Annotated in this window: 61 protein-coding genes and 1 other RNA gene (2 of these 62 only partly in view); 33 read left to right on the top strand and 29 right to left on the bottom strand. The window is 44.6% G+C overall.

What is annotated here, in order from left to right; all coding sequences use genetic code 11:
- Positions 1–44 carry the 5' end (the start) of a hypothetical protein gene (locus QGN29_RS03090; protein WP_310799208.1) on the bottom strand. The gene continues 265 nt to the left of window position 1, outside the view, so 44 of the gene's 309 nt are visible here — the first part of the coding sequence; the start codon lies at positions 42–44; the stop codon falls past the left edge of the window.
- A 52-nt stretch (positions 45–96) separates the two neighbouring features.
- Positions 97–1,131: a phage shock protein operon transcriptional activator gene (gene pspF, locus QGN29_RS03095; RefSeq protein WP_310799209.1), complete on the bottom strand. Its 1,035-nt coding sequence runs from the start codon at positions 1,129–1,131 to the stop codon at positions 97–99.
- A gap of 268 nt (positions 1,132–1,399) precedes the next feature.
- Here pspF and QGN29_RS03100 point away from each other — a divergent pair, with 268 nt between their 5' ends.
- The 4 genes from QGN29_RS03100 (at position 1,400) to pspC (ending at position 3,185) form a co-directional block, all read left to right on the top strand.
- Positions 1,400–1,570, top strand: a complete 171-nt coding sequence (locus tag QGN29_RS03100) for a hypothetical protein (protein ID WP_310799210.1) — start codon at positions 1,400–1,402, stop codon at positions 1,568–1,570.
- Positions 1,571–1,806: 236 nt separating this feature from the next.
- Entirely contained in the window at positions 1,807–2,508 is a 702-nt protein-coding gene (pspA, locus tag QGN29_RS03105; protein ID WP_310799211.1) for a phage shock protein PspA, read from the top strand.
- 73 nt (positions 2,509–2,581) lie between these two features.
- Positions 2,582–2,812, top strand: a complete 231-nt coding sequence (pspB, locus tag QGN29_RS03110) for an envelope stress response membrane protein PspB (protein ID WP_310799212.1) — start codon at positions 2,582–2,584, stop codon at positions 2,810–2,812.
- Complete coding sequence (gene pspC / locus QGN29_RS03115) at positions 2,799–3,185, top strand: envelope stress response membrane protein PspC (protein WP_310799213.1); 387 nt, start codon at positions 2,799–2,801, stop codon at positions 3,183–3,185. Before pspB ends, pspC begins: the two co-directional genes overlap by 14 nt.
- Positions 3,186–3,225: 40 nt before the next feature.
- Here the strand turns inward: pspC and QGN29_RS03120 are convergent, their stop codons facing one another.
- From QGN29_RS03120 to ffs, 6 genes are all read right to left on the bottom strand, one after another.
- Positions 3,226–3,603 (bottom strand): GFA family protein, encoded by a 378-nt coding sequence (locus QGN29_RS03120; RefSeq protein ID WP_310799214.1) that lies wholly within the window; start codon positions 3,601–3,603, stop codon positions 3,226–3,228.
- Positions 3,596–4,693 carry a CaiB/BaiF CoA transferase family protein gene (locus tag QGN29_RS03125; RefSeq protein ID WP_310799215.1) on the bottom strand — a complete coding sequence of 366 codons (1,098 nt, stop codon included), beginning with the start codon at positions 4,691–4,693 and terminating at the stop codon, positions 3,596–3,598. Before QGN29_RS03125 ends, QGN29_RS03120 begins: the two co-directional genes overlap by 8 nt.
- A 37-nt stretch (positions 4,694–4,730) precedes the next feature.
- Positions 4,731–5,339, bottom strand: a complete 609-nt coding sequence (gene recR / locus QGN29_RS03130; RefSeq protein WP_375164667.1) for a recombination mediator RecR — start codon at positions 5,337–5,339, stop codon at positions 4,731–4,733.
- Position 5,340: 1 nt separating this feature from the next.
- Positions 5,341–5,664, bottom strand: coding sequence for a YbaB/EbfC family nucleoid-associated protein (locus QGN29_RS03135; protein WP_310799217.1), 324 nt, complete (start codon positions 5,662–5,664; stop codon positions 5,341–5,343).
- 11 nt (positions 5,665–5,675) lie between these two features.
- A complete protein-coding gene (locus QGN29_RS03140; protein ID WP_310799218.1) occupies positions 5,676–7,478 on the bottom strand; it encodes a DNA polymerase III subunit gamma/tau in 1,803 nt (600 codons plus the stop codon).
- Positions 7,479–7,647: 169 nt separating this feature from the next.
- An RNA gene (gene ffs / locus QGN29_RS03145) (signal recognition particle sRNA small type) lies at positions 7,648–7,745 on the bottom strand.
- 75 nt (positions 7,746–7,820) lie between these two features.
- On the opposite strand from ffs, the gene nudC reads away from it, so the two are divergent.
- On the top strand, positions 7,821–8,741 hold the full coding sequence (gene nudC, locus QGN29_RS03150) for an NAD(+) diphosphatase (RefSeq protein ID WP_310799219.1): 921 nt from the start codon (positions 7,821–7,823) through the stop codon (positions 8,739–8,741).
- Here nudC and QGN29_RS03155 read toward each other — a convergent pair.
- Together QGN29_RS03155 and QGN29_RS03160 are read right to left on the bottom strand one after the other, a co-directional pair.
- Entirely contained in the window at positions 8,699–9,010 is a 312-nt protein-coding gene (locus QGN29_RS03155; protein ID WP_310799220.1) for a 4a-hydroxytetrahydrobiopterin dehydratase, read from the bottom strand. The genes nudC and QGN29_RS03155 overlap by 43 nt on opposite strands.
- 41 nt (positions 9,011–9,051) lie before the next feature.
- Positions 9,052–9,756 carry an NAD-dependent deacylase gene (locus QGN29_RS03160; RefSeq protein WP_310799221.1) on the bottom strand — a complete coding sequence of 235 codons (705 nt, stop codon included), beginning with the start codon at positions 9,754–9,756 and terminating at the stop codon, positions 9,052–9,054.
- 76 nt (positions 9,757–9,832) lie between these two features.
- On the opposite strand from QGN29_RS03160, the gene QGN29_RS03165 reads away from it, so the two are divergent.
- Together QGN29_RS03165 and QGN29_RS03170 are read left to right on the top strand one after the other, a co-directional pair.
- Complete coding sequence (locus tag QGN29_RS03165; protein ID WP_310799222.1) at positions 9,833–10,306, top strand: low molecular weight protein-tyrosine-phosphatase; 474 nt, start codon at positions 9,833–9,835, stop codon at positions 10,304–10,306.
- Between the two features lie 14 nt (positions 10,307–10,320).
- Complete coding sequence (locus QGN29_RS03170; protein ID WP_310799223.1) at positions 10,321–11,175, top strand: fructosamine kinase family protein; 855 nt, start codon at positions 10,321–10,323, stop codon at positions 11,173–11,175.
- Positions 11,176–11,195: 20 nt separating this feature from the next.
- Here the strand turns inward: QGN29_RS03170 and QGN29_RS03175 are convergent, their stop codons facing one another.
- On the bottom strand, positions 11,196–11,870 hold the full coding sequence (locus tag QGN29_RS03175) for an arylesterase (RefSeq protein ID WP_310799224.1): 675 nt from the start codon (positions 11,868–11,870) through the stop codon (positions 11,196–11,198).
- 52 nt (positions 11,871–11,922) lie between these two features.
- On the opposite strand from QGN29_RS03175, the gene QGN29_RS03180 reads away from it, so the two are divergent.
- The 3 genes from QGN29_RS03180 to QGN29_RS03190 all read left to right on the top strand — a co-directional run bounded on the left by QGN29_RS03180 (position 11,923) and on the right by QGN29_RS03190 (position 16,088).
- A complete protein-coding gene (locus QGN29_RS03180; RefSeq protein ID WP_310799225.1) occupies positions 11,923–12,657 on the top strand; it encodes an ABC transporter ATP-binding protein in 735 nt (244 codons plus the stop codon).
- Positions 12,657–15,215, top strand: coding sequence for an ABC transporter permease (locus tag QGN29_RS03185; protein ID WP_310799226.1), 2,559 nt, complete (start codon positions 12,657–12,659; stop codon positions 15,213–15,215). Before QGN29_RS03180 ends, QGN29_RS03185 begins: the two co-directional genes overlap by 1 nt.
- 171 nt (positions 15,216–15,386) lie before the next feature.
- Positions 15,387–16,088 (top strand): Bax inhibitor-1/YccA family protein, encoded by a 702-nt coding sequence (locus QGN29_RS03190; protein ID WP_375164668.1) that lies wholly within the window; start codon positions 15,387–15,389, stop codon positions 16,086–16,088.
- A gap of 66 nt (positions 16,089–16,154) precedes the next feature.
- Here the strand turns inward: QGN29_RS03190 and QGN29_RS03195 are convergent, their stop codons facing one another.
- The 6 genes from QGN29_RS03195 to thrS form a co-directional block, all read right to left on the bottom strand.
- On the bottom strand, positions 16,155–16,973 hold the full coding sequence (locus tag QGN29_RS03195) for a pirin family protein (RefSeq protein ID WP_310799228.1): 819 nt from the start codon (positions 16,971–16,973) through the stop codon (positions 16,155–16,157).
- 86 nt (positions 16,974–17,059) lie between these two features.
- Positions 17,060–17,968 carry a LysR family transcriptional regulator gene (locus tag QGN29_RS03200; protein WP_310799229.1) on the bottom strand — a complete coding sequence of 303 codons (909 nt, stop codon included), beginning with the start codon at positions 17,966–17,968 and terminating at the stop codon, positions 17,060–17,062.
- A 73-nt stretch (positions 17,969–18,041) separates the two neighbouring features.
- Entirely contained in the window at positions 18,042–18,596 is a 555-nt protein-coding gene (locus tag QGN29_RS03205) for a 2OG-Fe(II) oxygenase (protein ID WP_310799230.1), read from the bottom strand.
- A gap of 266 nt (positions 18,597–18,862) precedes the next feature.
- Positions 18,863–19,645 (bottom strand): helix-turn-helix domain-containing protein, encoded by a 783-nt coding sequence (locus QGN29_RS03210; RefSeq protein ID WP_310799231.1) that lies wholly within the window; start codon positions 19,643–19,645, stop codon positions 18,863–18,865.
- Between the two features lie 213 nt (positions 19,646–19,858).
- Positions 19,859–20,395 (bottom strand): translation initiation factor IF-3, encoded by a 537-nt coding sequence (infC, locus tag QGN29_RS03215; protein WP_310800020.1) that lies wholly within the window; start codon positions 20,393–20,395, stop codon positions 19,859–19,861.
- A 164-nt stretch (positions 20,396–20,559) separates the two neighbouring features.
- Positions 20,560–22,536 carry a threonine--tRNA ligase gene (thrS, locus tag QGN29_RS03220; protein WP_375164670.1) on the bottom strand — a complete coding sequence of 659 codons (1,977 nt, stop codon included), beginning with the start codon at positions 22,534–22,536 and terminating at the stop codon, positions 20,560–20,562.
- 156 nt (positions 22,537–22,692) lie between these two features.
- Between thrS and QGN29_RS03225 the strand changes: the two genes are divergently transcribed.
- Together QGN29_RS03225 and nth are read left to right on the top strand one after the other, a co-directional pair.
- The gene (locus QGN29_RS03225) at positions 22,693–23,445 is read left to right on the top strand and encodes an alpha/beta fold hydrolase (protein ID WP_310799233.1); all 753 of its coding nucleotides are present in this window, start codon (positions 22,693–22,695) and stop codon (positions 23,443–23,445) included.
- Entirely contained in the window at positions 23,445–24,098 is a 654-nt protein-coding gene (gene nth, locus QGN29_RS03230) for an endonuclease III (RefSeq protein WP_310799234.1), read from the top strand. The genes QGN29_RS03225 and nth overlap by 1 nt, the downstream gene beginning before the upstream one ends.
- Positions 24,099–24,104: 6 nt before the next feature.
- On the opposite strand, the gene QGN29_RS03235 is transcribed toward nth, so the two are convergent.
- Positions 24,105–24,509 (bottom strand): HIT family protein, encoded by a 405-nt coding sequence (locus QGN29_RS03235; protein WP_310799235.1) that lies wholly within the window; start codon positions 24,507–24,509, stop codon positions 24,105–24,107.
- Between the two features lie 209 nt (positions 24,510–24,718).
- On the opposite strand from QGN29_RS03235, the gene QGN29_RS03240 reads away from it, so the two are divergent.
- Positions 24,719–25,618 carry a CPBP family intramembrane glutamic endopeptidase gene (locus QGN29_RS03240; RefSeq protein ID WP_310799236.1) on the top strand — a complete coding sequence of 300 codons (900 nt, stop codon included), beginning with the start codon at positions 24,719–24,721 and terminating at the stop codon, positions 25,616–25,618.
- A gap of 9 nt (positions 25,619–25,627) precedes the next feature.
- The gene (locus QGN29_RS03245; RefSeq protein ID WP_310799237.1) at positions 25,628–25,795 is read left to right on the top strand and encodes a DUF1674 domain-containing protein; all 168 of its coding nucleotides are present in this window, start codon (positions 25,628–25,630) and stop codon (positions 25,793–25,795) included.
- Positions 25,796–25,808: 13 nt separating this feature from the next.
- On the opposite strand, the gene QGN29_RS03250 is transcribed toward QGN29_RS03245, so the two are convergent.
- Positions 25,809–27,614: a hypothetical protein gene (locus QGN29_RS03250; RefSeq protein ID WP_310799238.1), complete on the bottom strand. Its 1,806-nt coding sequence runs from the start codon at positions 27,612–27,614 to the stop codon at positions 25,809–25,811.
- 98 nt (positions 27,615–27,712) lie between these two features.
- Entirely contained in the window at positions 27,713–29,371 is a 1,659-nt protein-coding gene (locus QGN29_RS03255; protein ID WP_310799239.1) for an ATP-binding protein, read from the bottom strand.
- 168 nt (positions 29,372–29,539) lie between these two features.
- Between QGN29_RS03255 and QGN29_RS03260 the strand changes: the two genes are divergently transcribed.
- Together QGN29_RS03260 and QGN29_RS03265 are read left to right on the top strand one after the other, a co-directional pair.
- Positions 29,540–30,769 (top strand): MFS transporter, encoded by a 1,230-nt coding sequence (locus QGN29_RS03260; RefSeq protein WP_310799240.1) that lies wholly within the window; start codon positions 29,540–29,542, stop codon positions 30,767–30,769.
- A gap of 82 nt (positions 30,770–30,851) precedes the next feature.
- Positions 30,852–31,868, top strand: a complete 1,017-nt coding sequence (locus QGN29_RS03265; RefSeq protein WP_310799241.1) for a DUF481 domain-containing protein — start codon at positions 30,852–30,854, stop codon at positions 31,866–31,868.
- 24 nt (positions 31,869–31,892) lie between these two features.
- Here QGN29_RS03265 and QGN29_RS03270 read toward each other — a convergent pair whose 3' ends face one another.
- The 3 genes from QGN29_RS03270 to QGN29_RS03280 form a co-directional block, all read right to left on the bottom strand.
- Positions 31,893–32,312, bottom strand: a complete 420-nt coding sequence (locus QGN29_RS03270) for a secondary thiamine-phosphate synthase enzyme YjbQ (protein WP_310799242.1) — start codon at positions 32,310–32,312, stop codon at positions 31,893–31,895.
- A gap of 4 nt (positions 32,313–32,316) precedes the next feature.
- On the bottom strand, positions 32,317–32,718 hold the full coding sequence (locus QGN29_RS03275; protein ID WP_310799243.1) for an Hsp20 family protein: 402 nt from the start codon (positions 32,716–32,718) through the stop codon (positions 32,317–32,319).
- A 64-nt stretch (positions 32,719–32,782) separates the two neighbouring features.
- Positions 32,783–34,126: an SPOR domain-containing protein gene (locus tag QGN29_RS03280; protein WP_310799244.1), complete on the bottom strand. Its 1,344-nt coding sequence runs from the start codon at positions 34,124–34,126 to the stop codon at positions 32,783–32,785.
- Positions 34,127–34,302: 176 nt separating this feature from the next.
- On the opposite strand from QGN29_RS03280, the gene QGN29_RS03285 reads away from it, so the two are divergent.
- The gene (locus QGN29_RS03285; protein ID WP_310799245.1) at positions 34,303–35,424 is read left to right on the top strand and encodes a tetratricopeptide repeat protein; all 1,122 of its coding nucleotides are present in this window, start codon (positions 34,303–34,305) and stop codon (positions 35,422–35,424) included.
- A gap of 2 nt (positions 35,425–35,426) precedes the next feature.
- On the opposite strand, the gene QGN29_RS03290 is transcribed toward QGN29_RS03285, so the two are convergent.
- Positions 35,427–36,137 carry a DUF1223 domain-containing protein gene (locus QGN29_RS03290; protein WP_310799246.1) on the bottom strand — a complete coding sequence of 237 codons (711 nt, stop codon included), beginning with the start codon at positions 36,135–36,137 and terminating at the stop codon, positions 35,427–35,429.
- Positions 36,138–36,284: 147 nt separating this feature from the next.
- On the opposite strand from QGN29_RS03290, the gene QGN29_RS03295 reads away from it, so the two are divergent.
- The 12 genes from QGN29_RS03295 to ccoS all read left to right on the top strand — a co-directional run bounded on the left by QGN29_RS03295 (position 36,285) and on the right by ccoS (position 47,457).
- Positions 36,285–36,812 (top strand): L,D-transpeptidase family protein, encoded by a 528-nt coding sequence (locus QGN29_RS03295; RefSeq protein ID WP_310799247.1) that lies wholly within the window; start codon positions 36,285–36,287, stop codon positions 36,810–36,812.
- 173 nt (positions 36,813–36,985) lie between these two features.
- A complete protein-coding gene (locus tag QGN29_RS03300) occupies positions 36,986–37,303 on the top strand; it encodes a hypothetical protein (protein WP_310799248.1) in 318 nt (105 codons plus the stop codon).
- A 19-nt stretch (positions 37,304–37,322) separates the two neighbouring features.
- Positions 37,323–38,864 carry a methyl-accepting chemotaxis protein gene (locus QGN29_RS03305; protein ID WP_310799249.1) on the top strand — a complete coding sequence of 514 codons (1,542 nt, stop codon included), beginning with the start codon at positions 37,323–37,325 and terminating at the stop codon, positions 38,862–38,864.
- A gap of 185 nt (positions 38,865–39,049) precedes the next feature.
- Positions 39,050–39,787, top strand: coding sequence for a sulfite exporter TauE/SafE family protein (locus QGN29_RS03310; protein WP_310799250.1), 738 nt, complete (start codon positions 39,050–39,052; stop codon positions 39,785–39,787).
- A 30-nt stretch (positions 39,788–39,817) separates the two neighbouring features.
- Positions 39,818–41,248, top strand: coding sequence for a cytochrome-c oxidase, cbb3-type subunit I (ccoN, locus tag QGN29_RS03315; RefSeq protein WP_310799251.1), 1,431 nt, complete (start codon positions 39,818–39,820; stop codon positions 41,246–41,248).
- Positions 41,238–41,981: a cytochrome-c oxidase, cbb3-type subunit II gene (gene ccoO / locus QGN29_RS03320; RefSeq protein ID WP_310799252.1), complete on the top strand. Its 744-nt coding sequence runs from the start codon at positions 41,238–41,240 to the stop codon at positions 41,979–41,981. The genes ccoN and ccoO overlap by 11 nt, the downstream gene beginning before the upstream one ends.
- The gene (locus tag QGN29_RS03325; protein WP_310799253.1) at positions 41,978–42,124 is read left to right on the top strand and encodes a cbb3-type cytochrome c oxidase subunit 3; all 147 of its coding nucleotides are present in this window, start codon (positions 41,978–41,980) and stop codon (positions 42,122–42,124) included. Before ccoO ends, QGN29_RS03325 begins: the two co-directional genes overlap by 4 nt.
- Before the next feature lie 4 nt (positions 42,125–42,128).
- Positions 42,129–42,983, top strand: a complete 855-nt coding sequence (ccoP, locus tag QGN29_RS03330; protein WP_310799254.1) for a cytochrome-c oxidase, cbb3-type subunit III — start codon at positions 42,129–42,131, stop codon at positions 42,981–42,983.
- 89 nt (positions 42,984–43,072) lie between these two features.
- Positions 43,073–44,527, top strand: coding sequence for a cytochrome c oxidase accessory protein CcoG (gene ccoG / locus QGN29_RS03335; RefSeq protein WP_310799255.1), 1,455 nt, complete (start codon positions 43,073–43,075; stop codon positions 44,525–44,527).
- A complete protein-coding gene (locus QGN29_RS03340; RefSeq protein ID WP_310799256.1) occupies positions 44,517–45,017 on the top strand; it encodes a FixH family protein in 501 nt (166 codons plus the stop codon). Before ccoG ends, QGN29_RS03340 begins: the two co-directional genes overlap by 11 nt.
- Positions 44,969–47,299, top strand: a complete 2,331-nt coding sequence (locus QGN29_RS03345; RefSeq protein ID WP_310799257.1) for a copper-translocating P-type ATPase — start codon at positions 44,969–44,971, stop codon at positions 47,297–47,299. The genes QGN29_RS03340 and QGN29_RS03345 overlap by 49 nt, the downstream gene beginning before the upstream one ends.
- Positions 47,300–47,307: 8 nt before the next feature.
- Positions 47,308–47,457, top strand: coding sequence for a cbb3-type cytochrome oxidase assembly protein CcoS (gene ccoS / locus QGN29_RS03350; RefSeq protein WP_310799258.1), 150 nt, complete (start codon positions 47,308–47,310; stop codon positions 47,455–47,457).
- Between the two features lie 42 nt (positions 47,458–47,499).
- On the opposite strand, the gene QGN29_RS03355 is transcribed toward ccoS, so the two are convergent.
- The gene (locus QGN29_RS03355) at positions 47,500–48,558 is read right to left on the bottom strand and encodes an ATP-grasp domain-containing protein (protein ID WP_310799259.1); all 1,059 of its coding nucleotides are present in this window, start codon (positions 48,556–48,558) and stop codon (positions 47,500–47,502) included.
- Positions 48,559–48,793: 235 nt separating this feature from the next.
- On the opposite strand from QGN29_RS03355, the gene QGN29_RS03360 reads away from it, so the two are divergent.
- From QGN29_RS03360 to QGN29_RS03370, 3 genes are all read left to right on the top strand, one after another.
- Positions 48,794–49,621, top strand: a complete 828-nt coding sequence (locus tag QGN29_RS03360) for an NTP transferase domain-containing protein (protein ID WP_310799260.1) — start codon at positions 48,794–48,796, stop codon at positions 49,619–49,621.
- 19 nt (positions 49,622–49,640) lie between these two features.
- Complete coding sequence (gene pip / locus QGN29_RS03365; protein ID WP_310799261.1) at positions 49,641–50,603, top strand: prolyl aminopeptidase; 963 nt, start codon at positions 49,641–49,643, stop codon at positions 50,601–50,603.
- Positions 50,604–50,667: 64 nt separating this feature from the next.
- Entirely contained in the window at positions 50,668–51,114 is a 447-nt protein-coding gene (locus QGN29_RS03370) for a copper chaperone PCu(A)C (protein ID WP_310799262.1), read from the top strand.
- Here QGN29_RS03370 and hemH read toward each other — a convergent pair whose 3' ends face one another.
- Complete coding sequence (hemH, locus tag QGN29_RS03375) at positions 51,115–52,149, bottom strand: ferrochelatase (RefSeq protein ID WP_310799263.1); 1,035 nt, start codon at positions 52,147–52,149, stop codon at positions 51,115–51,117.
- 220 nt (positions 52,150–52,369) lie between these two features.
- Here hemH and QGN29_RS03380 point away from each other — a divergent pair, with 220 nt between their 5' ends.
- On the top strand, positions 52,370–52,576 hold the full coding sequence (locus QGN29_RS03380) for a hypothetical protein (RefSeq protein WP_310799264.1): 207 nt from the start codon (positions 52,370–52,372) through the stop codon (positions 52,574–52,576).
- A 6-nt stretch (positions 52,577–52,582) separates the two neighbouring features.
- Here QGN29_RS03380 and QGN29_RS03385 read toward each other — a convergent pair whose 3' ends face one another.
- From QGN29_RS03385 to QGN29_RS03395, 3 genes are all read right to left on the bottom strand, one after another.
- Positions 52,583–53,617, bottom strand: coding sequence for a succinylglutamate desuccinylase/aspartoacylase family protein (locus QGN29_RS03385; RefSeq protein ID WP_310799265.1), 1,035 nt, complete (start codon positions 53,615–53,617; stop codon positions 52,583–52,585).
- A complete protein-coding gene (locus tag QGN29_RS03390) occupies positions 53,617–55,137 on the bottom strand; it encodes a tetratricopeptide repeat-containing sulfotransferase family protein (RefSeq protein ID WP_310799266.1) in 1,521 nt (506 codons plus the stop codon). Before QGN29_RS03390 ends, QGN29_RS03385 begins: the two co-directional genes overlap by 1 nt.
- Positions 55,138–55,209: 72 nt before the next feature.
- Positions 55,210–56,236, bottom strand: partial view of a TonB-dependent receptor gene (locus QGN29_RS03395; protein WP_310799267.1) — the end only. It continues 1,235 nt past the right edge of the window; the window shows 1,027 of its 2,262 coding nt (coding positions 1,236–2,262); the start codon falls outside the window, past its right edge — the gene reads right to left on this strand; the stop codon is at positions 55,210–55,212.

Raw genomic sequence — 56,236 nt, forward strand, 5'->3', positions numbered from 1 at the left:
GACTTATTTTTGGGAGAATTTTCTTCTGGAATTATATTTTTCATCGCTGTCATCCTTATTTTATACACTATGATCTGAAGGCCATGAAGAAGCAAGTTACAATAACGTGTGTCGCTTCAAGGCATGCCTTAATTGATCATATGAAAGGTTAAGATGCTCAGCCGTTTTGCGTTGATTAAATTTATGCTGTTCCAAGGCTAATGTAAGATGTTGCTTCTCCATTTCTTGTAACTTAGTCTTCATACAATATGCGACGTGAGAGACGACTGGCTCTGTCAAGAGCTGCTGGTTGAGCGCCTCTGCTTCATTTCTCTGTTCGCTTTTATTCTTTTGCACGGGTCTGTTGGAAATCACTTGAGGTCTGTAAGGGCTCTCAAAAGGATCAAAGACAATATCATCTAAAGGGGCTTCTCCGTCCCATGCTCTATAGACAGCCCTTTCAACAACATTTTTCAATTCGCGAATATTGCCCGGCCATTGATGCGCCATCATTGCCTCCATAGCTTGATCCGTAAACCCCGGAAACTGAAGCCACTCCTGTTCTTTGGCCATTCTCTGTCCAAAGAAGTCTGTTAGCACCGGAATGTCCTCTTTGCGCTCTCGCAAAGGAGGAACGGTAATCACATCAAAAGCCAGCCTATCCAGTAAATCATGCCTGAACTCCCCTATATCTGCAGCAGCGGGTAAATCAATATTGGTGGCCCCAATAACCCTTACATCCACATGAATTGTATCGTTACCCCCTAACCGTTCAAACTCCCCATACTCAATCACCCGCAGAAGTTTTTCTTGAGCTGCTGACGTTAAGGTACCAATTTCGTCCAAAAACAAACTGCCCTCATGGGCAATTTCGAAACGCCCTTTTCTCCTTTTGGAAGCTCCGGTAAAAGCACCAGCCTCATAGCCGAAAAGTTCACTCTCCAACAGGTTTTCGGGCAAAGCTGCACAGTTCATTTTCTGATAAACCATATTCCAGCGCTGTGACAGGTAATGAAGGCGGGCAGCGATGAGCTCTTTACCTGTGCCCCGCTCTCCAATGACCAAGACAGGCCGTTCCATGGGCGCCGCACGAGAAATTTGATCCATCACATCTAAAAAGGGATTTGAGCTGCCAATAATTTGAATATCCATAAAACTCTTCTTCTTGCGTCATCTTCTTTACTAAATATTAGCATTTATTACTAATATTTGGCAAATTATTACTAACCCTACGTGCTCTAAAAAAGGAATTTATAATTTTATTCAATAATATCAGTTAGTTACGATTTTTTTAAAAACTGGCACGCAGGCTGCAATATTTAGGGTGTAGCGAGGAAAAAAAGAATAAAACGGTCCGAGTTACGACAGCGAGACAAAAACATAAGCCCGAATGGGCCAACAATAATAAAAGGAACTAACAATGACATACGGTTTTAACCAGGTAGAAAAAATAGCCGGCACAGGCACCCTGGTGGATCTCAAGGATCAACGTAAACCTATGATGGTTAATATTGAAGCAACAGGCTTCTTTGGTGACACAACAAGTTTACGGAGACAGCGACGCCGCAACAGAATTCGCCGCCTCAATTGAAGGTTGGTAAAGTAGCTGGGTCAGGATAATAAAATAATAACAGCCTGCCCCGTCCCGAAGCCAAAAAACAAAATTATAAGGCAAGGGAAAAACCCCACGGAGGCCATTCCAAAAAGGGAGGCCAACGCAAGGCCCGAGTTTGATACGACAGCAAATGAGGGGTGACCGTCAAAGGGGGAGAGCAAAACTCTCCCCCCACGACATGAGGATAGTAAGTAATTAAAAGGAATAGTAAAATGGGTATTTTTTCACGTCTTAGCGACATCATCAATTCAAACATCAATGCGATCTTAGACCGCGCGGAAGACCCGGATAAAATCATCCGTATGGTTATCCAAGAAATGGAAGACACGCTTGTAGAAGTTCGGTCATCTGCCGCACGCGCAATTGCAGATCAAAAAGATATTGAACGTAAACTTGTTCGTATTGAAGAAGCCAGCAGCGAATGGGAAACTAAAGCAGAGCTTGCTATCTCTAAAGGACGTGAAGACCTCGCCAAAGGCGCGCTGATGGAGAAAAACAAGCTTACTGAGATGGCCGACCATCTAAAAGGTGAGATAGCCCATATTCAAGAAGCTCTGACACGCCATGAAGAAGACGTCGTGAAGCTGGATAAGAAATTGCGCGAAGCTCGAGCTAAAAAAGCAAGCTTAAAGACACGCACAAAAACAGCGCAAAACACCGTAAAACTGAAGCGCAACATCTATGACACACGTATTGATGATGCTTTTGAGCGCTTCGATAAAGTCGAACGCCGCTTGGACCGCATCGAAGGGGAAGCTGAAGCAATGGAGATGGGCCGTGAAGGAAAATCTCTTGAACAGGAATTTGCTGATCTTGAAACCACCGACGAAGTAGAAGCAGAACTGGAAGCGCTTAAAGCCAAAGTGAACGGCACTAAAAAGTCTGAAAAAAAAGAAACTGAAGCTGCTGAATAAGAACCGATAAACAAGAAGCTCTGCCCGCGGATTTAAAATCCGCGGGACAACAAAGAGACCAAGGAGACCAACAATGGAAGATGTATTTGTTATTTTAATACTGACGTGTGTCGTCCCTCTGTGGATCATTTTCCACTATATCACCAAATGGAAGCAAATGAAGGTGATGAGCCCAGATGATGAAAACACTTTTGGGGATATGCACCGCGTCGCAGAAAAGCTAGAGAATCGCATAAACACTTTAGAGCGTATCTTAGATTCAGAAAATCCAGGTTGGAGGAGTAAATATCATGACCATTCATAGTCGGACACGCTTATATAAAGATATCCGAAATGCCAAGTGGATGGGTGTCTGTGCAGGGGTTGCTGATTACTTTGGAATGACAACCTCTTCAGTCAGGATCTTAACCTTCCTAGCCGTCTTCTTTTCAGGCATTTGGCCCGGTCTGGTTGTCTACGTCATTCTCGGATTTTGTCTAGAACCTAAACCTGAGGGTTTGTATGAGAATGAAAAGGAAGAAGAATTCTGGAGAGATACACGCAAAGCACCTGATTATAGTGCTGCTGATATGCGTCGCAGATTTCGTGATATTGAAAGAAGAACAAATGATATGGAGGCTTACATGACTAGTAAACGGTACCGCTTAGACCGTGAATTAGAAAGCCTCAAAGACTAACCTTATCCCCCAAGGGGCCTCAAGCCCCTTCCTTCTAGCGCTAGCGGATCGAGTCTACATTATCCTCCCAATTCCCGCCATCAAAAGGCTCGATCTGCACGCTATCTAAATCAAAATCCTCTAAACAGCCTGCATGAATTGAGTATCCGTCCGGATGAGACCGCGGAATATAAAAACTTTTTATACCACATGCTTTACAGAAAAAATGCGAGGCAGTCTTGGTGTTGAACTGATAATTCTCAAGAGCCTCCTCCCCCTTCAAGAGTCGAAACTCATCGCGGCTTACAAAAAGGTGTAAATAGCCAGTTTTACGGCACATACTACAATTGCATTGAATAAGCTTCTCAACGTCCTCGACCATGACTTCAAATTTGACAGCCCCGCAGTGGCACCCCCCTGTATAAAGTTTTTCACTCATTCTCTAATTCCTTTAAGATGTCCTCACTATGTTGACCTGGATTTGGAAAAGCATTTGGCTGCTGTCTGCCACTCGATTGAAATCGGGGTGCCGCCACAGCTTGTTGCAAATTCGCCGATGTGTCGTAGATCCTTCTTGCTTTCATATGGGGATGATCCTTCGCCTCTGAAAGAGTCAAAACGGGAGCGAAACATGCATTACTAAAATGCAATTTTTCAACCCATTCATCCCGTGTCTTTGTCTTAAACAATGCTGTTAATTTTTCAGCCTGATCTGCCCATTTGGTCATATTCATTTGATCTAAAAAGTCCGAATCCATGTCAAGATCTAGCAAAGATAAAAGCTCTCCATAGAATTGGGGCTCAAGGGGACCTAGAGTTACGAAATGATTGTCCGATGTGGCATAAGCATTATACCAATGAGGTCCGTCCAAAAGACTGACCTCCCGCTTGTCCAGCGCCATCATGCCACTTGGCACGATATCTAATACTAAATTCATCATATGGGAAAGACCATCTATCATGGCGGCATCAATGATATCCCCTTGACCAGTTTCCTTTGCTTTCAATAAGGCCGAGAGCATTCCAATCATTAAATAATGCGCGCCTCCAGCGATATCTGCCAGCAAGGTTGGTGTGGGGAGAGGCTTCTCGCCCGCAGCGCCTGTGTAAAATAAAGCGCCCGTAATTGCAGCATAATTTATATCGTGTCCCGCATAGTCAGCCAGAGGTCCATCTTGACCCCAGCCCGTGAGACGTCCATAAACAAGCTTAGGGTTTAGGCCTTGCATCTCTTCAGGACCAAGACCTAAGCGTTCCATCACTCCAGGTCTATTGCCTTCAAAAACGCCGTCCGCAGACGCTATAAGATTTTTAGCGACTTCCAGGTCCTTCGATTTTTTCAAGTCTAAGACGATTGACCTCTTGCCCCGTCTCGTGATTCCCCCAGCAGCCGGTAGCATTGCATGTGGACGCTCAATCACAATCACATCAGCTCCTAAGTCTGCAAAATGCATTCCACAAAAAGGGCCAGGCCCAATGCCTTGAAATTCAACGATTTTCAATCCAGCAAGAGGTAAATTTTTACTCATACGTCCGTCCTTCAGTGAGAAGTTTATTGCGAAGAATTCACTCAATAGAATTTCTGGCACGCATGGCAGCCATTAATGTACCATCATCCAAGTAATCTAGTTCTCCCCCAACAGGAAGGCCATGTGCCAGAGCTGTAATTTTAACCTGCTCAAATTCTGAAAGTCGATCGCTGATATAATGGCTGGTCGTCTGCCCGTCGACAGTCGCATTCAGTGCAAGAATGACTTCCTTTATGGTGCCTGATTCAATCCGTTCCATCAAGCTTGAGATATTCAACTGATCCGGCCCGACGCCGTCCAGTGCAGACAAGGTGCCCCCGAGAACATGGTATAACCCTTTATACCCTTCACTGCGGTCCAATGCCCAAAGGTCTGCGACCTCTTCTACGATGCATAGAGTAGAGCTATCCCGGCGCACATCTTCGCAGACATGGCAAGGATTATGCGTATCCAAATTCCCGCATATTTCGCACTCTCCCACTGTTTCTGCAACGGCTTCTAATCGTTCTGCAAGTGGTGTCATCAGGCTTTCTTTTTTCTTCAACATCATCAGCACAGCCCGACGCGCTGATCGAGGGCCTAGACCTGGAACTTTTGCGAGGACCTGAATGAGACGGTCGATATCTGAAGAATGGGATTTTGGCATCTTAGAAAGGCATTTTAAATCCGTCAGGCATTGGAATTCCACCTGTCAGATCTTTCATGTTATCGGCCTGCATGGCTTCTACCTTACTACGCGCATCTGCATGAGCAGCAAGAATGAGATCTTCAACAACCTCTTTCTCTTCTGCGGTGAATAGGCTTGGATCTATTGAGAGAGCTTTCATCTCTCCTTTGCCGTTAAGGGTCACATTCACCAGTCCAGCACCCGAAGATCCCTCTACAGACTGATTTTCCATCTCTGCCTGCATGGACTGCATTTTTTCTTGCATTTCTTGTGCTTTTTTCAGCATTCCTGAAAGGTTTTTCATTCCTTTATCCTTTACTCAAAATCAAAATCTGCCAGTTCATTGTCGCCGTCAGCACCCTCTGTGAAATCTTGCATCTCTAAGAGCATCGCCTCAGGGTCTCCAGAAAGGACTTCATCCATTTTCTTTTCTCGTACAGCCAAGAGTTCGGCTTCAGGGAAATGGATCAACAGTTCTTTCACAATTGGTTCTTTCATCGCCGCGGCTTTTCGCGCCTGATCAATATTTATTTCTTTTTGGCGAACTGAAATTTGGCCTTCTGCTTTACTTACAGTAACCAACCAGTCCTGTCCTGTCCAAAGCTGAAGACATCGTTTGACCCGCATAATCAAATCAACCGGCGCTTTAGGCGTCGGATTAATTTCTAACTTTCCTGGACTAAAGTGCACGAGAGACACCAGATCTGAGAGGGCAACGCCCAGAGCACTTTCCTTTTCCTGATGGAAAAGATCAATCAATTTTTCAAAGGAGACTGGCATAGGATGTTTGGCATACTCTCCTGCGTCCGTAGTCTGTGGTTTCATTGCAACTACATCTGCTGATCTCAGCTGTGCCGTGGGTGATTGCATCGATGAAGAATTGGCTTGAGGGCCTGCAGAAGCTGATGATCCTGCGGATCCGCCCGTGCTCCTCAGACCCACACTGCCCCCTGATTGAGCGGATGCTTGTACTTTTTTCACAAGGTCAGACGGCGCGGGCAAATTGGCCGCATAACTCAATCTAATCAACACCATCTCAGCCGCAGCGATAGGACTTGGAGCAGAACGGGTTTCTACAAGCCCTTTCATCAACATTTGCCAGGCTCGTGTTAGCACTGGCATAGCCAATTTTTCAGAAAGTTCTCTTCCCTGAACTGCTTCTGCTTCACTGGTCAACGAATCTGCCCCTGTTTCAGGCGTGACCTTCAAGCGGGTTAACCAGTGGGTTACTTCTAACAAATCATTAATCACAACGACGGGATCTGCACCGCTGTCATATTGCCGTCGCAGCGTTGTCAATGCTTCCCCAACAGAGCCCTTCATGACCTGTTCAAAAAGATCAATGACTTGTGCTCTGTCTGCCAGGCCCAGCATATCACGAACTTGTTGTTCAGAAATTTTTCCCGCTGTATGGGCAATTGCCTGGTCTAAAAGAGAGAGACTATCACGCACAGATCCTTCTGCTGCACGAGCAATTAATTTCAGCGCATCTTCGTCGGCCTCACAGTCTTCCTTTTGGATAATCGATGCGAGATGAGAGACTAAAGTCTGGGCTTCAATTCGTTTCAAATCAAATCGTTGACACCGCGAGACTACCGTCACAGGTAATTTGCGTATCTCAGTGGTTGCAAAGATAAATTTTACATGCTCTGGCGGTTCTTCAAGAGTTTTCAATAAGGCATTAAATGCGTTCTTAGAAAGCATATGCACCTCATCAATGATATATATTTTATACCGCGCAGAGACGGGGGCATACCGTACACTCTCAATAATTTCACGGATATCATCGACCCCTGTGCGTGAAGCAGCATCCATCTCGAGGACATCCACATGTCGACTTTCTGTAATACTCGTACAAGCGTCACAAGTTCCACATGGTTCAATGGTAGGACCGTCAGTGGAAAGGCAATTTAAGCCTTTAGCAATAATGCGTGCCGTTGTGGTTTTCCCTACTCCTCTCACGCCTGTCATGATGAAAGCATGGGCTAACCTTCCTGTATCAATCGCATTTGAAAGGGTGCGAACCATGGCCTCTTGTCCAATAAGTTCATTGAAATTACTGGGCCGGTATTTTCGCGCTAAAACGCGATATTCCTGAGAGTGCTCTGCAGTTGACATATTGTTTCCCACTTACCTGAAATTCTTCCTTTTATGACTAGCAGAAGCCAGCCTGATGGAAAAGGGGGAATGTGATAAAATTATGCAATTAGGCACTTCGCGTTGGCTTCAACCGTTTGCCTTATCTTAAGTCTAAGGCTCAATCGAAATGAGAGAAAAGCGGGTAAGAAAAAGAGGAGAAGACTGATGACCCGCCCCGGGCTCGTTACGGCTGCTTCCTTTCGGACCTGACCGAATTGGCGAGTGGCACGTCCACCAGCCTCCTGCGGGCTATATAGAGACTTTCTTTTAGCCCTGCAAGGGGGTAAGCTCACAAAAATCAAGAAAAAGAGGCTAAAATTTATGTCAGACCTGTTAAATGCGAACCAAATTCACATCATGTTCGCAGGAAACCCACTAAATCGTATGGATAACTATCGTCCAGACAGTCAACTTGATGAAAAATGGCGCAGCCACCCTGATTCGAAAATCATTCTGACGTGGCGTGATAAAGTCGCTATTACCTCAGACTATAAAATAAAATGGCATTCAAAGGCTGATCTGCAAACCTATGAACACGAACAGGCTGTCTTTCTAGGGATGGACCAGAATGACACACCATATTATGCAACTGCTTTAGTTGAAGAGAATGACGCTATTAAATTCAAGGATCTGCGCAGCTTGGCATTTAATGCAACCGCTGGCGATGAAGAACTTGCTATGGCCGCGCAAGGAAAAAGCATGCTAGATTGGCATAGAAGTCATGCATATTGTGGGAAATGCGGCGAACAATCTACCATGCGCAAAATGGGATATGAACGAAAATGCAGTGCGTGCGATTCAAGTCATTTCCCTCGTACAGATCCTGTTGTTATCATGCTTGGAGTTCATCTTGAAACAGATAGTATTCTCGTTGGCCGGCCCCATAACCTGTTTGAAGGGGTCTATACTGCGCTTGCAGGCTTCATGGAACCTGGGGAATCCATTGAAGAAGCCACGGCCAGAGAATTGCATGAAGAAGCCGGTGTAAAGGTTACTAAAGTGCATTATGTAGCCAGTCAACCTTGGCCCTACCCTTCGACACTCATGATTGGTTGTATTGCTGAAATCGAAAGCAAGGATTTAGAGATAGACCATGAAGAATTAGATGATGCGCGCTGGTTTAGTCGCAAAGAAGCTCAAGAAATCATGGATGGAAAAAAGGAAAATCTCATGTTTCCTCCCCCCCTTGCGATTGCCCGTCAGTTGTTAGAATTTTGGTTATCAAGCAAATCGTCAATATGATGCGCAAGGGCGAAATCAAGCTCGCTCAGCCCCCCACTGTCATGAGTGGTTAAGCTGATATGCACTCGATTATAGACATTGGACCAATTCGGATGATGGTCCAAAGCCTCCGCCTTTTCCGCTACTTTATTCATGAATGCCCATGCTGCTCTAAAATCTTTAAAAGCTAATTCTCGCTCAATAAACTGTTTACAATCACTGAGGGTCCAGCCTTTTAAATGTTGTAAATTTAACACAACACTGCCTTCAGATAGTTTCGCTCTACTCATTCATAACTTCCTTTCAACACTTGCCCTTTGGTACACGTGACTTAGCCTTTTAGCACTTCATCAACCCAATGAGGTACTAGCTCCCCCGCAGGGCCAAATCTATTTTCTGTGAACATATGCGATCCCTGACTCTGTTCTAAGTTCAGCTCTAATCTCTCTGCATAGCCTGCCTCTGCAACGGTTTGGACAAACCCAGCAGCGGGATATACATGGCCACTGGTTCCGATGGAAACAAAGAGATCACAGCTTCCAAGCGCCGTATATATTGTTTCCAAATGCTTCGGCATTTCACCGAACCAAACAATATCTGGACGCAGTGCCGGTGCAGCACCACACCCTGGACAGGCTGTCTCTTGTGAACAAGCTTTCAGCCATCGATGACTGGTATGGCACTTTAGACAGCGGACTTTTCGCAACTCACCATGCATATGAAGTACGTCTGTAGCGCCTGCTTGGGTGAGTAAATCATCAACATTTTGAGTTACCAGCGTCACTGTCCCTTCAAATGCCAATTGTAATTTGGCAAGTGCACGGTGAGCGGCACCCGGTTCGACAGCCTCAAGCTGTACTCGTCTCTCACTATAGAAGCGTTGAACCAAATCAGGGTCCTGATGAAAGGCTTCAGGCGTTGCTACATCTTCGACGCGGTGCTCTTCCCACAACCCGTTATTATCCCGAAAAGTTCTAAGACCACTTTCTGCTGAAAGACCAGCGCCTGACAAGATTACAATATGCTTATATTTCATCTTCACACCTCTAAAATCTTCCTCTATACTCCCTTTCAGGGGTGATTATAGGATAAAGTTGGGCTGGAGGAAACACGTGGTTTCTATTCTCTTTGTATGTATGGGCAATATCTGTCGTTCCCCTATCGCTGAAGGTGTTTTTCGTGCCTTAGCAGAAGAACGCGGCCTGAGTGAGGCTCTCCATATCGATAGCGCTGGTACGACAAATTATCATGCTGGCGATAAACCAGATCCGCGTTCCATTGCTGTTTGTAAAGCTGAGAAAATTGATATTTCAGGTCAACGATCTCGTGGCGTTACAAAAGATGATTTTGAAAATTTTGATTTAATTGTTGTAATGGACCGTACCAACGAAGCAAATTTACTTAAGCGGTGTCCAGAAGACTATCGCGAAAAAATTCAGCTTTTTTTACCCTATATTCCAAATAGTCCCTTGAAAGAAATGCCTGATCCTTATTATGGTAGAGATGAGGATTTTGAAAAATGTCTCTCCATCGCTCAAAAAGCGGCGCAGGGTCTCATGGATATAGTCGAGCCTCATCTGATATAGGAAAGTCTCAGAGCATGAACTTAAAAAAAGTCGTTGCAGATATTGTTGGAAACCGCTTAATCAATGCGGAACCCCTTGGAAATAATACAACACTGACTCTAAAATTAACGTTGGATGATGATCGTCAATTCGCTGCAAAAGTTGTCAAACAAGATGCAATGGATGATGTGGACAGTGAAGTGCTGATGCTAGAACATATCCAGCGCACAACTGATCTTCCAACCCCTGGGATTGTTTCTGTTAAACCTGGTTTATTATTAATGGAATTAATTCCCTTCACCAGTGATTGGATGACCCCTGCTAGTGAAGTAGATGTGGCCCAACATCTTGCTACTTTTCACTGTGCACCTGCTGACTATTGTGGCTTTGAAATTGATACCAGTGTCAACGGCATTCATCAACCCAATGATGTCAACATGAATTGGTGCGATTTTTTCATCAACCAGAGACTAAGATGGGGGGCGCAACTTTGTGTGGACAGCGGACAGATGCCCGCACGGCTCGCCAAAAGAATAGACGCTCTTATAGAGTTATTACCCAATATTATTCCTCATGATATTCCCCCAAGCCTCCTGCACGGCGATTTATGGAAAGGGAATATTTTAGTGGACGGCCCAAAGGTTAAGGCCTTTATTGACCCTGCTCTCTATTATGGTCACTCAGAGATGGATCTGGCATTCCTGTCAATGTTTGGCAAAGTTTCCAATAAATTCTATGATGCCTATAGTGAAATTAGACCCCTTGATAAGGCCTTTTTAGAAGAAAGAAAGTGGCTCTATTTAATCTGGCCTATCTTAATTAACATTCGCTTACGGGGCAGCAATTTTGTCAAACACTTAGATTCGATGCTGACAAAATTCGGCGTTTAAACATGGCACATTCAAGCTAGCTATTCTTGCCCTTCAATCACTTTCTTAAGGTAAGGTCCCATTTTCTCAATAATGATAGCGACACCCTCTTTATTTGGATGAATGCCATCTGGTTGATTGAGGCTTTGGACTGCCGCTACACCCTCTAAAAAGAACGGATAAAGGGAAGCCCCATATTCTTCAGATAACTCAGGGTATATGGCATTAAATTCTTGAGCATAATCTGGGCCTAAATTAGGCGGCGCTTGCATTCCAACAAGGAATACATCAATCCCTTTCCCGCTAAGATCTTCAAGAATTGCCTTAATATTGCGTCGTGTTACTTTTGGATTCACGCCGCGAAGACCATCATTGCCCCCAAGGGCAACAATAACCAGGTCAGGTCCTTCGGGTCCAAATCCAGCGAGAGACCATCCTAAGCGGGATCTGCCGCCCGTAGTTGTATCCCCAGAAACACCTGCATTCATGATGGTTATTTTATATCCTAAATTTTGTGCATTGATCCATTGAGACATTTGATCCACAAAACCATCTCCTGCGGGCAAGCCATAGCCTGCTGTCAAACTGTCACCTAGTGCCAGAACACGAAAAGGCCGGTCTTCACTGTTCACCGCAAATACAGCACTATTTGCCATAAAAATGAACCAAACCGCAATTAAACGACTATAAAGACTTGAAAGTCTGGATAAATACATCAAATGTCTCCGTATAGGCATGTCTAAAAATAATAAAAGAGCGAAAAACATCATGAGCCAAAACGATAGCATCATCAAGTTAAACAATGTTCATTTAACGCTGAATAGTGGCGCAGGTCCAGTTCACATTTTAAAAGGCATTAATCTCGACATTAAAAAAGGGACGACGGTAGGCATTGTAGGCCCCAGCGGCTCAGGCAAATCATCTCTGATGAGTTTAATGACAGGAATGGAACAAGCCACCGAAGGAGATGTGATCGTCGATTCTCTTTCTTTAGTTGGCAAGGACGAAGATATCCTTGCCAAGCATCGCTTAGGCCGCATAGGTATTGTTCTTCAGGCATTTCACCTCATTCCGACAATGACTGCTACAGAGAATGTCGCTGTACCGCTTGAACTTGCCGGCACAAAGCAGGCTTTTGAACGCGCAGAAGCTGAACTTGACTTGGTGGGACTTGGCCACCGAATGGATCACTATCCGACACAACTTTCAGGGGGAGAACAGCAGCGTGTTGCCCTCGCTCGCGCCCTAGCACCCGAACCCCCGATTCTTTTTGGGGATGAACCCACAGGAAATTTAGATAGCAATACGGGTCGCGCTATCATTGATCTGATCTTTGATCTCGCAGAACGTCGAGGATCGACGCTCATTATTGTGACCCATGACCCAGCCTTAGCTGACCGCTGTGATCGCGTCATTAGCATGGCAGACGGACTGATAGTTGATGATACTGGCGATACACACTCTCCTGACTTGGATCGCTCTGAAAAAACGGCAGTTCACTAATGACTAGACACTCTCAAAATGGGGCCTATGCAGGCCTGCCTGTCTGGGCACGTATTGCCTTGCGGGAACTTCGTGGCGGTCTAGGCGGATTTAAAATCTTTATCGCCTGTTTGGTGATCGGTGTTGCAACAATTGCAGCTGTGGGCACGTTAACAAAATCAATTGAAGACAGTCTCGCTCGTGAGGGTCAAACGATTCTTGGGGGCGATATAGAAATCGGAACTGGCCGCAAAACGATCCCGCAAACTGCCCTGACCTATCTCAAGGAAAAAGGCACGCTGATCACAACCAGTCGGATGCCAACCATGGCCAGATCTATGACCAGCGGGGAAGCAACTATGGTTGACCTGCGTGCCGTGGGGGAAGGTTATCCTCTTTATGGTCGAGTTGAAACAGTCCCTCAGCAAGAAATGGGCACCATCTTAGCGCAAAATAATGCTGTTTTTGGTGTTGCTATTGAGGAACTACTGGCAGATCGTCTTCAGCTTAAAATCGGCGATAAGATTAAACTTGGAACGCTTCAAGCCGAAGTCCGCAGTCTGATTATTAGTGAGCCGGACAAAGCTAATCTTGGGTTTCAACTGGGACCAACTGTCATGATATCCAATGCAGGTCTTCAACAAACAGGCCTGGTCCAATATGGAAGCCTGATCGGCTATGCGTACAAATTACGTCTGCAGAAAAACGACCAACAAGCCCTTACTGACTTTAGAACAAATTTCAAAGAAGCCTTCCCTGATACGGATTGGCGGGTAAGAGATCGCACCAACAGCGCCCCTGGCTTACGTCGGTTTATTGAACGCATGGGCATGTTTTTAACCCTTGTAGGGCTGACAGCCTTAATCGTTGGGGGTGTTGGTGTTGGCAATGCTGTAAAAGGATATATGGATTTTAAAACGCGCACGATTGCCACCCTCAAAATTCTTGGTGCCAGTGGCAGTACAATCTTTAAAGTCTATTTTGCCCAAATCTTGATCATCGGTCTAATCTCCATTGGGGTTGGCCTCGTGGTCGGTAGTTTCTTACCGCAGTTGCTGGTTCAGCTCTTGCCAGATAATTTTCCTATTGAAGCCCATGCGGGCATCTATACCATGCCATTGGTATTGGCTGCTCTCTACGGCCTATTGGTGACAACAGCCTTTACTGCATGGCCTCTCGGGGTTGCCAGAGACCTGCCCCCCGTTCGTTTATTCAGAGAACAAGTAGAGGGAGATCGCACACGCCCAAGAGCTACTTATTTGGCGTTGATCATTGCCAGTGCGATTACAATCGTGATGCTATCAGTGGGAATGAGTGATAGAAAAATGATCGCCGCTGGCTTTATGGCTGGGGCTGTAGGCAGTTTATTACTCCTTCGCCTTACAAGCTGGTTGATAGAGAAAATAGCATCTAAATTGCCAAAAACACGCAAACCCTTGCTGCGACTTGCCATAGCAAATATTCACCGTCCAGGGGCAGCTACGGGACCAGTGACCATCTCGCTGGGGCTGGGGCTTACTCTCTTTAGCGCGCTGGCCTTGATTGAAGGAAATCTGGATGCTCAAGTTCAAGAACAAGTTCCTGAGCGGGCCCCTAGTTTTTTCTTTATGGACATTCAAAAAAGTCAGATCGATGGCTTTAAAGAAGACGTTCTGTCAGTGGACGGCATCTCTGATCTAGAGACGGTGGCCAATCTTCGAGGTCGTGTCATTAAATTTAACGGTGCTGATGTTGACATGAACAAAGTCGGCGAAGGCTTCAGATGGATTGTTCGCGGCGACAGAGGCATAACATATCTCAAAGAATTACCACTTGGTAGCGACGTCGTCAAAGGCTCTTGGTGGCCTGAAGATTATCAAGGACAGCCAGAAATTTCTATCGGGGAACGTGAAGCCGCAGGTTTAGGGTTGGATATTGGAGATACGGTAACCTTCAACATCTTAGGGCGTGAGATTACGGCGACCATTCGCTCTATCAGGAAAATTAATTGGAGCTCTATGGGCTTTAACTTTGTCTTTATTTTTGACCCTTACACCCTCTCAGTTGCCCCCCATACACTGATGGCGACTGTTAAAACTACAAATGCTGAAGCGGAACGGACTGCCCATCGTCTGATTACGAAAAAATATGAAAATGTTAGTGTCATCCGAATGAAGGAAATTCTGCAGAAACTTAATGACCTTCTCTCCCAAATGAGCGTTGCTATTAAGGGCACAGCTTTGATCGCAATCCTCTCTGGCATTTTGGTGCTCGCAGGGGCAATAGCGGCAGGCTTCCGTCAACGGGTGTATGAAAGCGTTATTCTCAAAGTAGTAGGCGCCGTCCGCAGTCAAATTCTAAAGGCTTATATTCTTGAATATTTGATGGTTGGATTAATCGTGGCTCTGATTGCCCTCGCGCTTGGGGGACTGGCCGGTTATGTGGTGGTTACACAAGTATGGCAAATGCAATTTACCTGGCTGCCTGTGCCAATCATGATCACGCTTGCCACAAGTCTTGTCGTCACTTTAGGTTTTGGCCTTATGGGCAGCTTCCGTGCCTTGGCCGTATCCCCCAATAGTGTCTTACGGAATGAATAAATCTCATCTGTCCGCCCAGGCGGACAGAATGCTCTAAACTTTTTCTCTATTAATTTTTTACACTTGAAATCTTGTTAGAGAATCCTCATATTTAAATCATATGGGACTATTGTAGACATTTTGTCTGCCCCTCTAACTTATTAAAGGAGCTCAATCGTGGCTGATTACGATATGAAATATTCCGCTACGCCAAATACGGAAGCGCGTGCTGGGTATAATATGGGTCTGCGTAAGCATATGCTGAACGTATACAACTATATGGCATCTGGAGTTTTACTCACAGGTATAGTCTCTCTGTGGTTGAGTACAAATCCTGAAATGATCTACGCTGCGATGTCAGGCGGTACTGGTTTCCTCTTCATGCTGGCTCCTCTTGCCTTTGTTATGGTCATGAGCTTCGGTGTGAACCGCTTTAGTGCTTCTGCCTTGAAAGGGATCTTCTTTGCCTTTGCTGCTGTAATGGGTGTCTCTATTTCAACCATTTTCTTAACCTATACGACAGAGAGTATTGCCTCGACCTTCTTCGTGACGGCAGCCGCCTTTGGCGCGCTTAGCCTCTATGGGTATACAACGAAGAAAGATCTATCTGGTTGGGGAACTTTCCTCTTTATGGGTCTGATTGGGATTATCATCGCAAGCATTGTGAATATCTTCCTTGGATCAAGCATGATGGCCTTTATCATTAATGCACTGGGTGTTCTTATTTTTGCAGGAATGACAGCCTATGATACGCAGCGTCTTAAGTCTGAATATCATCAACTTGCTGGTAGTGGCTTCCTTGGTAAAGCAGCGATTATGGGGGCATTGAACCTCTATCTTAACTTTATCAATCTTTTCCTATTCCTTTTGAGTTTCCTAGGAAACCGCGAATAGAATTTCTAAGTGAACTCATAGAAAAGCCCAGCCTTCGGACTGGGCTTTTTTTGTAGCAATTCCCGTTTAAAAGTGACCGTTATTATAGTCCGAAATTGCCCGGTGAATTTCCTCTTTTGTATTCATCACAAAGGGGCCGTATCGTGCAACTGGTTCACGCGTTGGCCGCGCTGCAGCGACAATAAGACGCCCCGTCTCAAGCGCAGAAAGTGCGACCTGATCCCCGTCTGTTAAAACTGCCAGCGTTCGTTTAGAGACGACCTGTTTGTCAATTTCAATGCTGCCTTCCACTGGATAAACAAAAGCCGTATGGTCGTGCGGCAAATCCAGAGTCATAGTCTGACCTGCCCTTAAGTGAATATCCATATATGTAGGGTCTAGATGAACTCCTTCCACAGGACCTCGTTGATTATCGTAGCCTCCTGCGATCAGTCGGATCTCACTGCCATCTTCCTCTATCACGATCAGATTCTCTGCTGTGACATCTTGGTAATTTGGCACTTTCATTTTCTCATTGGCGGGCAAATTCACCCAAAGCTGCATGCCGTGCACGCTTTCCCCGTTTTCGCTAACGGGCATTTCACTGTGCTGCAAGCCACTGCCTGCGGTCATCCACTGCGCGTCTCCTGGGCCAATCACGCCGCCGCCACCTTTGTTATCTTGGTGGGCCATTTTGCCCGAAAACATATAGGTCACTGTCTCAAAACCTCTGTGAGGGTGCTCGGGAAAGCCACCCGCTCCATCCTTAAGCTCAAATTCATCTAGTAAGAGAAATGGATCAAGTACGGACAGTTCCGGTCGTCCAATTGTTCTATGTACGGTTGCCCCATCGCCTTCTTGTTGGGTGAGGGCAGGCAAAAGAGTTTTTACTGTACGGGCTGTCATTGGTCATCTCCTTATTAATCTATAATCAGACAATAAGGCAGTATCAGAGAGGATAATAGGTCATAAAGGCGAGACTTTATGTTCCCTTAAAAGCAACACTTAACGCCTTCAGATTTAAAATAAGCCGCCATATGATCAACTAGGGCCCTGACTTTTGTACTTTGCTGACGGGACGGCGGATAAAGCGCATATATACCCATTGTATGCTGGGTATAATCACTTAAGAGCTCAACAAGATCCCCAGAAAGTAAAGAGCGATGCACAAAAAACATGGGCAAGACAGCGACACCGACCCCGTCTAACGCCCCTTGAACCTGCATCTTTCCACTGCTAGTAATCAACCGGCCCTTCACTCGGACGGACTGTGTATTTCCGTGACTGGTTTGGAACTTCCACTGACTTCTAGCTTCAACGTTTGAATAGAAAATACACTCATGGTCCTTGAGATGTTCTGGGGTCTCTGGTGTGCCGTGTTCTTTTAGATAGGCAGGACTGGCAACGACGGCTGGACGTACATCCGTCAGTTTTTTACCAATCAGGCTGCTATCTTTCAGTTGCCCCACACGAATCCCAAGGTCATAGCCCTCCCCGATCAAGTCTACTTGTTTATCAGTTAAGTTCAACTCGAGATCAATTCCAGCGTTTTCCTTTACAAAAGCTGAGAAAGCCTTGTTCAACAAAATGTCACCAAGACTACGCGGGGCTGTCACCCGAAGGCGTCCCACTAAGGCACTGCCAAGACCACTCACCTCTTGCCGTGCCGAGTCTAATCTATCAAGTATAGAGCGGGCTCGGTCATAATAGAGTTCACCAGCTTCTGTGGCCACAGCACCGCGTGGTGACCTTTTAAGTAAAGAGACGCCCAAATTCTCTTCTAAGGTAGACAGACGTCTGCTAGCGACAGATTTGGTCAGGTTTAAACTTTTTGCTGCCTCTGTCACACTTCCTGTTTCAACAGTACGACAGAAGGTTAAGATATGAGTTAGATCATCCATGGATGTTTCCTATTATGAAACTTATACCCTGTAAATATGTATATTAAGCACGTAATAAGCAACAAAAATAAAACTATCCATACCAACCTGCAATAGAATGGCGCGTACAAGTTGTCGGCAGAACTTCATGGGGGATCTCTGTACTCATAAAGAAAGCAACTGTCCCCAGCATAGGGCTCACTTGAACGCGGGTGGTATTATCTACGCCTGTATAGAGGACTAATTGACCTGCATTCTCTGATTGCCAACGGGGATTGAGAAAAGCCACTAAGGACAAACGGCGATTGCTTTGTCCGTGGAAGGCGTCCATATGTTTGCTGTAAAAATCTCCTTTTTGATAGCAAGCATAGTGGCTCTCAATAGGCGATAACCCTAACAGAAGCTCACGGTTTAAATGATGCCGCAACCGTTCAGACCAAAGATGCCAGTCATGATCTGCCCTACACCTTTCTTGATCAGTCCATGCTGTTTTGTCGCGGCGGATCTCAGGGTTATGTTGCTGCGTTTTCTGTCTGCCAATCCCTGCTGGTTTATAGGTCGGCGCCTTATCGCTATGAATGTGCAGTACCAATTGATTGGCTAAGGACTCGGGCAGTAAATTCGGTTGGATACTATAGCCATAGCTCACTAAATCTTGCCCAACTTGAGTGAATAGGTCAGCCTCTATCTCCAAGTTTTGACAGACAGAATGATAGGAAGCAGTTTTCGAATTAGGTATTGAAGAAGGTATGATATATATCCTGACATTGTTGACTAGACCGTCAACACGTCACATATGACATCATTGAAAATGTAGAAATGCACCAAAGTATTTTGATGTTTAAAAAATATAGACTACCTAAAAGACTTTAGCCAGTCTTATCTCGTTTACTGAGTTGCTATCACGTGGTTGTGTTACCAACGGCGACTGATAAAAAAGCTCGCTAGCCCGCCGACAAAAAGCATGAGGCCAAAGGCCAGCATACCGACAATCGGGTCTGTAGTACGATAGCGTTTGGAATGAATTAAATTATAACGGCGATAAACCCCTGCCTTTTCTTGTTCCTTTACAGGAATATCATAATATTCACCGCGGTACTGCCATGTCTTGGTCACATGATAATCAAGACGAGTTGATAAAGGTTTCATTTTCAATCTATCTCTTTCAGAGGAGGGCGCGGGGCCTGGCCCTATGCCCTGCAATTCCATTGTGACTTTGCCACCCGTTTGCATGATCCGCTTAAAATCAGAAAAACTCGGCATCTCTGCGAAAATATATGGTGATTCCTTTTGCTGGATCACCCCTTTGCTTTCGTAAGTATGCTTGACTTGAACGTCGTGAAGCGGAGAAAAGGCGTAGCCCATAAAGAAAACACCCGTCATTACGGCAACCAATCCGGTGATTAGCCAACGTCGTCTACTCTTCTCAGATTTGGTTCGACTGCGCATGATGAAGTCACGCACCAAGACAATTTCTTGTAATTTCTCCAGCTCGCTATCATCCACGGCCTCGCCAAGCTTTTTAAGATCAAACTCATAGCAAGCCATTAATTGCTCGAATGTCTCTGTACTGGGAATGGCCTTTCCATTTTCCAGTTTCGATAAATAGGACTGTTCAATCCCAATCGCCTCTGCGGCTTGGGGCTGCGTCCATTCGCGAGCTTCCCTCTCTTTTTTTAGAAATAATCCAAATTTCATTTTATTATCCTCGTTTGCGTCACTCGGGATATCTTCCCTGTATGATGCTCCTCAATCCACTGAGAAACAAGGATATTCTTATCTATTCCTCTCAGGACTACAAGATGAATATATCTGTATAATCAAGAATAAAATGGTCTTTGGGCAACGATAAAAAGAATAAAGCCGCCTGAAAATCAGACGGCTTTAATAATGTGGATATTTTTTAAAGGCTTATTTCGGGCCCAAGATCATCATCATCTGACGACCTTCCATTTTTGGACGAGCCTCGATTTTCGCATCTTCTTTCATTTCTTCTTCAACACGTTTCAAGACTTCCATACCCAGTTCTTGGTGCGCCATCTCACGACCGCGGAAACGAATGGTCAATTTCACCTTATCGCCTTTTTCAATGAACTGATGAACCTTTTTCATCTTCACATTAAAGTCATGCACGTCAGTGTTTGGACGCATTTTAATCTCTTTGACTTCAACGGTTTTTTGCTTTTTACGTGCGGCAGAAGCTTTCTTTTGCTGCTCATATTTGAATTTACCATAGTCGAGAATTTTACAGACAGGGGGCGACACATTGGGGGATACTTCTACAAGGTCCAGACCCGCATCACGAGCCATATCCATTGCTTTACGAATATCTACAACGCCAACATTATCTCCATCTGCTCCGATCAGGCGCACTTCCGTTTCCCTGATGTCTCTGTTTACGCGAGGACCGCCTTTTTTAGGTGCCCCAGCAAATTGCTGATTACGTATATCTGTCTCCTATTTCTTATTCAGACTATGGTTTAGAAAGCCAAAACGACTCTCTTGCTTTATATTAAACATATAACCCCCGAAAAATCGAGTAAATTCAGGGGTTACGGCAAGATAACAACAAAACATCCGTCGTTATCATTCATACTGTGACGTTCAGGCAACTAAGCCTTTAAGTCTGGCGCTGTACCCTCAGAGACAAGACTTGCAATCACTTCGTCCAATGCAATCACTGTATTGTCTTTAGATCCTAAGCGACGAACAGACACTGTTTGCTGCTCTGCTTCACGAGCACCACATACCAAAATTGCAGGGACTTTTGCATGACTATGTTCGCGCACTTTATAGTTAATCTTCTCATTGCGAATATCTAATACAGCACGGATACCAACAGCCTTCAATTTCTCAACCACTTGCTCAGCATAGTCGTTAGCCTCGCTTGTAATGGTTGCCACGGCCACTTGAGTAGGGGCAAGCCAAAGCGGGAAGCGTCCGGCAAAGTGCTCAATCATGATACCGATGAAACGCTCTAGTGTTCCAAGGATCGCACGGTGCAACATCACTGGGCGTTGGCGCGAGCCATCTTCAGCAACATAAGTTGCATCCAACCGCTCAGGCAGAACAAAATCAAGCTGCAAAGTACCGCACTGCCACGTTCGTCCAATTGCATCGCTCAGGTGGAACTCAAGCTTTGGACCGTAAAAAGCCCCTTCTCCAGGGGCATAATCAAAATTAATGCCCGCTTCAATCAACGCTTTTTCCAAGCCACCCTCAGCCCGGTCCCATGTCTCATCTGTCCCGGCTCTTTTTTCAGGGCGTGTTGCCAGAAGAACTTTAAATTCAGGGAATCCAAGATCTTGATATACACGCGAGAGTAAATCACAGAAACCGACCGCTTCCTCTGTTATTTGATCTTCCCGGCAGAAAATATGGGCATCATCTTGCGTCATTTGACGAACTCGCATCAACCCATGCAAAGCACCGTGCGCTTCATTCCGGTGACAGCACCCAAATTCTGCAAATCGAATTGGTAAGTCTTTATAGGAGCGAATACCCTGCTTAAAGACTTGAACGTGTGCAGGACAGTTCATAGGCTTCAACGCCATCAACTTAGATTTACCAGAAAGAACAGGACCCTCATCCTCAATATTTGGGACTTCATCAGGCACGACAAACATATTCTCACGGAATTTATCCCAATGACCTGACTGCTCCCAGAATTTACTATCGAGAATTTGCGGTGTTTTAATCTCTTGATAGTCAGCATCACGCAGGCGACGGCGAATATATCCTTCAAGCTCTAACCATACTTTATAGCCTTGAGGGTGCCAAAAAACAGATCCTTGCGCTTCTTCTTGCAAGTGGAACAAGTCCATCTCGCGGCCCAGTTTACGGTGATCGCGCTTTTCTGCTTCTTCCAACCGGGTGAGATAAGCGCGTAATTCTTTTTTATCGGTCCAGCATGTTCCGTAAATGCGGGTTAGCATTTCATTTTGGCTGTCACCGCGCCAGTAAGCGCCAGCGACTTTCATCAATTTAAAATGCTTGCCAAGCTTGCCTGTTGACGGCAAATGCGGTCCTCGGCACAGATCCTTCCATTCCCCTTGACGGTAGATTGTGACATCTTCACCGGCTGGAATGTCTGAAATGATCTCAGCTTTATATGTTTCTCCTATGGATTTGAAATGGGCAATGGCTTCATCGCGGTCCCAAATCTCACGGGTAATTTCTTCATCACGCGCAACGATCTCATGCATACGCTTTTCAACTTTTTCCAAATCCGCTTCTGAAAAAGGTGTCTTAAAAGCAAAATCATAGAAAAATCCATCCTGAATATTGGGCCCTATAGTTACTTGAGTCCCGGGATACATCTCTTGCACAGCTTCAGCAAGAATATGTGCACAGTCGTGGCGCAAGATATCAAGAGCATCATCACCGTCACGGGCCGTTAGGATAGAAACATCACTGTCTTCTGTAATTTCACGAGATAAATCCCACAGCTCGCCGTTCACATAAATCGCAAGCGCAGCTTTGGCAAGGCCTGGCCCAATGTCTTCTGCAAGCGCCGTACCCGTCACTGTGCCGGTAAGCGTGCGCACACTTCCGTCAGGCAGTTTCAGATTTACAGCGTTCGATGACATGTCACTCATGATCTTGGTCCTCTTGATTGCATTTAAAATATACCCTAGCGAGTTACCCATTGAACCAAGGGAAGTCAAGGCTTAAAGACCCGATCAATGCTTGATTGACACAATTTAGCTTGATAGTGTCAATGAAAAACCACTGAAGGAATAAAAATGACTACGCCAACATATCTTGAGACTGCGCATGGTACTCGCCTTGCTTATCATAAAATAGATGGTCGCGGGCCTGGGGTTATTTGGTGTGGCGGATTCATGTCAGATATGGACGGTGGCAAAGCGATAGAGCTTGAAAACTATTGCAAGACGACTGGGCGGTCTTATGTGCGCTTTGACTATCAAGGACACGGCCATTCTGACGGTGCTTTTGCTGATGGGACTATCGGTCTTTGGCATCAAGACACCCTGGCTATCTTAGATCAGCTTACACAAGGTCCTCAAGTACTTGTTGGATCGTCAATGGGCGGGTGGATTTCTCTTCTTACCCTAAAAAAGAGACCAGGGCGCGTTAAAGGGTTTGTTGGCATTGCCTCAGCACCTGATTTCACCCCGCGACACTGGGCAGAGCTCACACAAGCACAACAACAGGACGTATTGACTAAAGGGCGCGTTCTTATACCTAGCGACTATGGTCCTGATCCCTATGTTTTCACTAAAGACTTATTTGATGATGGTTGGGCAAACCGCGTTATGAACGGCCCCATCCACACAGATATACCCGTTCGTCTCATTCAAGGCACAGCAGATCCGGATGTGCCTTGGGTAACTGCGCTTGACATCGCCCATGCAATCACAGGGGAGAATGTAGAGGCAATTCTTGTTCCTGAGGGAGATCACAGGTTGTCACGAGATGTGGATTTGAAACGCTTGGTTCGAATTGTTGACAGTGTTTGTCAGGAGATCAGCTAATGGCTGGAAAATACAGTAAACTGAACAAAGTCCAAATTTTAGAAATGTTTGCGCGCTGGGCAGAAAATAATCCTGCTCCTCGCACTGAGCTTGAGTATACAAATACCTATACACTGTTGGTTGCTGTGGCCTTATCTGCGCAGGCAACAGACGTGGGCGTCAATAAGGCAACCCGCGCCTTATGGCCTGTTGCTGACACCCCACAAAAAATGCTCGACCTAGGACTTGAGGGCCTGAAAGACTATATCAAAACCATTGGGCTTTATAACTCTAAAGCCGCAAATGTCATGAAGATGGCTGACCTACTTGTGAAAAACCATGACGGGGAAGTGCCCAGAACTGCTGAAGAACTAACGGCATTGCCTGGTGTGGGGCGAAAAACTGCTGATGTGGTATTAAATGAAGCTTTTCATATTCCGACCATCGCAGTGGATACCCATATTTATCGGGTATCAAACCGCACAGGGCTCGCCCCGGGCAAAACCCCCGATAAGGTGGGAGATAGTCTTTTGAAAGTAGTCCCCGAAGATTTTAAGCTCCATGCCCATCACTGGTTAATCTTGCATGGCCGTTACATCTGCAAAGCACGTAAACCTGATTGCGCTAAATGTAATCTTTCAGACATTTGCAAGTATAAAGATAAGACTTCATAAGCGTCATTACGATCCAAGAACTTTTTTCATGCCTGCGATCCAATCTTCAAGATCGCCGTCAGGATAGGCTGCTTTTGGATAATCCCACATGGTGCGCGGCCAACAAGGATCCCCTTCAAATCGTGCTACAATATGAATATGCAACTGACTGACCATATTGCCCATAGATCCGACATTAATTTTTGTGGCTTCAAAGGCGGTTTTTAACCGTTTTGATACTTCTGATATTTCTTGCATCAGTTGGGCTTGCTGAGGCTGGCTCAAATCGAACAGTTCAGTGGCCCCTGGGACACGCGGCACCAGTACGAGGCGTGGAAAATTTGCATCCCTGAGCAATAGAACAGTGCAGAGGTCTAATTCCATAAGAGGGATACACTCATTTGCGAGCTGTGAATTCAGAATAAATGCCATAAAATAAGGGTTCCTCTCTTGACCATTGAACGCTTTATCGCAATTCATGCACAGATCATAGCGAAACTATTCACTTTGGTTCAAGCATTTTACTATTTTGCTAGCATAGGAATGAATATTTTGCTTCTATAGATAAAATAAAAAATACCGAATAAAGAATTAGCCAACAAAACCTTGAATACCTGAGGATGAACAACGGGGCACAAAGCATGACAACTGTCGGTCAAAGTGATTTATTACCAGATCAGAAGGTATGGAAAGCAATTGGGCTCTTTTTAGGGCTGACTGCACTTTTCTCTCTGCCTGCTTATTATATGGCGATCGAATTGGCACGCCACACTTATTACTATGTTTTTATGATGTGGATGCCCGGCCTCGCTGCACTTGCAACTTGCAAAATCATGGGCCTTTCCATCAATTCTCTAGGCTGGAAACTCGGAGATGCAAAATGGTCATGGCGGTCCTATTTTCTGCCTGTTTTATATGTGAGTATAGCCTATTTCATTGCCTATAGTTTCGAATTTATTAAGCCATCGGGATCTGGCACTCTCACTTATCTGCAAGATAGATTTGGGTTGGTGGGCTGGTCTGCAGAGCTCTCAATCGCCTTCTTCATCTTCATCCTTCTTACAGTCGTATTTGTTAGAACGTTGGCCCATACATTGGGCGAGGAAATTGGATGGCGAGGCTTTTTGGTCCCCCAGTTGATGCGTAAATTTGGTTTCGCAATGACCAGTTTAATCTCTGGATTAATCTGGGCGCTTTGGCACTTCCCTGTACTACTTTATGGCAATTATGCTAACGAAAACTTATGTTTATGCTTCGATAATAGTCGCATTTGGGCCTATATTTCTATGCTGGTTTTCATAAGCTTCCCACTCACATTTTACCGCCTTAAATCTGGCAGCCTCTGGCCTTCTGTAATTTTCCATGCAATGCATAATGTCATGGTCTACCATTTATTTGAAAGCATGACCAAAACCACCAAGAGCGGTAAAATTTGGGTAGGTGAATTTGGTTGGCTCTTGCCTCTTATCACCGGCGTTATTGCTCTCTATTTCATTAAACGAGCAAAAGAAGAAAATTTTGATCAGAAACTTGGATCCTAGGACTGCGCGATGACCAATGAAAAACCTATGACTGCCACTCAAGACGAACCTGATACAAAAACTGAAAATTCTGAAGAATCCCACCCAAAACCACCCAAAGAAATTGGGGGCTATAAAGGACCTGAACCCACGCGTTATGGGGATTGGGAAAAAAAAGGATTGATTTCAGATTTCTAATAGACCGTATCTTTTACCAAAGATCCTCGGAAGCCTTTTGACCATATAACTCCGATTTCGAGATTAGATCCTCAATATCGACATCCTCAGCCTCGCCGCCGCCTTCTTCCACAAGGAACCCTAAGTCAGAAAGATTACTCAATTGGGCTTCTTTTACTTTTTCACGAAGCTCTAAAATGAGTTTATCGTGCTCCTGTTCATCGAAGCCCTCTAAATATTCAGCAACAAAATCTGTTTGATTGAAATAATGCTGAACCATATGACTGACCGAGGTACGTGCAATTCCTTCCGTAAAAGTATCGGAGATCAACATGTCCAATAGCCTCAAGACTTTTTCGCGCAGGGTTCCTTCAACTTGATTAAGCTTTGAAAGCATATCAGATTTTTTCATGATCTGCTTGCAGAAGGAATCTAATTTTTCAGATATCTTGCGCTTATGCATCTCATTAAAGCGCGCCTTAATCACCCGTTTTTGAATCGCAGTAATCAGCTGCATGCCGCCAATCAGGTTATGTTTGGTCCGAGTCATTTGCGCTTCATTTTCTGGGGTGGACAACAACGGCAGTAGATAGTTAGCAATTTGTCTTACAGAGCTCTGCCCGATGGTCACACGTTCCAAATCTAACAAAGCATTTGCCCGGTCAAAGGCGGATTCATAATCTGCTAGATATTCAGCGATCGCTTGGCTATTGATGAGACGGGACTGACGTTCAGCAATTTTATCTTCCATGTCCACAAAGCGGGCCGTAGCTTCGGCTAAATAGGCCAAGGCTTTGTTCAATTGGAAGAGAACTTCAAATTGTTCTTTGACTGTCCCTCCTTCAACAAGCGGTTGTCCAATATTCAGCTCACTTCGCAACTGATTATTCAAGACTTGCGCAGTTTCCGGTAAATGCTCCAGTCGAATGAATTTATTCAATAACATAACATCATCAGAAAATTTAATGTCTAGCATCGCTGCAGCTTGATCCAACTTTCCTACGGACCAATAGGCCAAAGATATTAATATTGCCCCGCGACTTTCACATTTCTCAAGAACTTGACTGAGCAGGCCTCTAAACATAAGCAATTCAGAAATAATTTGATCAAAAATCTTCAAAACCCAATCCGGTCTTTTGGCCGATAAGAAAACAACAATACGCCCAATTTTATCTTCTAGGGTCACGGCGGGTTCAAGATAGTTCGTAATGCTGGCCGTTAATAAATATTGTTTATTGGGATAGGACTTCAATGTTTCGATAAGAGGTCGTAAGCGCCCCATCTCCAGATTGGGCACATCTTTTTGATTCTTCTTAATGGTCTCTACGGCTGAATCAATTACTTTATAGAGTTTTCGCATGCGTTCTTGAATAGACTCTGGCGAATCTTCATAGGCAACTGCCGTCCGTTGAACAGCATTTTGAAGCCGCGTTCCTGCATTATACAATCGATTATAGTGGTTCCACGAGTGTAAAAGTTCTGTAGGGGTGATCCGCCATTCGCTGAGGCTATTGTGCATCAACTCCCAAATTGAGGCGCGTCCTCCTGCACTATACAGACTATCAGGAGTCAAACAGGGCGTAACCGATTTAGATTCATCATATTTTGATATTTTACGAACGGCGCCCCGCAGTAATATTTCAACAGAGGAAAAAGTTTTTTCTTGGGGATTAAAGCTTTCTTTTAATACTTTGACAGCCGTATATCGTCTTGCTTTCCAAATTTTTTCCGCGGATGCTTCTGCCTCTTTTCGATCATGTTGAATATCCACAACTGTCCATGAGCTGCCTCGCTGCCCAAGGATTTCATAATGTGAATTCGTTTTTCCAGAAGCGACCATACAATCCTCAGGCTAAATACTTGATACTTAACTATAGGATGTTCCAACGCTGATGACAATAGATTCACATGGTAGAAGGCTGAGTTAAAAGAACTTTATTAGCGTATACCCCGCCTCCAAGCTCTCAATGTTTGATGGATCGTATTATGCGTGTCTGGTAAATCATGACGCCACAAAGAGGCAAAATCAAGATCATTAGACGCGGGCTGGTATGGTATATCTAAATAATCCAAACGCACGCGCAAGGGACATGCACTGCCTTCTCCAGAGACAAGACATTCTTGATTTTGCAAGCTAGGCAACAGCCTCAAGAAATGAGAAGCCCCCTCTGGCATGGTATTTTCAACAAATTTTCTGTCTCTTTCATTATTCATCCGCATGGATATGACTGTCCCGCACTGGGATAAAATTGCCTCAGAAAGATCTGATGGTCGTTGACTAACCAGCCCTAAAGAGACACCGTATTTACGGCCCTCTTTGGCAATTCGCTCCAGTGATTTTCTTGCAGATTGCAATCTTTTGTCGCCACTTGAATGATGCGGTACATAGCGATGTGCCTCCTCACACACGAGAAGAAGAGGGGTTGAAGCCCCAGCTTTGCGGCTCCACATCGAGAAATCAAAGACCAATCGAGAGATGAGAGAAACTACCACATCTACAATTTCACTCGGTATCCCAGAAAGATCTAAGGTACTGACAGGCCGGCCTTCCACAGGAAAGCGAAGCAATCTACTTACTAAATCGTGGAGGCTATCCTGAACAAGAAGACCAGAAAACATAAAAGCAAAGCGTCTGTCTGAACGGAGTTCTTCAATCTTAGCCTTTAATCTTAGATAAGGCTGGGTATTTTCGGCCTTTTCCAAACGGCCAATCTCTTCTTCCAGTGCCCGCAACAAATCTGTCAGTTTATAAGGAATTGGAGTATCAACAGTGAGACGAGAGAGGCTATGTTCTGCAGCGGAGGCCTTTCTGGCTGAAAAGAGACACCGCTTCAGTATATCAATATCACTATCCCGATCTGTCAGTTCTCTGCCAACGAAAATTTCTATATGCTCTTCAAAATTCATCAGCCAGTATGGAAGCGATAAATTCTCAGTGTTGAAATGTTCGCCCATGGTTTCAAATGATTTCGCATACTCATTATGGGGATCCAAAATGAGCACATGAGCCTGAGGGCAACTTTCCACAAGTTTATGAATCATCAGCGCAAGTGTACAACTTTTACCACTGCCCGTACTCCCTAGGACAGAAAAGTGACGAGATAAAAGTTTTTCTATGTTCAACATCGCAGGCACATCGGGGCTAGGATAGACTGTTCCGATCCTTATACAATCATGGCCTGACTGCTGATACAAATGCCGTTGATCTTCGTCAGAAGCGAGATAAACAGGGGCATGAACTGCAGGGAAGGTATCAACCCCTCGCGCAAACACTCCATCTTGGATAGCGCCGACAAAGGTCATGGCCAGCTCAAGGGCCTGTCCTGCCTCACGCGTGCGAATACTTAAGATAGAAGCAAAAACCCACCCACCGCTGATTGGGATTTTCATGGTTGCCCCAATATTACATTTTTCCGAAATTGACGCATAGCAGGCTAAGTCATCCTGCACGGCAGCCGTTAAATCGGCTGGCGAAACAGATTCTATCCGGGCAATTGGGCTAGAAAAATGCTGGCTCTGCACAGTTTTTTCTGAAACAGTTGGTGTGATTTTTTCACTTTCATAGGTGGCTGGATTACGGCTCTCTGTCTTAAACATTTTACATCTCACTCTTACAGAAAACTTAGTATAAGCTTTTCTTCTAAGGGGGCCGAGTCATGGGTAAAAATTACTTAAAATCCTCTATTTCTCTTATTCCATATAATCATTCTTGCATTCCCTCCTAAAGCATGGAAGATACAGCACGAAAAAGCCTAAGGATCATCCATGCAAACGTTCAAATTTCTACACCAAAACAGCCGCTTTTTAAGCTTTGGTTTCCTTATGGCCTTTCTCTCAAGCTTTGGACAAACATATGTGTTTGGTGCCTATAAAGTAAATATGATGGCCGACTTAGGTCTCTCTAATAGTGAGTTTGGATTCTGGTATCTCTTGATCACCATTGGGTCTGCAGTCGGATTAAATTTCTTGGGGGGGCACATTGACCATATGCCCTTGAAGAAATGGACTCTAAGACTTGTGGTTTGCATGATAATCACGCTCTTTCTATTGTATTTCTCTCCCTTCTTCTCTTTAACAATTCTAGCCTTAATATTTATACGGTTGATCGGCCAAGGGCTCTTCGTTCACACATCGACAACGAGCATGTCTCGATATTTCTTAACGGGCAGAGGCAAGGCACTCTCTATTGCGATGCTGGGCATACCGCTTGGGCAAGCGCTGCTGCCCTATTTAGCAACTCTTACTCAGCAAGCAATGAGTTGGCAGCAAAGTTGGCTTTTAATAGGTGTAGGCTTCTTAACATTGAGCATTCCCCTCACAATGTTCTTTCTTAAAGATCATGATAAACGCCATGAGTGCTGGGTAGAAGCAACGACAACGTCCAATAGTGAACAAGAAGAGACTGCCCAACATAAAAGACGCCGCGATGTGATTAAGGATTATCGATTTTATTTACTCATACCAAATTTTCTGGCTATCCCTTTTTGGGTAACTGCTGTCTTCTTTTTTGCTTCTGATATTGCCCTCATTAAAAATATCTCTATGGCAGACTTCACTTCGCTTTATGTCTTTAATGGTGTCTCGGCCATTCTCGCACCTTTTATCATGGGAAGTTTGGTTGATAAATACGGCGGTAAACCCTTCTTATTACTTGCAGCCCCTATTCTATCCATCGCACTCCTGATTTGTATCTATATGCAATCTCTCACGGGGGCTGGCATATTCTTTTTTGTGCTGGGTTTTTCTATGGGCGTTTCAATTCCTGTGAATAATAGCGTTTGGGCGGAATTATACGGCACCCGATACTTGGGAGAGATCAAGGCTCTTTCTGTCTCAATTGTCGTCTTATCTACAGCCCTATCACCCTGGCTTATCGGTTTGTTCTTAGAAATGCAGATGTCGATTATCACAATTTTATGGGCAGGTGTAATCCACTCTCTCCTAGCCATTCCTCTTCTTATCCCTGTCATGCGCTCTGATGCACACAAAGCCTAGTATTCTCAGCATTTTTCGCTGGACCGCGAGTAGCTTTTCGATTATCAACGGAAAAAGTTAGAAGAATAAGTTAGGGATATCGATGAAAAAAGCAGTTCTTTTTTTATGTTTAGTCGGATGTTTAATGAGTGGCCGCACCTTTGCCAGTGAGATTAAACTTCTCAATATTGGCCTTGTTGACGAAAGTCTGCCCTCTGGGGTTGAAGCCATCTTAAAAACATCGCATGCAACCGGTGATAAAACGCAATTTCAAATCATTGTGTCGACACTTCAGAAAACATTTGAAGACAAAGCTGTTTATATCCTCTTGAAAGCAAATCAAATTGCACCTGAGTGGGTTAACCAGCAAGACGTCAAGGTTGCAAAGCAAACCCGCGACACGCTAGTGCGCACAGCTCAAGCAAAAAAAGAAGAAGAAGACAGTCGGATTTTTGATGCGAAACTTTGGAATATGCAAGCGGAACTTGGCGCGGGCAATACCACTGGTGATACAAGCGAGACATCCATCTCTGCAGGCCTCAGCATGAAGAGGAAATTCGGCACCAAATGGGAACATATCCTTGATTTTGATTATGACCTTAATCGCAGTAAAAACGATGCTACCGGGGAAACAGAGACGAAGAAAAAACGTTTCCGAGCAAAGCATGATTTACTTTGGCGTCCTTGGGATAAAATGTTCTTGGTAAACCATCTTGAATTTCTCTCTGATGCTTTCTCTGGATATGACCACCAAATTTTAGAAACGCTCGGTATCGGTTATCAAATCTATGACAAGTCAACCTTTAAAGCACGGTTAGATATCGGCCCTGGTCTTCGGTATAATAAATTAGACAGTGGTGTGACCGATACTGAGTTTCTTGGTCGTGTATCGGGCAATGTCTTTTGGAAAATTTCAGACAGCCTTCAGTTCAACGACACAATCTCATATTCAATGGCACAAAATTCAAACAGATTTGAGAATAAATTCAATCTTACATCTAAAATTAATAGCAGTTTAGCTGCCCGCCTTGGCTTTGATGTCAAACATGATAGCGTCGTTCCTGCTGGCACAGCTAACTGGGATACAATCGGTCGAATTACCCTGGTTTATGATTTTTAATAAGCCCTAAGCGAACCTAAAACTTCAAGTCCCTATCAAATGGCAAAAGATATGTCGGTGGTGGGGACTTTTTCTATGCTCAAATAAATAAACACCCTGCCATGTGCCCAAGATCAGCCTCCCCTCACTGATCGGTATGGTGAGGCTCACATTTGTAAGGGCACTTTTAATATGAGCTGGCATATCATCGGAGCCTTCCATCGTATGATCATATAATCGATCATCTTCTGGAGCAAGACGATGAAAAGCTCGCACTAAGTCCGATTGTACTGTTGGGTCGGCATTCTCTTGAATAGTGAGAGAAGCGCTGGTGTGCTGAATGAATAGGGTGAGTTGTCCCGTCGTCATTCCCCCTTCCGCAACAAAATTTTCACACAACGCCGTAAGATCGACTAATTCTTGGCCGTGCGTTTTAACCTGAAAGCGCTTTTGGAATTGCTTCATACTCTTATGCTCTGATGGGAATAGTTAAGACAATTTCTTCAGATTGCTTTCTGACCAAATCAATATGCAACAAACCATATTCTAAAAAAGCGTCTTTCACTTCCATCCCGTCCGCTAGAACAAATTTTCTTATAAATTGCCGAGACGCGATACCCCGGTGAATAAAGTTTTGGCTTTCCTCAGGTTTTTTTTGGCGTCCTTTAATGATGAGCTGGTTCATTTCGATCGTCAGCATGAGATCATCATCTTCAAACCCAGCGACTGCCAAAGAAATGCGCAGCTTATGATCCCCCATCTGTTCAATATTGTAAGGCGGATAACTGTCTGCGCTGCTTCGGGCTGCAGATTCTAGCATTTGCTCTAATTGATCAAACCCCAAAAGAAATGGGCTGTTAAAAGATGTCATGATTTACTCCTGCATAAAGCTGAAAGCAGTCTAGGCAGGATAGGATGATGTTGCAAGGTTTAGCTTATTGGTTTTCAGCCCTTGAGGGCAGCTTCCCTTCTGGCTTTTCTGGCGGCCTAATCCAACAATCAGTGCCACGTTCAATAAAAGCGTCGCACAATATTTTTGCTGCAGAATAATTTTCAAGCGGTCCAGCATTCAGTCGGTAATAAAATCCGCTAGGCGTAGAGTCTCGTGGACCAAAATCTTTTTCAGAACGGCGCGGGGGGATGCCTTCTAAAATGTCAGCATTTCTCTCTTTTAAGATATCCCAACCGCGAACAAGATTTTTAATAGTTCTATAGGCCCCAATTTGTACGGCCCAGCCTTCAGGCTCTAATAGAGGTGGAATAACAGGGTCTTCTTGAACAACAGGTTCAGGTAGAGGCGGGGGGGTTGGGCGAGGCTCAGGTGCCGGTTTTAGAATGATCCGCTTCGCCGCTTCAATTCTATTATCATTGTTGGCCAATTTCATATTTGCGCTTTCACGGCTATCCCATGCAGGATCAACAGCTCCTGAAACCAGTGCCCGCATTCTATAGTCAATGGGCAGCGCTTTAATCTCTTGGTAAAATAGAAACGTATCAGTGAGGGTTTCCTGATCAAGGTCAATACGGCCAATCGCATGAGCTTTCTCATCCTCACCTTGCATTAAATAAGCGAGAGCAAGGTTTTGTCGATCTCTCGGATCAGCCTGCTCTGTATCAACCAAGGTTTCTAATATCTCTATAGCCGCACCTTCATTGTCTGAAAGGGCTTGAACCAAGGCCTTATTTGAGAGAGTTTCTCTATCCTGTGATCGAACTTTCAGGGCCATATCAAAACTGTTTAATGCACTAGAAATATTTCCCATTGCAGCAAAAGTTACCCCGCGGGCACTTCTTGGACGTGGATCGCCGGTTAATCGATTAGACGCCTCTGAGAATGCAGCCAGTGCTTCATCATACCTTCCCAAGGCAAGCCACGACTTTCCTAAGGTATACCATGTTTCACCGTGGCCTGTGCCTGCATTTGTCACCTCTTGCAATAATTGAGCAGCTTCTTGATGTTGACCAACAGCCACAAGGGAAGAGGCAAGCGCTGTTCGCCTTTCAAGTGTATCCGATGAGGCCAGGCTATGGCGGAAAATAGGTATAGCCGCCTGATGATCGCCCTTTCGAGCCAAGATGAGTGCGGTATTATATAGGTTGCGACGATATTCTGAGGAAGAAACCTGAGGATCCTCAGTATGTGCCCTTTGCATATTAGGTTTAGCTTGCCGAAGTGCTGTCACATCTGCATTATCAAACGACGGTCCAGAGAGCCCACTGCAGCCACTTACAAGAGGGACAAAAGCAGAAATTACGACTAATTTTCCAATATTCAGCATACTAATCACCATATTTTCATCAGAATCAGAGGTAAAGATATGCCTGAAGCACCGCTAGAAGCCAATAAATGGCAAAATTTTTAATTGGCTTTTCAACAAGTTCGATTAAAATTTTAACTAGGTGTTCCTGTTACTCTTCACGTATAAGAGAATAAAGCTGAGAAAATGAGGATACAATGAAGCATAGTAGAGCAAACCAAGAAAATGGGCATAAAATCCCCTCTCTTTTGAACCCTATTCCATTCATAGGCCTGTTCCTCATCGTGCTCTGTATAAATAGCTTTGTGCTGTCTGCTCAAGAAAACCAAGAAGTCGAAAATCCTGAAAGCGATTCTTCAAAGGCAACGAGCGAAGAAATAACAGCTGGACAAATATATGGTCAGATGAGAGGTGCACGCCGTGAAAATTTCAACGGATTGCAAAGAGCCCTTGATGACATCCAAAGACAGAACTTTAGCCGCGGCTATGCGACCCTTGAACAGCTGGGAAAAGATGGCAGTGCAGAAGCCTATTTTCATTTAGGTGAGATCGAACGGCTTGGTATCTTAGAGAGCGGCGTCAATTTTGAAAAAGCTGTCGGCCACTATAGAAGCGCAGCTGCGCTTGGGCATAGTCGAGCCGGCCTCACCTTAGCCAATATGCTATACTTTGATAAAGGTACAAATCCTGCCGGTAGAATATTAAGCCGAAGCAGTGTGCTGAATGCAATCGCTTCATGGCAACAACTTGCAATCGAAGATCAAGAAGAAGCCCTCTATATGCTGGGTTTGCTCTATTGGAACGGAGATGCTCTTTTACAGCAAGATCCAATTCGAGGCTATGGACTCATTTGGCAAGCCGCGGGAAAAGGTTACAGAAATGCTATCAAAGCTGAGGCACAAATGATTGACGAACTTTCTTTTGACGCTCGTGAAGCTGGGCGTGAATATGCAAGAAAACTCACTGAATACGGCTTCAGCGAAGATATTCTTAGAATAGATCTTGTTTTTAACAGCATTGCTCCTTCAAGCAACAAAAGAAGTTTGCCTCTATCCTGGAATTATGTGTGGCGACTTGAACTCGGCATTGCACTTCAAAAGAGTGACGTTGAAGATTTAATAAAAATCATTGAAAAAGATTACAGCCAAATCGCAAATATTCTTCAATATGAGATTGTCCCTTCAGCCATTCGTCCCACCCGGCATCAATTGGTTATGGGTCCGATGGAAAGCATGACAGAAGCGGTACGCTATTGCATGCGGTTCAAAAAGAATGGCATTGACTGTTATGCTATGGCCCCTGAAACAATTTCAGAATAATCTCACTCAGAAGGGATTTTTCCTGCAGAGGCACCTAAGACTACACCTTGTCCGTAGCGTTTATGAACAAGCACGGCTATGTGAGTCACTTCTGACTCTGGTTTAATCAACGGCATGGAAAGTGAGATTGGCTCCCCAGTCCAGTCTTTAATTACATCTGCTTGTCTCACTACATGTGTATAGTGTAGCGTCCGCCCATTATTTTCCCCGCCTCTAACAGCAACTGACGCTTTTTCTATAAAATAGACCAACCGAATTTGCGCCCCATCTTCAAGGGCTGCTTTAGGTAAATTTATAGTCACGTTATCTTTTGAGATCACCAGCTTAGGGTTAAGTGTCAAACGTGCCCTGCCCTTTGCTTTTTGAAGAGCGGCAGTAACCATTGACTTGTCAGAGCCCTTGGCCTCATATATTCCATTGAAGATCATTTGCGGTGTATAAACACCCGACATCCCAATGCGCTTATTATAGGCTGATTGGCGCATAGAATGTTCTGACCGAGCAAAAGTATCTTCCCAGCCTAAGCGATCCCAGTAATCAATTGGCCACGATAAAACCATAACACCGTCAGTTCCCTTTAAGCTTCGTAACATAGCATCAGCGGGCGGACAGCTTGGACATCCTTGTGAGGTGAATAACTCAACAAGAACAGTCGGTGTTTCCTCTGAAATGAGGAAGTTTTTAGCCGCTATATTTGATGCTGCGGATGACACGGAAGATGTCCCCAAAAGTGCGACCCCCAGCAAAGAAATCAGAAATTTTATCATGGTTAACATATACCTTCGGTCCTCTATGAACACCAATCACCTTGTTGTGAACACAGTCTTGCATTCTCTCAAAGGCCAGACTAAACTTTGAAGATGACACATTGGACGGTAACACAAAGCATTGAAAATCCAACAACAGCGTTGATGGAAGGGCCTCTTTTTAAAGCAAAGTGTAGCAGCGGAAAAAAAGGATTTATTCCTCATCTTGACGGGAAAGAGGGCGACCAGATGACGCCCGCCGGCACTTACACGGTGAGACAAGTTTTCTATCGCCCAGACCGCATAAGTCACCCTCATACAAAAGTTAAAATCGATCCCCTCTCCCCGGATCTTGGGTGGTGCGATGATCCGCATCACAAATTCTATAATAAATTGGTGCGCTTGCCCTTCTCATCCAGTCACGAAAAACTTTGGCGTGAAGATCATGTCTACGATATTATTGTAGTGATTAGCCATAACGATGATCCCGTAGTCCCTTTTGCAGGCAGCGCTGTTTTTATGCACCTCGCCCGGGACGATTTCTCCCCTACAGAAGGATGTATCGCCATGCGATTGGATTCCATGCTTAAGTTTTTGAGCATGGTCTCAGTTGAAGATCCCCTTCATTTTATTGCTTCATAGTGCAGCATAATTGCATTCTAAGAATATTATTTCATGTGAAGTCAGTATGCGATCTAATCGTTTACAAGCAGCTCTTTTCAATAAGATAATCTAAAATAGAGTATAAGTCGTATACTGTATGGGAGAGAAATAATGGGGGCCTCTTTGTCAAATGTGAATAAAGGAAGATACTGATGAAAGCTTTTCTGTGGGGGTTTTCAGGCATTACAGCACTAGTGTTACTTCACTTGTGGCCAACGCAAGAAGATGTTTGGCTTGTTCATTTTCCTGAAACTTCAAGCCAATCTGTAAATATCGCATCTCTTTTAACCATGGAAGGGACGATTATTAATGCCCAAACAGCGCATCGCTATCTCTTCAAGCCTTCTCGTTTAGATAACTGGTTAGATCTCTATAAACTCGGGGCAGTTTTAGTGATCAATGCAGAAGGAGCAAGTGGTTGTTCTAGCCCGCGATCGGAAAACGAATTTGTTAACTCTTTGAACTATTAATGCTCTAAAGGAAAAAACTATGAATATGCTTCAAGATATTCGCGAGAGCTTCGGAAATTTACTTGGCTACGCCCTCCTTCTTCACATTGTATTTGTGGCCATCGCGGGTCTCTCCGCAGGCAACCCCATCTTGGGTCCCTTAATCATTTCTGTGATCATAGCAGGCGTTCCCTTTTATATCTTGAAAGCCCAAGGGCCAAACGCCCTTTACCGACAACTTTCTAGTGTCTCTTTGGTGCTCTTTGCGGCTCTTCTTGTGTATGAATTTCGGGGTCATCCTTACCAAATTGACATGCATATGTATTTCTTTGCAGTATTAGCAGCTGTTGCGGCTTTCTGCGATTTCAGAGTCATTATCCTATCCGCAGGGGTTGTGGCTGCACATCATATCATTCTATATTTTGCTGTACCTACTTGGGTCTTCCCTTCAGAGTCCAGTTTTTGGCGTGTTCTTATGCATGCCCTGATTGTTATCTTAGAAATTCCCAGCCTCATCTGGCTAGCCATGAAATTAGAAGGGACTTTTGCAACAGTTAAAGAGGCCCAAGACGCCGCAAGCGCAGAAGCTGAGAAAGCACAATTAGCGGCTTCAGAAGCGCAAGCTCTCAAAGCCCAAGCGGAAAACGCCTTAGCTGAAGTAGAAGAAAAGTCTGATGAAAATTCTCGCCTTGCTCAATTGGCTGAAGAAGAACGAGAAAAAGCTGCTGCCTTAGCGATACAAACTCGCGAAGAAATTACAAATGAGTTCCAGTCAACTATTATGAGTGTCCTTGACACCATGGGCAGTTCTATTCGATCTATCGAGAATAACAGTCAAAACCTACAAGAAACCACCAACACTGCTGATCTTAAATTGTCAGCCGTTTCAGGCGCAACCGGTAGTATGAGCGATAATGTCAATACAGTCGCCAGCAGTATTGAAGAAATGTCTGCAACAGCTCAAGAGATCGCACAACAAGTTAATAGAACTGCGCAGGTTGCAGATCAAGCGGCTAATGCGACGCTTAAAGGAAAAGAAGCAATTGAAGAACTTTCAAGGCGGTCCACAGAAATTAGCACTGTTATTCAAATGATTAATGACATTGCGGATCAGACAAACCTGCTGGCTCTCAATGCGACAATTGAGGCAGCCCGCGCTGGAGACGCTGGCAAAGGATTTGCAGTCGTCGCCAATGAAGTGAAAAACTTAGCGAACCAATCACAAAGTGCGACTGAGGAAATAGAAAAATTAATCAACGCCATCACAAAAGCCAGTGAAGATGCTGCAAAACAAAATGAGGAAATTGTACAAGTCATTGCTGAAGTGAAGCAAAATTCAACGGGCATTTCTGCCGCTGTCGAAGAGCAATCTGCCACAACTGCAGAGACATCAAGGGCTGCACAAGCCACATCTCAGGAAACTCAATCTGTCTCCCATACCACAGACGAACTCGCTGGTGTCGTCGAGCAAGTCCGCATTGCTTCCAACGAGACTGCCACAGCCGTGAATGAGATTAATCAAAATACAAATCAACTGCGTACGCAAGCGGACGAATTTGTTGCGCGCTTAGCTTCCATGTAAGTTCTGGTCATTAAATAACTTATGAAAACCCTGCTGTTTGCAGGGTTTTTTTTGGACTGCCCCATTAAGAGCAGCCCGGTTTCTCAAATTAAGAGTAAGACACAAATTTAGGTTTTGACAAAAGTCAAATACGACCTCTTAAACTAAGGTTAATAGTCCCTTATCGCAACAATGAGATTCGATCAATGGACTATTTATTAACACAGGGATATGACTTAGATGGACGCTTTATGCCCCTCCTCTTGGTCTTGTTTATGGCAGGCCTGCTTGGCAGTGCGTCCCATTGTGCAGGAATGTGTGGCCCTTTCATTATGGGCCAAACTGCTACTCACACTGAGGCCCCTGAAAATGACTCTCTTTCTTGGCTAACAGTAAGCCGGATGGTCATTTCCAGTCTGCCCTATCATCTCGGCCGCATGACAGCCTATTGCCTTCTTGCAATGCTCGCTGCGAGTTTAGGAACAGCGCTCATTAAATCTGCAGGCCATAAAATGATCATCGCTAGTTTTTTATCAGTGGCTGGCGTTCTGTTTATTTTGAGCGCAATACCCAGCACCAAATCACCTCTCTCTTTTCTCAGATTACCCGTCAGCTATACGGCGTGGATTGCAAATATTGCCCGCCCTTTCAGTCGGCAACAAACTGGCTTTCAACGCTTCATGTATGGATATTTCCTTGGCTTTTTACCTTGCGGATTTCTCTATGCAGCTTTGTTGGTGGCCGCTAGCACTGGCTCTGCGATCTATGCCCTTGTCGGTATGATAGCCTTTACCCTTGGCACCATGCCTATTCTCATCACTCTCGCTCTGGGAGGGCGGTTTCTCTATCGACACTGGCCTTTGACTGTCCGTGTCGCTGCAAAGGGCTGCATGGCCTTTAATGGCATCTCACTTTTCACCATTGCGGGCCGGATGCTCGCATAAGTCAACATGGCCCAAAACAGGAATGGATCAATGACAGATACAAGAACATACAACAATGACGTGGTTAAAAAATTCACCATCGCTTCGGTTTTTTGGGGCATGGCTGGCTTTTTAGTTGGCTTACTCATTGCCCTTCAAATGGCTTTCCCAGAATTAAATTTCGGTGAATATTTCACATTTGGTCGCTTGCGTCCCTTGCATACATCCGCAGTAATTTTTGCGTTTGGGGGAAATGTACTTTTTGCGACAAGTTATTATTCTGTGCAACGGACCTGCCGGACCCGGCTTTGGGGTGACGGCTGGGCGACCTTCACTTTCTGGGGCTATCAGATCTTTATTGTTCTCGCGGCACTAGGTTATTTAACCGGTGTTACACAGGGGAAAGAATATGCTGAACCTGAGTGGTATGCTGATCTCTGGTTAACAATAGTCTGGGTCGCCTATCTGATTGTTTTCTTAATGACTTTGCGCAATCGTAAAGAGCCCCACATTTATGTGGCAAATTGGTTTTTCTTATCCTTCATTGTAACAGTTGCAATCCTCCACTTAATTAATAACGCTTCAATTCCAGTGAGTTGGACAAAATCTTATCCACTGTGGGGCGGTGTTCAATCTGCAATGATACAGTGGTGGTATGGCCATAATGCCGTTGGGTTTTTCCTCACAGCTGGCTTCCTTGGTATGATGTATTATTTTGTGCCAAAAAGAGCGAATAGACCTGTCTATTCATACCGCCTATCAATCCTACACTTTTGGTCCCTAATTTTTATTTATATCTGGGCGGGCCCTCACCACTTACAGTATACAGCGCTTCCTGACTGGGCGCAGACATTAGGAGCGACCTTCTCAATTATGCTCTGGATGCCATCTTGGGGGGGAATGATTAATGGGATGATGACTCTTTCAGGGGCTTGGCATAAATTGAGAGAAGATCCTGTTTTAAAGTTTATGATTGTCTCTCTTGCTTTCTATGGAATGAGCACTTTCGAGGGACCCCTTATGTCAATCAAAACAGTGAATGCTTTGTCACACTACACTGATTGGACAATTGGCCATGTACACTCTGGCGCTTTAGGATGGGTTGCCTTCATCAGTTTTGGTTGCCTTTATTTTATGGTTCCAAAACTATGGGGAAAAGAAGAATTATACTCCTTGAAGCTGGTGAATACTCACCTATGGGTTTCTACTGTAGGAATCGTCTTATACATCACCGCCATGTGGGTTTCAGGCATTATGCAAGGTCTTATGTGGCGTGCATATGATTCCCTTGGTTTCTTAGAATATAGTTTTGTCGAGACAGTCCAAGCCATGCATCCTTACTATATCATCCGCGCAATGGGCGGTGCTCTCTTCGTGGCTGGCGGATGCATCATGGTTTACAACATCTACAAAACAATCACAGCTATGCCTGATCAGCAGGCGCAATTGACAAATGATGAGGAGATGGCTCATGCTTCATAAACACGGAGTAATTGAACGCAACTCAATCCTGATGCTGGTCCTCACAGTGGTCATGATCAGTATCGGCGGTATTGTGGAAATCCTTCCTCTCTTCCGCATTGAAACTACCATAGAACCTGTCAAAGGTATTCGCCCGTATACGCCTCTGGAATTGGCGGGGTACAATATTTATCTCAAAGAAGGTTGTTATAACTGTCACTCTCAACAAATTCGACCTCTGCGCGATGAGGTTGAGCGGTACGGTCATTACTCTCTCGCCGCTGAAAGTATGTATGATTACCCATTCCAGTGGGGAAGTAAAAGAACAGGCCCTGATCTCGCGCGTGTTGGAGGTAAATATTCTGATGAATGGCACGTAGACCATATGATCAAACCACAAAATCTTGTCCCTGCGTCCATCATGCCCCCGTATCCGCATTTGGCAAATAATGTGATTAACTTTGAAGATATTCATGTGCATATGAAAGCATTGAAGCGCATCGGTGTGCCCTATACAGAAGAGATGATTGAAAATGCACGATTTGACGCACTGGCTCAAGCATTGCCAGCGGATTCTCATGATAGCCAAGAAGGCTTAGTGGCACGCTATAAAAAGGTGAATGTTGGTAACTTTGATGGTCAACCCATGATCACTGAAATGGATGCTCTCATTGCTTATTTACAAGTTCTAGGCACCATGGCTGAGCTAAAAGACTATAAAGCCGAAAGCCTAAAGAAGGGAGCCAGAAAATGATTGACTTCCTCACAGATAATTCTGGCACAGTCGGACTACTGTTTTTCTTTTCAGTCTTCTGCATGATTGCCCTTCGTTCCTTTCGACCTTCTGTCAAAGAAGAAATCGAATCTCACAAAAACATTCCGCTGATGGAGGACTAATCCCATGGCTGATAAAATTGAACGCGACGACCATTCTGGTGTTGAAACAACAGGTCACGAATGGGACGGCATTAAAGAATTGAACAATCCAGCCCCGCGTTGGTGGTTAATGGTTTGGCTCGTAACCACAATTTGGGCAATTGGTTACTGGGTCGTTTACCCTGCTTGGCCCACACTTTCTGGCGAGGGTGAGCGCGGCGGCACAGTAGGAAATAGTGGCTGGACACAATATACTCAATTAGAAGAAAGTCAGGCTGAAATCCTGCAGCAACGCGCAAAATATCTGAGTGATTTTGAGAAAGCCTCTTATAGTGAAATCACGAAGAATGAAGCTCTTTATGCCTTTGGCCTGGCTGGAGGGGCATCTGCTTTTAAGGACAATTGTGCAACGTGTCACGGTACCGGCGGGGCTGGAGCACCAGGCTATCCTAACTTGAATGACGATGACTGGATTTGGGGAGGATCGCTTGACGATATTGAAATGACCATTGCCTATGGCATCCGCGCAGACCATGAGGAAACGCGCTATAACGAAATGCCGCCATTCGATGAGATGCTGGATCAAAATACCATTGAAATGATTACAGACTTCATCTTATCGGACCAGCCTGCTGGTGCCCCTGCCTATGCAGATAACTGTGCCTCGTGTCACGGTGATACTGGTCGAGGTAGTCAAGAGATGGGCGGTCCTAACCTGAAGGACGTTATCTGGCTTTATGCGGGCACTCGCGCCGACATAATTGCCCAAATCAAACGCCCAAAGCACGGTATGATGCCTGCTTGGCACTCTCGTTTAGACAAGCAAACCATTCGTCAGCTTTCGCTTTATGTTCATTCTCTAGGCGGCGGTGAAATGTAACTCAGGACGCCCGACTACTTGATGGGGGTCAAGGCCCCCTTCATCTAATCAGCATAATCTGACATCAATTGATAAAAGGGAATCATACAATGTCTGATCAGCATGAAAAGCCTGTACTTAGTACAGACCAGCCCCTTCAGCTGTTTGAAAAGCAAAAACGGATTTTTCCTAAACGGGTCTGGGGAAAGTTTCGAAAACTTAAATGGCTCGCTATGCTTATTACGTTAAGTATCTATTATCTGGCTCCATTTCTCAGATACAATCGCGGCCCAAATGCTCCAGATCAGGCAATCCTGATTGATTTGGCTGATAGCCGTGCTTATTTTTTCTTCATCGAGATATGGCCTCAAGAAGTATACTTTCTGACAGGGATTTTAATTGTCGCAGCCATCGGATTGTTTTTCTTAACCAGTCTCTTTGGACGCGTTTGGTGTGGTTACCTCTGTTTCCAAACCGTTTGGACTGACCTTTTCGTCTGGGTCGAGCGCTTTGTTCAAGGCGACAGAAATGCTAGATTAAAACTCGCCAAATCAAAATGGTCCCTAGAAAAAGCTAGAAAATATCTGACCACTCATGCCCTATGGCTTCTAATCAGCCTCGGTACAGGTGGAGCTTGGGTTTTTTACTTTAATGATGCCTATGTTCTATTGGATCAGATCTTCCATTTAGACGTAGAACCCTCCGTTATGGGTTGGATCATAGCCTTGACATTGTCGACCTATTTAATGGCAGGTTTTGCGCGCGAGCAAGTCTGTACATATATGTGTCCTTATGCACGATTCCAATCGGCGATGTTTGACCAAGACAGTTTGGTTATTGGCTACGACGACCGTCGCGGCGAAACCCGCGGTAAATTAAAAAAGGGCCAAGATCTCACGAAACGCGGACATTGTGTCGATTGCACAGCTTGTGTTCAGGTGTGCCCCATGGGCATCGATATTCGGGATGGTTTGCAAATGGAATGCATTGCCTGCGGTCTCTGTGTAGATGCATGTAATTCTGTGATGGATAAATTATCCTTACCCCATGGCTTAATCCGCTATGACACAGACAGAGGCTTTAGAGAAGATCGCCCCAATGGGTCACCTCCCAGTGTTAAACCGCACTATCTGCGTTTGAGAACGCTATGGTATGTAGGAATTTTAGTCAGTGTTAGTGTCGGCATTCTTTATGGATTACTTACGCGCAGCCCCCTTGATCTCCATGTCATTCATGACCGTAATCCACTGTTTGTCACTCTTTCAGACGGGACAATCAGAAATGGCTACGACATCAAAATCTTAAACAAGACCCACCATGATAAAATGTATAAAGTGACCTTTGAGGGCGCTGATGGGATCACAACCAAAGTCCAAGGCGTTGGCAATTATTCTCTGATTGCCCTGCCTGTTTTTGCGGATAGCGTTGCCCATTTCAGGGTTTTTGTAATGGCCCCTGCTCAACAAAATCCCCGCACTCCAATCACTGTGACGTTAACAGATCCTTTCACAGGGCTCACAGATCACTATGAAACAATTTTCGTGAGTAAAAAATATGATGACTGAAGAAAAGATGACTTCTGAAAAAGGGATTAAAAAGCCTCTTTCTGGAAAACAATTTGCTTTTATGTTGATCGCATTCTTTCTGACCTTTGCTTCAGTTGATGCCTTCTTCATCTATTCTGCAGCGCGGACTCACACAGGATTAAAAGTAGAAAACGCTTACGAAAAAGGACTGGCCTATAATCAAGTTGTCGCAGAGGCTGAAGCTCAAAACCTTCTTGGATGGAACACTAAAATTGAATATTTTCATGGCGTTTTGCTTGCAACTATACAAGATAACAAGGGCAAGGCAATTTCTAATGCTGAAGTCCGAGCAGAGATTACACGCCCCTTAAGCGGGGACTATGATTTGTCCCTCTCGCTCGGGCAAAGGGGACAAGGCGGCTATGGAAAGAAATTAACCTTTCCTCTGCCTGGGCAATGGGACGTTAGGATTTATGTGAAATGGCAGAATACCTTATATCAAACTTCGACACGCCTGATAATTCAGTAGATCAAATGGGATCGGAATGTCTTCACTGCGGCGAGGCTTGCCCTGACGGTCGTGAGTATTGCTGTGAAGGCTGTCACTCAGCTCAGGTTATACTGAAAAATGAACCCTATGAAACGTCATTATCTCAATTTTCTGAAGCGTTAGAAGATGGTAGTTTTAAAGTAACCCTCTCTATCTCAGGTGTGCACTGTGCCAGTTGTATTCAAGCTATAGAAAAAAAGCTTCTTTCTCAGCGTCATATTCAGTCGGCTCGTGTGAATATGTCGACGGAGCGTCTGTCCTTTACCTGGCGAGGCGAGCAGCATTTAGGAGACACCTCCTGTCGGCAGATTGAAGCAATGGGCTATGCCCTTCGCCCGTTGGATCAAGTGGCACTATCAGGCGTAAAAAGTGAAGAAGAGAAGCTCCTGTTTAAGGCTATAGCTGCCTCTGGCTTTGCAGCTGGTAATATTATGCTCTTATCCGTAGGTCTTTGGACTTCCTCTAGTGATATTATGGGGCTTGCAGTCAGAGATTTTCTCCACTGGGTCTCTGCCCTTATTGCCCTGCCTGCAGTGGCATATGCAGGACAACCTTTCTTTAAGTCAGCATGGTCAGTGTTAAAGGAAGGCTATACAAATATGGATGTACCTATCTCGCTGGCCATTATTCTTGCTAGCTGCATGAGTATTTTTGAGACTATCAATCACGGCGAACATGTCTATTTTGATAGCGCCGTCATGCTTCTTTTCTTTCTTCTCATTGGGCGATATCTTGATGCAAGAGCACGAGGGAAAGCGAGGGAAAGTGCCGCAAATTTGCTCTCAAAATTAGTCGGTCAAGCACGCATCAAGGTTGGCAATTCTTTTGACATGATCCCCTTAGATCAAGTGATGCCAGAGATGATTGTTTATGTGAATGTAGGGGAAAATATCCCAACAGATGGAACAATTCTAAACGGGACAAGCGATATTGATATGTCCTTAATTACTGGAGAAAGTCTTCCTGTCTCAAGCCAAAAAGGCGATCGGGTTTATGCTGGAACAACCAATCTCAGTTCTTCCCTAGAGATTCAAGTCTCCAGCAAAAAAGAACAAAGCTTGCTAAATACCATTGTGAGCATGATGGAAACTGCTGAACAAGGGAATGCTCGTTTTGTTCGCTTAGCAGATCGTGCAGCGCGCTTCTATACACCTGCTGTTCACTCCCTAGCACTCGGAACTTTTCTCTTTTGGGTCCTCTTTACCACAATTCCTTGGCAGGTTGCTTTGCTTCATTCGGTTACAGTTTTGATCATCACATGCCCTTGTGCTTTGGGGCTTGCAGTTCCAGTTGTCCAAGTTCTTGCCAGCAGTTTATTGATGCGGCATGGCATTCTTCCAAAGTCCGGTGATGCTTTGGAAAAATTGGCCGAAATTGATACGGTGATATTTGATAAAACCGGCACGCTTACAAAGGGCATCCTCACTCTCCCTTCCCCGTCGCACCCTCAAGAAATAATGCAATTGGCCGCCAGTATGGCAGCACAGAGTAGTCACCCACTCTCTCGTGCTTTAGCTGCTCAATATGACGGCGAACTACTTCCTTTAACTGTTCAAGAAAAAGTTGGCAGCGGTCTTCAAGCTGAATGGGAGGGTAAACACTACCAACTGGGGAGCAGGCGCTGGCTTCATATCTCTAGCGACAGTGATTCTGAAGGGGCGGAACTCTGGCTAAAAGGCCCGGGCCTTGATCCCTATCGTTTTGTTTTTCAGGATGAATTGAAAACAGACAGTGCTGAGCTGATCACCTTTCTTCAAAAGACAGGGTTAACCGTCCATCTTCTCTCGGGAGACAGAAGTTCAGAGGTTCTGACTGTCGCAGAAAAAGTCGGTATACGAAGCTGGTACGCGGACATGAAACCCTCAGATAAAACACAGTTTGTAGAAAATCTTCAACAAGAGGGCCACAAAGTCCTTTTTGTTGGGGATGGCTTAAATGATGCACCTGCTCTTGCCGCAGCGCATGTCTCCATGTCACCGAGCACAGCAATCGACATCAGTCAGAACGCAGCCGACATCGTTTTTCAAGGCGTGATTCTATCCCCCCTGAAGACCGCATGGCTCACATCCAAACTATCGGCCCGCCTAATCAAGCAAAACTTTGGGTTAGCTATCCTTTATAATATGATTGCTGTCCCATTCGCGATTTTGGGCTATGTGACACCTATGATCGCAGCCATTGCTATGTCATCATCTTCGCTTGTGGTAATATCCAATAGTTTCAGGCTGCGGTTGGTCCGTGCAATTCAAGCAAATCGATAGGAACTATAGTGGATATTTTACTCATCTTAATCCCCTTAGCACTCATTCTTGGCCTTATCGGTTTTGCTGCTTTTATGTGGACTGTAAAAAATAACCAATATGACGATTTGGAAGGGGCGGCTCATCGAATTTTAATGGAGGACGAGAATGAGCCATAAAAAACCCCGCAAGTAGCGGGGTTCTATACACTGTCGCTTGCTTTACATTTGCCAGCGAATTTGTTCGCCGTTGCAAACCGCTTCAAACATGACACGTTGTCGCTCAACAGAATTTGCAAGGACACTTTCTACAATGTCTTGCTGACTAAAGCCCAACTCTTTGGCGGATTCTACTATTGCCCTGCCTTGTCCTAAATTACAGCTTAGATTAAATTCAAGAGCCCAGACTTTGCCATTTGGTTCAATCCGATAATCAAAACGGCCATAATCATAGGGCCAGATCATGGTGTTGCATTTTTTGGTATACTCTACGAGTTCCGGGAAGGCCTCTCTCTCTTTAAAGAGTTCAATGGAAGATCCCCCTTTAAAGCCACGCTTTTGCTCATATGTCACGATATTCAAATCATCCTGACTAGGATTGAGCATGGGATACAAAATCCAAGGGCGCCCGGCCCCAACTGATGGTACCGTTACATCCTCTCCAGGAACATATTCTTCCACAATAACATCATGATTATTGCGCAGTAATTCCTGCACAAACGGCCTGAGATCGTCCCAGTCTGTCCCGTGATTGATGCCCCAAGAGGCCGAACTGTTATTCGGTTTCACAACATAGCGGTCGGCTTCAAAACTTGGCGCAGGCGCTGATAAGTCACTGGTACGATAAATTTGCCAGCGCGGTGTTGGAATACCGAGTTGACCGTATAGTAGCTTCGTCAGATGTTTGTCATCTGCAAAACCCCGCATTGACGGCGGTGCGCCTAAATAGGGTGTAGAATGATATTCACTTAAACAAGAGGCGAGAATTTCACTGTTTCTAAATCCACCGCGATTAAAGAGAGTAAAGATAAAGTTACGATCTGATGCTTCATAGAGAGCTTCATAACTGTTTTGAACAGCAAGATCGTCAACCAAATTTTCTAGACAGTGTTTGATTTCGTCATGATAGAGCGAATGTATGCCATCATTTTTATCAAACTTCCCGCCAGCAAGGGCATGCTTCGCAAGAAATAATACTTTGAGACGCGCTTTATCCTCTTCCTTTAATCGAAGAGGCGCCCCTTCATCAAATAACATATGACCCAGGGAAATGCCTGACATAGGGATATCCTTTATTACTACTTCATCTACCCTTCATGCGAATTTGCATTAGAAGACAATTCGCGGGTTTATATATCATATTTTTTCTCAATGTGATGGATTTTTTGCCTTCACAAGAGTTTCTAAGCTTTTTTTATAGCAAAGTTGATTAATCATGCGGGATATATGTTGCACGACAGGCTGTCAAGCATTAGGAATAAACAAAATAAGAGAAAGAATAAGGATCATATCCCTTATGCCACAAAATAAATATACTGCCTTGGTGCTCGCTGCCCAGCGTCCAGGTATCGTTAATCCCCTTGCTGAACATTTTGGGGTGTCTCATAAATGCCTGATCAAGGTTAATGGATCATCTATGGTAGACCGTGTTTTGACTGTATTAGATCAGTCAGACAATGTCGGCCACATAGCCCTTATCCTTGAGGACTATGCCATCATTGAAAATCTTCCTGAAGTCAAAAGATTACAGGAAAGCGGCAAACTAACATATATTAAATCAGAACAGACGCTTTCTAGCAGTGTCCTTTCTGCCATTCGCACTCTAGGCACTGAGAAGATGCCCTACATGATTACAACCGCTGATAATTGCTTCCATACTGTCGATATTATCGACTATTTCATGAATGAAGTCAGAGACAAGAAAGCTGAAGCGGCTTGGGCAATGACGCCAGATCTTCTTGTCCAAGAGACCTATCCTGGCACCGGTAAGATTACGGGCCAGCACAAATTGATTGATGGGGTTTGGTCCAATTGTAATATCTATGCCATCTGTACTGAAGCGGCTTTGTCTTCTGTTGAGCTCTTTAAGGGTGGGGGGCAGTTTGGCAATAAAAAGAAAAGGCGGGCAATGCTACCCATGATAGGGGTCTGGGCCTTCTTCCTCTATAGATTTGGTCTGATTACCTTAAATGGCCTTGCTCGCAAAGCCAGTTCCATTTTTAAGATTAAAGCCCATGCAGTCAAAATGCCGTTTGCAGATGCTCCTATTGATGCAGATGATTTGGTCTCTTTTAATTTTATCGAAGATCATTTGATTGAGCGTGAAGGCAGTCATAGGGATTAGCCTTGACTGAGAGCTGTTTATGAAAAGAAATTTATACCCACCAATCGAGCCTTTTGCCGCCTCTCACCTGAGTGTTGGTGCGGGTCACGAGATTTATTTAGAGCAATCGGGTAACCGATACGGTATCCCAGTGGTATTTGTACATGGGGGACCAGGCGGCGGCACTTCGCCATTGCAACGTCGGTTTTTTGATCCTTCGAAATATCATATCATCCTCTTCGATCAGCGGGGGTGTGGTAAAAGCAGACCGCATGCAAGTCTAGAAAATAACACCTCTTGGGATTTAGTGGCTGATATGGAGGCTATTCGTCTCCACTTAAACATTGATCAGTGGATTGTGTTTGGCGGCTCATGGGGAAGCACTCTAGCTTTGCTTTATGCAGAGAAATATCCTGAAAAAATATTAAACTTGGTTCTGCGAGGGATCTTCCTTCTACGTCAAAAAGAGCTGGATTGGTTTTATGGCCCTGGATCAGGTAGTATCTTCCCAGAAGCATGGGATGAATTTCTCGCTCCTCTGTCCGAAGAAGAGCGTAAAATGCCTATCCAGTCCTATTATGACATCCTCACAGGCGATGATTTAGAGAGGCAATTAGAGGCCGCACAAGCTTGGTCTGTTTGGGAGTCTTCAACAGTCACTCTTGTTCAAGACCGCTTTCAAATTGAGCAAGCAAGGGATCCGTATTTTGCCTTGCCTTTTGCAAGAATTGAGGCTCACTATTTTGTTCATAAAGGTTGGCTTGAAGAGGATAATCAAATCCTAAGAGACACATATAAACTTAAGAACATCCCTACGACAATCGTCCAAGGTCGTTACGATGCAATTTGTCCTCCTGTCAGTGCCTATGAACTGAAGAAAGCGATGCCTTGGGCAAAATTAAAGATTGTAGATGTTGCTGGCCATTCAGCTTTTGAACCTGACATCCTTCACGAACTCATCAAATCGATGGATCAAATTGCCCAAGAAACGGATTGCTCATAAATCTACCGTGCATGGTTGAACACAGCCTGAGAAACCTATTCAATAAAAGTGAAAGTTACCAAGAATGAAATTCCTTATCACCCTTATGATGCTTATGAGTAGCTTTGCTAGCATGGCCCACGATGGCCATAAAGATTCTCTAGAAATCAGTAATGTCTGGGCTAGAGAGACCCTTGGTCGTACCATGAGTGCGGCCGCATATCTCACCATCAAGAATATCGGTCATCATGATGATCATCTTGTTTCGGTCTCCTCAAAAATTGCTGCAGTTACTGAAATCCATCTTTCAAAGATGGAGAATAATATGATGATGATGGCGCCTGTAGATGGCGGTCTTCCTCTCCCAAAAAAGAAAATACTTCGGCTTAAGCCCCAAAGCTATCATATCATGATGATGCGGTTGACCAAGCCATTGGCGAAAGGCGATGTTTTTCCCGTAACGCTGACTTTTAAAAAAGCAGGCGATGTCGAAATTTTTGTCGAAGTTCGTGGAATTGACGGTAAGAAATAATTAAATCCAGCCTTGGGCTTCTTTCTGAACAAGAGTTGAAATCATTTTCATTCCAGCTTCTGATGCATTTAAACATGGAATCATATGAAATTTCTCCCCCCCCTGCTCAAGAAAGATTTCCCGAAGTTCCATATTAATCTCTTCCAAAGTTTCCAAACAATCCGCACTAAAGGCAGGGGTTAAAACCACAAGTTTTTTCACGCCTTGTTGTGCCAGTTTAATGGTAAGAGCTTCCGTCTCTGGGCCGACCCATTCTTTTGGTCCAACACGGGATTGAAAACTAGTCAGCAAGAAATCGTCCTGCCATGCCATTTCTTTACTCAACAACCGAGATGTTTTAAAACAGTGGCAAGGGTAGGGATCTCCCTTATCCCAATACTCTTTAGGGATTGAATGATAAGAGGCTACTATATGATCTGGTTCAAAGTCTAATGTGCTTAGGGACTGCTTCACTGAGTCTGCTAAAGCTTTAATAAAGACAGGTTCTTCAAAATAAGCCGGTACTGTTCTTATGGCTGGTTGCCACCGCATCGTGCCAAGCACTCGAAAGACTTCATCATAACTACTGGCCGTGGTGCTGGCACTATATTGCGGATAGAGCGCAAAGCAAACGAGACGCTCAACGCCAGCTTTTCTCATCTCTTCCAATTTTGCCTCAATAGAAGGAGAGCCATACCGAAAGGCCCAATCAACCCTCACGGTGTCGCCGTATCGCTCTTGAAAGTCTTGTGCTAATTTCTCCCCTTGCTCACGGGTTATTGTCCGCAGAGGAGATTCATCCAGATCATAATCCCAAATCTTAGCATAAGCCTTTAAACTTTTAGGCACACGAAGGGTTAGCAATGGTCCGTTTAAAATTAACTTCCAAAGAAAGCGATTAGGAAATTCAACAACCCTTGGATCACCTAGAAATTCAGAAAGGTAAGATCGCAGTGATTTCTTCGTTAACTCAAGCGGTGTGCCAAGGGCAATGAGAAGCACACCGGTTTTTTTGCGGTGGACCTTTGGGTGGTCACTAGGCTTAAAATCACTCATTAAACTTCCTATTCTTATTCGAAATTATTCCTGCTATTTACGCATCCGAAACACTGTTGGATTTTCTTCAAATTTTAATTATGCGCACCTCTTACACAAAGGGATTTAGCTAGAATGTCATACACAGCATGCATTGATTTTGCTATACTTAATTCTGTAACGAGTCGTTTGTTGAGAGTTCAGGTTTCGAGTTAAGGTTCCAATCTATAAGGAAGAGACCATGAAAGAACGCGATATTCATAGCTATGCCTCCCACTTATTTGAAATGATGGGCGATAAAGCCGAAGTCTATGCAGCTCAGCAATTAGCTGCCTTTGATAAATCTCTAGATACAGATAGTTCACGATCAATGCGACGAGATTGGCGGCGTATCCGAGAAGCAATCATGATCATGAAGATGACACACTCTCGTTTCACGCATCACTAAGCCTCTCTATTTTAAGAGACGTGCAACCATTGATCCAGGCTCTCGCATAGGATCCGTGGAGACTGCTAAAACGACGCCTTTATGAGGCGCTCTATAACATTTTAATTTATGGCCAAAGGGGTCATTAATACAGCCGAGGACCTGCCCCTCTTTCACGTGATCGAGCAAAGCGACTTTCATCATCAAAATGCCTCCCGTGTGGGTATAAACAGTTGTGGACTTTGTGCCCACATAAGGCTTCACTCTAGCAACCGGAAGAGTTTCTCCTTTTATCATGCCATCCTTTTTCATGACGCGTTTGATGCCAATAATGGCGCGGTTAATAAGATCTTTTTGAAATATTTTGGGCGCGCCAATTTCTAATGTTACGGCTGGTATATCATGAGTCACGAATGTTGTCTCTACTGTGCCTTTTTGCCCTTTGTCTTCCTTGATCAGGTCCGGCCCTAATAGATAGGCCATCTTTTTTGCCGCCGCATTTCTAAAGTCAGAAAAGACATAGAGCGGATATGCTGTCCCCCGTGTTTGGGTATGAAGGTCTATGGCCTTATCTGCGTTATTCTTTAATAGATAGTGCCAAACATGATACGCAAAGCGCTCGCCCGCATGACCATATTTTTCACCCGGCATAACACGATTTAAATCTGTGTGAGATCCGCCTCCATTAGATTCGTGAAAATAGCGACTGTTATTTTCTAGGCCCGTCCGGTTGATCCCGGGTACCATAATCACCGTTCCTTTTAATGATTTAGGATTAAGTTCTGCAGCCAATCTATGAAGAACCCCAATACCATTCAATTCGTCACCATGAACAGCCGCTGTCAGCATCAAACGCGGTCCCTCTTTCGTGCCTTTAAAGACAATAACAGGGATCAGGAGAGCGTCTCCCGTGTTACGGTATCCAGCCTTAAAATAGAATTCATGTCGACCAGCCCCAAGATCATCGACCTTTAACTTAGTGATGATTTTTCTTTCTTTCACCCCAGCATGGGACGACATAGAGAAGGCGATTGAAAGTAAAACAGTAAGAACGAACTTCATTATAAACCTTTGATATTCAATTGATTCAGTTGAGTATAGAGAGGCTGAAGGTCTTTTTCAAATCTCTGCCACACTCCAATAGATTTTGTATGGGCTTTTTCCCGAACTTGCAAAGCACTGGCAGTCGCAACGGTTCCTTCTGTTCTATGAGGCGATGCACAAGCCTCTTGCCAGTCCAACCCTACATGATCCAAAAGACACCGCGCGGACCCCTCAACATCTCTCACCAGGTCTTCATACGCAAGATCAAGTATACGGTCTGGCAAGACATTATGCCAATGATCCATCAAACCTTGGTAGTGTGCATAATGCCGAGCAAGATCTTCAAAGTCATATGAATAGGGATAACTCTCAGCAAAAAGCTGCTTATACATGGAAAAGCAACTGTCCATAGGATGTCGTTTTACATGGATGAAACGCGCTTTGGGGAAGGCCGTCGCTAAGAGGCCTAGATGTTGATAATTTTCAGGCAATTTATCAATGAATAGTCGCGTTTGCCCTCTTAATGGACGCGCGCAGTTTAAATAAGCTTCGCCAAAAGCTTTGGGTGCTGACCTGAATTGATTGGCTAACATGGCGACATAGGGCAACTCACCTGCCGCCGTCACTTCCGAATGCGCGGCAAGAATACGTTCAACAAGAGTTGTACCTGTTCGCGGCTGCCCCACAATAAAAATTGGACTTTCCTGTTGGTCATTTTGGCGACAGACTGACTCAACATGTTCACGCGTCCAAGCTTTCATTTGAGCTTGGAAATATTGTGCCTCCCCGGCTGCATCATAAGAAACGAACGCCTTCTTGGCATTCGCGCCCTTTTCATAGGTAGTAAAAGCTTGATCCCAAGCCCCTAGGTCTTCATATAGCTTCCCAAGGCCATAGGCTAACATCGCGACATCCTGCGGAGAATTAGAGGCTTTTAATGTTTCTTTTATTGGATCGAGATCTTCCTCTGATGTTGCTTTTTGACTTCTGGCGAGCATCCAATGCGCTTTGGCATGGGCAGGGTCTATTTTTAAGGCTTGATTTAAACTGTCAATCGCAGCTTCACTTTGTCCCAAGAAAGTTTGACTGCTGGCTTTGTTGACATGGATAATCGCTGACTGATCCTTCAACTTGAGCGCTTGATCATACTGTTGCAGTGCTTTCTCATGCTGGTTTAAATGCGCATAGATGACTCCTAGACTGTCAAAGTCTTGGGCGTTAATAAGACCAAGTTTTTCAGCATTTTCAGCGGAGGCTAATGCATCTGCATGTTCACCGGTCATCAACAAAGTGCGTGCTAAATAAACCCAAGAACGCGCATGCTTTTGATCAAGACCAAGAACAGTTCCAAAAGCTTTTCTCGCTGTCCCCCAATCCCCTAACTCAACAGAGGCTAGGCCTACTAAGAAATGAGCTTCAACGGCACCTGCATCAAGGGCAAGTACTGTGATGCCATGCTGTTTAGCTTCTTGATATTGCCCTTGGTCATACGCTTGATAACCAGCATGGAGGCGGGATCGAATTTGATTATGTTTCACCATATATTCCAAAAAAATGGGATCTTAATAGATTAAGATCCCATCATACTTATTTATAGTGTGCGGTAAAGCTTAGAAGTCATATCCAAAAGATACACCCGCTGTCCGAGGCGAGACAACATAGAAGAATTGACCTTGATCTCCATAGCGACGCGCACCGCGTCCCCCTGTTATTGCAAACTTGTTAAACAGGTTATTCACATAGACACGAACGTTCCAATTATCTTTGTTATATCCAGCTGCTACGTTTGCCAAAACATAATCATCCATTGTGAATTGATCCGTGTTGTTAAACATAGCGATTTTATTGACAAGTGCTTTTGCTTTGCCGCGGTAGAAGAGGCTACCGTTAGCAAAGATAGTGCCCCCATCATAGTCTGTAGAGAAATCAAAGTAAGCAGACCACTGATGCTCAGGCACCCCAGGAAGCTTATTGCCTTCAATCACACCCGCATCCATGATTGTTTCTTCAATCTGAGCGTCTGTATAGGTATAAGAAGCCCCAACGGTCCAAGCTTGGCTTAGTGCATATTTGCCTTCAAGTTCCATCCCTTTAGAACTGGCTTTTCCGGCATTAATTGTAATGTTTTCAGCTGTGTTAACTGACTTGGCATCAATTTGAATATCCGTCCAGTCCACATAGAAAACAGCACCATTGAAGACCCATTTATTATCAAGCAATTTAGCGTGCCAACCAAACTCGTAGTTTGTTACACGGTCTGGCCCATAAGTACGCTCACTATCCAGAGGATCTTTAATGTTGTTAATGCCTCCACGGCGGAACCCTTCAGCAACAGTACCGTAGAAAAGAACATCATCGGAAACATCGTAAGATACATTCAATTTAAAGACTGTGTCATTAATTCCGCCTTCATTAGGATCGACACAATCTGGTGCAGAATCAAGAAGGACAAGCCAAGTACAACTTTCTTTAATATTGACAGATTGTTCAAAATAACGAGCGCCAACTGTCACATGAAGTTGATCCGAGAAATCATATGTTATTTCACCGAAAACAGCCTTTTCTTCAAAACTGTCATCTCCGTAACTATCATATTCCAGAGCACCATTACCCGTCGTAAACCCAGCCCACTGAAGA

This window comes from Temperatibacter marinus (assembly GCF_031598375.1).
Lineage (GTDB): Bacteria > Pseudomonadota > Alphaproteobacteria > Sphingomonadales > Kordiimonadaceae > Temperatibacter > Temperatibacter marinus.

Excerpts from the sequence above, each read along its gene's own strand:
- QGN29_RS03210 (WP_310799231.1), bottom strand. The coding sequence starts at position 19,645 with ATGAAATTTGGATTATTTCTAAAAAAAGAGAGGGAAGCTCGCGAATGG.
- QGN29_RS03370 (WP_310799262.1), top strand. The coding sequence starts at position 50,668 with ATGAAATTCCTTATCACCCTTATGATGCTTATGAGTAGCTTTGCTAGC.
- QGN29_RS03250 (WP_310799238.1), bottom strand. The coding sequence starts at position 27,614 with ATGGTCGCTTCTGGAAAAACGAATTCACATTATGAAATCCTTGGGCAG.
- QGN29_RS03310 (WP_310799250.1), top strand. The coding sequence starts at position 39,050 with ATGGACTATTTATTAACACAGGGATATGACTTAGATGGACGCTTTATG.
- ccoP (WP_310799254.1), top strand. The coding sequence starts at position 42,129 with ATGGCTGATAAAATTGAACGCGACGACCATTCTGGTGTTGAAACAACA.
- QGN29_RS03380 (WP_310799264.1), top strand. The coding sequence starts at position 52,370 with ATGAAAGAACGCGATATTCATAGCTATGCCTCCCACTTATTTGAAATG.
- QGN29_RS03360 (WP_310799260.1), top strand. The coding sequence starts at position 48,794 with ATGCCACAAAATAAATATACTGCCTTGGTGCTCGCTGCCCAGCGTCCA.
- QGN29_RS03285 (WP_310799245.1), top strand. The coding sequence starts at position 34,303 with ATGAAGCATAGTAGAGCAAACCAAGAAAATGGGCATAAAATCCCCTCT.
- pspF (WP_310799209.1), bottom strand. The coding sequence starts at position 1,131 with ATGGATATTCAAATTATTGGCAGCTCAAATCCCTTTTTAGATGTGATG.
- QGN29_RS03200 (WP_310799229.1), bottom strand. The coding sequence starts at position 17,968 with ATGGATGATCTAACTCATATCTTAACCTTCTGTCGTACTGTTGAAACA.
- QGN29_RS03125 (WP_310799215.1), bottom strand. The coding sequence starts at position 4,693 with ATGAGTAAAAATTTACCTCTTGCTGGATTGAAAATCGTTGAATTTCAA.
- QGN29_RS03180 (WP_310799225.1), top strand. The coding sequence starts at position 11,923 with ATGAGCCAAAACGATAGCATCATCAAGTTAAACAATGTTCATTTAACG.
- QGN29_RS03305 (WP_310799249.1), top strand. The coding sequence starts at position 37,323 with ATGAATATGCTTCAAGATATTCGCGAGAGCTTCGGAAATTTACTTGGC.
- QGN29_RS03295 (WP_310799247.1), top strand. The coding sequence starts at position 36,285 with ATGACACATTGGACGGTAACACAAAGCATTGAAAATCCAACAACAGCG.
- QGN29_RS03280 (WP_310799244.1), bottom strand. The coding sequence starts at position 34,126 with ATGCTGAATATTGGAAAATTAGTCGTAATTTCTGCTTTTGTCCCTCTT.
- QGN29_RS03225 (WP_310799233.1), top strand. The coding sequence starts at position 22,693 with ATGACTACGCCAACATATCTTGAGACTGCGCATGGTACTCGCCTTGCT.
- QGN29_RS03340 (WP_310799256.1), top strand. The coding sequence starts at position 44,517 with ATGATGACTGAAGAAAAGATGACTTCTGAAAAAGGGATTAAAAAGCCT.
- nth (WP_310799234.1), top strand. The coding sequence starts at position 23,445 with ATGGCTGGAAAATACAGTAAACTGAACAAAGTCCAAATTTTAGAAATG.
- QGN29_RS03190 (WP_375164668.1), top strand. The coding sequence starts at position 15,387 with ATGAAATATTCCGCTACGCCAAATACGGAAGCGCGTGCTGGGTATAAT.
- nudC (WP_310799219.1), top strand. The coding sequence starts at position 7,821 with ATGTCAGACCTGTTAAATGCGAACCAAATTCACATCATGTTCGCAGGA.
- QGN29_RS03170 (WP_310799223.1), top strand. The coding sequence starts at position 10,321 with ATGAACTTAAAAAAAGTCGTTGCAGATATTGTTGGAAACCGCTTAATC.
- QGN29_RS03175 (WP_310799224.1), bottom strand. The coding sequence starts at position 11,870 with ATGTATTTATCCAGACTTTCAAGTCTTTATAGTCGTTTAATTGCGGTT.
- pspC (WP_310799213.1), top strand. The coding sequence starts at position 2,799 with ATGACCATTCATAGTCGGACACGCTTATATAAAGATATCCGAAATGCC.
- QGN29_RS03245 (WP_310799237.1), top strand. The coding sequence starts at position 25,628 with ATGACCAATGAAAAACCTATGACTGCCACTCAAGACGAACCTGATACA.
- QGN29_RS03140 (WP_310799218.1), bottom strand. The coding sequence starts at position 7,478 with ATGTCAACTGCAGAGCACTCTCAGGAATATCGCGTTTTAGCGCGAAAA.
- QGN29_RS03155 (WP_310799220.1), bottom strand. The coding sequence starts at position 9,010 with ATGAGTAGAGCGAAACTATCTGAAGGCAGTGTTGTGTTAAATTTACAA.
- QGN29_RS03135 (WP_310799217.1), bottom strand. The coding sequence starts at position 5,664 with ATGAAAAACCTTTCAGGAATGCTGAAAAAAGCACAAGAAATGCAAGAA.
- QGN29_RS03300 (WP_310799248.1), top strand. The coding sequence starts at position 36,986 with ATGAAAGCTTTTCTGTGGGGGTTTTCAGGCATTACAGCACTAGTGTTA.
- QGN29_RS03100 (WP_310799210.1), top strand. The coding sequence starts at position 1,400 with ATGACATACGGTTTTAACCAGGTAGAAAAAATAGCCGGCACAGGCACC.
- thrS (WP_375164670.1), bottom strand. The coding sequence starts at position 22,536 with ATGTCATCGAACGCTGTAAATCTGAAACTGCCTGACGGAAGTGTGCGC.
- QGN29_RS03240 (WP_310799236.1), top strand. The coding sequence starts at position 24,719 with ATGACAACTGTCGGTCAAAGTGATTTATTACCAGATCAGAAGGTATGG.
- QGN29_RS03195 (WP_310799228.1), bottom strand. The coding sequence starts at position 16,973 with ATGACAGCCCGTACAGTAAAAACTCTTTTGCCTGCCCTCACCCAACAA.
- QGN29_RS03385 (WP_310799265.1), bottom strand. The coding sequence starts at position 53,617 with ATGAAGTTCGTTCTTACTGTTTTACTTTCAATCGCCTTCTCTATGTCG.
- QGN29_RS03325 (WP_310799253.1), top strand. The coding sequence starts at position 41,978 with ATGATTGACTTCCTCACAGATAATTCTGGCACAGTCGGACTACTGTTT.
- QGN29_RS03235 (WP_310799235.1), bottom strand. The coding sequence starts at position 24,509 with ATGGCATTTATTCTGAATTCACAGCTCGCAAATGAGTGTATCCCTCTT.
- QGN29_RS03260 (WP_310799240.1), top strand. The coding sequence starts at position 29,540 with ATGCAAACGTTCAAATTTCTACACCAAAACAGCCGCTTTTTAAGCTTT.
- pspB (WP_310799212.1), top strand. The coding sequence starts at position 2,582 with ATGGAAGATGTATTTGTTATTTTAATACTGACGTGTGTCGTCCCTCTG.
- recR (WP_375164667.1), bottom strand. The coding sequence starts at position 5,339 with ATGCCAAAATCCCATTCTTCAGATATCGACCGTCTCATTCAGGTCCTC.
- QGN29_RS03345 (WP_310799257.1), top strand. The coding sequence starts at position 44,969 with ATGGCAGAATACCTTATATCAAACTTCGACACGCCTGATAATTCAGTA.
- QGN29_RS03185 (WP_310799226.1), top strand. The coding sequence starts at position 12,657 with ATGACTAGACACTCTCAAAATGGGGCCTATGCAGGCCTGCCTGTCTGG.
- ccoO (WP_310799252.1), top strand. The coding sequence starts at position 41,238 with ATGCTTCATAAACACGGAGTAATTGAACGCAACTCAATCCTGATGCTG.
- ccoG (WP_310799255.1), top strand. The coding sequence starts at position 43,073 with ATGTCTGATCAGCATGAAAAGCCTGTACTTAGTACAGACCAGCCCCTT.
- QGN29_RS03275 (WP_310799243.1), bottom strand. The coding sequence starts at position 32,718 with ATGACATCTTTTAACAGCCCATTTCTTTTGGGGTTTGATCAATTAGAG.
- QGN29_RS03160 (WP_310799221.1), bottom strand. The coding sequence starts at position 9,756 with ATGAAATATAAGCATATTGTAATCTTGTCAGGCGCTGGTCTTTCAGCA.
- QGN29_RS03265 (WP_310799241.1), top strand. The coding sequence starts at position 30,852 with ATGAAAAAAGCAGTTCTTTTTTTATGTTTAGTCGGATGTTTAATGAGT.
- pspA (WP_310799211.1), top strand. The coding sequence starts at position 1,807 with ATGGGTATTTTTTCACGTCTTAGCGACATCATCAATTCAAACATCAAT.
- QGN29_RS03355 (WP_310799259.1), bottom strand. The coding sequence starts at position 48,558 with ATGTCAGGCATTTCCCTGGGTCATATGTTATTTGATGAAGGGGCGCCT.
- QGN29_RS03270 (WP_310799242.1), bottom strand. The coding sequence starts at position 32,312 with ATGAAGCAATTCCAAAAGCGCTTTCAGGTTAAAACGCACGGCCAAGAA.
- hemH (WP_310799263.1), bottom strand. The coding sequence starts at position 52,149 with ATGAGTGATTTTAAGCCTAGTGACCACCCAAAGGTCCACCGCAAAAAA.
- ccoN (WP_310799251.1), top strand. The coding sequence starts at position 39,818 with ATGACAGATACAAGAACATACAACAATGACGTGGTTAAAAAATTCACC.
- QGN29_RS03255 (WP_310799239.1), bottom strand. The coding sequence starts at position 29,371 with ATGTTTAAGACAGAGAGCCGTAATCCAGCCACCTATGAAAGTGAAAAA.
- pip (WP_310799261.1), top strand. The coding sequence starts at position 49,641 with ATGAAAAGAAATTTATACCCACCAATCGAGCCTTTTGCCGCCTCTCAC.
- QGN29_RS03120 (WP_310799214.1), bottom strand. The coding sequence starts at position 3,603 with ATGAGTGAAAAACTTTATACAGGGGGGTGCCACTGCGGGGCTGTCAAA.